The 41,644-nt window shown below is 41.6% G+C and carries 36 protein-coding genes and 1 riboswitch (1 of these 37 only partly in view); of the genes, 26 read left to right on the forward strand and 10 right to left on the reverse strand.

Going from position 1 to position 41,644, the window contains the following annotated elements:
• The 3 genes from M9R32_RS09140 to M9R32_RS09150 form a co-directional block, all read left to right on the forward strand.
• Window positions 1-316, forward strand: partial view of an ABC transporter ATP-binding protein gene (locus M9R32_RS09140; RefSeq protein ID WP_269926432.1) — the final stretch only. The gene continues 770 nt to the left of window position 1, outside the view; the window shows 316 of its 1,086 coding nt (coding positions 771-1,086); its start codon lies off the left edge, out of view; its stop codon occupies window positions 314-316.
• A gap of 493 nt (window positions 317-809) precedes the next feature.
• Window positions 810-2,477, forward strand: a complete 1,668-nt coding sequence (locus M9R32_RS09145; RefSeq protein ID WP_269926433.1) for a glycoside hydrolase family 13 protein — start codon at window positions 810-812, stop codon at window positions 2,475-2,477.
• Between the two features lie 483 nt (window positions 2,478-2,960).
• Entirely contained in the window at window positions 2,961-3,317 is a 357-nt protein-coding gene (locus M9R32_RS09150) for a hypothetical protein (RefSeq protein WP_269926434.1), read from the forward strand.
• 84 nt (window positions 3,318-3,401) lie between these two features.
• On the opposite strand, the gene M9R32_RS09155 is transcribed toward M9R32_RS09150, so the two are convergent.
• From M9R32_RS09155 to M9R32_RS09170, 4 genes are all read right to left on the reverse strand, one after another.
• A complete protein-coding gene (locus M9R32_RS09155) occupies window positions 3,402-3,620 on the reverse strand; it encodes a hypothetical protein (protein WP_269926435.1) in 219 nt (72 codons plus the stop codon).
• A gap of 674 nt (window positions 3,621-4,294) precedes the next feature.
• Window positions 4,295-4,957, reverse strand: a complete 663-nt coding sequence (locus M9R32_RS09160; protein ID WP_269926436.1) for an HAD family hydrolase — start codon at window positions 4,955-4,957, stop codon at window positions 4,295-4,297.
• 232 nt (window positions 4,958-5,189) lie between these two features.
• On the reverse strand, window positions 5,190-6,815 hold the full coding sequence (locus M9R32_RS09165) for a thiamine pyrophosphate-binding protein (protein ID WP_269926437.1): 1,626 nt from the start codon (window positions 6,813-6,815) through the stop codon (window positions 5,190-5,192).
• Complete coding sequence (locus M9R32_RS09170) at window positions 6,812-9,064, reverse strand: EAL domain-containing protein (protein WP_269926438.1); 2,253 nt, start codon at window positions 9,062-9,064, stop codon at window positions 6,812-6,814. The genes M9R32_RS09165 and M9R32_RS09170 overlap by 4 nt, the downstream gene beginning before the upstream one ends.
• Before the next feature lie 322 nt (window positions 9,065-9,386).
• Between M9R32_RS09170 and M9R32_RS09175 the strand changes: the two genes are divergently transcribed.
• The gene (locus tag M9R32_RS09175; RefSeq protein WP_269926439.1) at window positions 9,387-10,568 is read left to right on the forward strand and encodes an MFS transporter; all 1,182 of its coding nucleotides are present in this window, start codon (window positions 9,387-9,389) and stop codon (window positions 10,566-10,568) included.
• Window positions 10,569-10,904: 336 nt separating this feature from the next.
• Here the strand turns inward: M9R32_RS09175 and M9R32_RS09180 are convergent, their stop codons facing one another.
• From M9R32_RS09180 to M9R32_RS09195, 4 genes are all read right to left on the reverse strand, one after another.
• A complete protein-coding gene (locus tag M9R32_RS09180; protein ID WP_336283018.1) occupies window positions 10,905-11,882 on the reverse strand; it encodes a nuclease-related domain-containing protein in 978 nt (325 codons plus the stop codon).
• A gap of 558 nt (window positions 11,883-12,440) precedes the next feature.
• Entirely contained in the window at window positions 12,441-13,283 is an 843-nt protein-coding gene (locus M9R32_RS09185; RefSeq protein WP_269926440.1) for a MetQ/NlpA family ABC transporter substrate-binding protein, read from the reverse strand.
• A gap of 17 nt (window positions 13,284-13,300) precedes the next feature.
• Window positions 13,301-13,951 carry a methionine ABC transporter permease gene (locus M9R32_RS09190; RefSeq protein WP_269926469.1) on the reverse strand — a complete coding sequence of 217 codons (651 nt, stop codon included), beginning with the start codon at window positions 13,949-13,951 and terminating at the stop codon, window positions 13,301-13,303.
• A 13-nt stretch (window positions 13,952-13,964) separates the two neighbouring features.
• Window positions 13,965-14,993 (reverse strand): methionine ABC transporter ATP-binding protein, encoded by a 1,029-nt coding sequence (locus M9R32_RS09195; protein WP_269926441.1) that lies wholly within the window; start codon window positions 14,991-14,993, stop codon window positions 13,965-13,967.
• A gap of 155 nt (window positions 14,994-15,148) precedes the next feature.
• Window positions 15,149-15,264: riboswitch (SAM riboswitch) on the reverse strand.
• Between the two features lie 209 nt (window positions 15,265-15,473).
• On the opposite strand from M9R32_RS09195, the gene M9R32_RS09200 reads away from it, so the two are divergent.
• The 3 genes from M9R32_RS09200 to M9R32_RS09210 all read left to right on the forward strand — a co-directional run bounded on the left by M9R32_RS09200 (window position 15,474) and on the right by M9R32_RS09210 (window position 18,080).
• Complete coding sequence (locus M9R32_RS09200; protein ID WP_269926442.1) at window positions 15,474-17,123, forward strand: acyl-CoA dehydrogenase family protein; 1,650 nt, start codon at window positions 15,474-15,476, stop codon at window positions 17,121-17,123.
• Window positions 17,124-17,279: 156 nt separating this feature from the next.
• Entirely contained in the window at window positions 17,280-17,804 is a 525-nt protein-coding gene (locus tag M9R32_RS09205) for a hypothetical protein (protein WP_269926443.1), read from the forward strand.
• Window positions 17,805-17,921: 117 nt separating this feature from the next.
• The gene (locus M9R32_RS09210; RefSeq protein ID WP_269926444.1) at window positions 17,922-18,080 is read left to right on the forward strand and encodes a hypothetical protein; all 159 of its coding nucleotides are present in this window, start codon (window positions 17,922-17,924) and stop codon (window positions 18,078-18,080) included.
• A gap of 38 nt (window positions 18,081-18,118) precedes the next feature.
• Here M9R32_RS09210 and M9R32_RS09215 read toward each other — a convergent pair whose 3' ends face one another.
• On the reverse strand, window positions 18,119-18,529 hold the full coding sequence (locus M9R32_RS09215; protein ID WP_269926445.1) for a hypothetical protein: 411 nt from the start codon (window positions 18,527-18,529) through the stop codon (window positions 18,119-18,121).
• Window positions 18,530-18,845: 316 nt separating this feature from the next.
• Between M9R32_RS09215 and M9R32_RS09220 the strand changes: the two genes are divergently transcribed.
• A complete protein-coding gene (locus M9R32_RS09220) occupies window positions 18,846-20,432 on the forward strand; it encodes a SpoIID/LytB domain-containing protein (protein ID WP_269926446.1) in 1,587 nt (528 codons plus the stop codon).
• Between the two features lie 246 nt (window positions 20,433-20,678).
• Here M9R32_RS09220 and M9R32_RS09225 read toward each other — a convergent pair whose 3' ends face one another.
• The gene (locus tag M9R32_RS09225) at window positions 20,679-21,182 is read right to left on the reverse strand and encodes a GNAT family N-acetyltransferase (protein WP_269926447.1); all 504 of its coding nucleotides are present in this window, start codon (window positions 21,180-21,182) and stop codon (window positions 20,679-20,681) included.
• Between the two features lie 386 nt (window positions 21,183-21,568).
• On the opposite strand from M9R32_RS09225, the gene M9R32_RS09230 reads away from it, so the two are divergent.
• From M9R32_RS09230 to M9R32_RS09315, 18 genes are all read left to right on the forward strand, one after another.
• Entirely contained in the window at window positions 21,569-22,543 is a 975-nt protein-coding gene (locus M9R32_RS09230; protein WP_269926448.1) for an N-acetylglucosamine kinase, read from the forward strand.
• Between the two features lie 10 nt (window positions 22,544-22,553).
• Window positions 22,554-23,561 (forward strand): GNAT family N-acetyltransferase, encoded by a 1,008-nt coding sequence (locus tag M9R32_RS09235; RefSeq protein WP_269926449.1) that lies wholly within the window; start codon window positions 22,554-22,556, stop codon window positions 23,559-23,561.
• The gene (locus M9R32_RS09240) at window positions 23,518-24,570 is read left to right on the forward strand and encodes a serine hydrolase domain-containing protein (RefSeq protein ID WP_269926450.1); all 1,053 of its coding nucleotides are present in this window, start codon (window positions 23,518-23,520) and stop codon (window positions 24,568-24,570) included. The genes M9R32_RS09235 and M9R32_RS09240 overlap by 44 nt, the downstream gene beginning before the upstream one ends.
• An 11-nt stretch (window positions 24,571-24,581) precedes the next feature.
• Window positions 24,582-25,289, forward strand: a complete 708-nt coding sequence (locus M9R32_RS09245) for a PIG-L deacetylase family protein (protein WP_269926451.1) — start codon at window positions 24,582-24,584, stop codon at window positions 25,287-25,289.
• Window positions 25,290-25,300: 11 nt separating this feature from the next.
• Window positions 25,301-26,869, forward strand: coding sequence for a beta-N-acetylhexosaminidase (gene nagZ / locus M9R32_RS09250; RefSeq protein WP_269926452.1), 1,569 nt, complete (start codon window positions 25,301-25,303; stop codon window positions 26,867-26,869).
• A 119-nt stretch (window positions 26,870-26,988) separates the two neighbouring features.
• Entirely contained in the window at window positions 26,989-28,140 is a 1,152-nt protein-coding gene (locus M9R32_RS09255; protein ID WP_269926470.1) for an anhydro-N-acetylmuramic acid kinase, read from the forward strand.
• A gap of 27 nt (window positions 28,141-28,167) precedes the next feature.
• Window positions 28,168-29,502, forward strand: a complete 1,335-nt coding sequence (locus M9R32_RS09260) for an ABC transporter substrate-binding protein (protein ID WP_269926453.1) — start codon at window positions 28,168-28,170, stop codon at window positions 29,500-29,502.
• A gap of 60 nt (window positions 29,503-29,562) precedes the next feature.
• Window positions 29,563-30,507 carry a carbohydrate ABC transporter permease gene (locus M9R32_RS09265; protein ID WP_269926454.1) on the forward strand — a complete coding sequence of 315 codons (945 nt, stop codon included), beginning with the start codon at window positions 29,563-29,565 and terminating at the stop codon, window positions 30,505-30,507.
• 14 nt (window positions 30,508-30,521) lie between these two features.
• Window positions 30,522-31,493: a carbohydrate ABC transporter permease gene (locus M9R32_RS09270; protein ID WP_269926455.1), complete on the forward strand. Its 972-nt coding sequence runs from the start codon at window positions 30,522-30,524 to the stop codon at window positions 31,491-31,493.
• A complete protein-coding gene (locus M9R32_RS09275) occupies window positions 31,490-32,656 on the forward strand; it encodes an exo-beta-N-acetylmuramidase NamZ family protein (protein ID WP_269926456.1) in 1,167 nt (388 codons plus the stop codon). The genes M9R32_RS09270 and M9R32_RS09275 overlap by 4 nt, the downstream gene beginning before the upstream one ends.
• Before the next feature lie 12 nt (window positions 32,657-32,668).
• Window positions 32,669-33,583, forward strand: coding sequence for an N-acetylmuramic acid 6-phosphate etherase (gene murQ, locus M9R32_RS09280; protein ID WP_269926457.1), 915 nt, complete (start codon window positions 32,669-32,671; stop codon window positions 33,581-33,583).
• Window positions 33,584-33,589: 6 nt separating this feature from the next.
• Entirely contained in the window at window positions 33,590-34,537 is a 948-nt protein-coding gene (locus M9R32_RS09285; RefSeq protein WP_269926458.1) for a GNAT family N-acetyltransferase, read from the forward strand.
• A 53-nt stretch (window positions 34,538-34,590) separates the two neighbouring features.
• On the forward strand, window positions 34,591-35,469 hold the full coding sequence (locus M9R32_RS09290; RefSeq protein ID WP_269926459.1) for a MurR/RpiR family transcriptional regulator: 879 nt from the start codon (window positions 34,591-34,593) through the stop codon (window positions 35,467-35,469).
• Between the two features lie 26 nt (window positions 35,470-35,495).
• Complete coding sequence (gene nagA / locus M9R32_RS09295; RefSeq protein WP_269926460.1) at window positions 35,496-36,674, forward strand: N-acetylglucosamine-6-phosphate deacetylase; 1,179 nt, start codon at window positions 35,496-35,498, stop codon at window positions 36,672-36,674.
• A complete protein-coding gene (gene nagB / locus M9R32_RS09300; protein ID WP_269926461.1) occupies window positions 36,655-37,386 on the forward strand; it encodes a glucosamine-6-phosphate deaminase in 732 nt (243 codons plus the stop codon). The genes nagA and nagB overlap by 20 nt, the downstream gene beginning before the upstream one ends.
• Window positions 37,387-37,421: 35 nt before the next feature.
• On the forward strand, window positions 37,422-38,519 hold the full coding sequence (locus M9R32_RS09305; RefSeq protein ID WP_269926462.1) for an ABC transporter ATP-binding protein: 1,098 nt from the start codon (window positions 37,422-37,424) through the stop codon (window positions 38,517-38,519).
• Between the two features lie 226 nt (window positions 38,520-38,745).
• Entirely contained in the window at window positions 38,746-40,158 is a 1,413-nt protein-coding gene (glcD, locus tag M9R32_RS09310) for a glycolate oxidase subunit GlcD (RefSeq protein ID WP_269926463.1), read from the forward strand.
• Window positions 40,151-41,464, forward strand: coding sequence for a (Fe-S)-binding protein (locus tag M9R32_RS09315; protein ID WP_269926464.1), 1,314 nt, complete (start codon window positions 40,151-40,153; stop codon window positions 41,462-41,464). Before glcD ends, M9R32_RS09315 begins: the two co-directional genes overlap by 8 nt.
• Window positions 41,465-41,644: the final 180 nt, after the last annotated feature.

Raw genomic sequence — 41,644 nt, forward strand, 5'->3', positions numbered from 1 at the left:
GTCTCTTGCAATTCCACCTTCTCATACAACTTACTTAAAAGAGCAAGGCTACGAAGGGAAAGAAGTAATTTTAGGTATTCGTCCTGAACATATTACAAACGACGCCCCAGTAGGATCACCGACGTTACCTGTGAAAGTAGAAGTATCAGAACTTACTGGTGCTGAATTGATGATTTACTCGAACATTGACAACCAAGAATTCATTTCACGTGTGGATGCAAGTAGCAACCTTCAGCCAGGTGATATGATTAATCTTGCTTTCAACTTAGAAAAAGGGCACTTTTTCGATAAAGAAAGTGAATTACGTATTAAATAAAGTATTTGAATAATAAAAAAAGTAGGATTGAATGAATAATCTTCATGTGATACGATAAGTTTACTTATTAGTGAAAACGGTTGCACAAACATTTATATGTTTATGCAAACGTTTTCACATATGAAGAGAATTTTTAAAAATTATAAGCTCGGGCTCAAGCTCCTTATTTATTCTTAACTTAAAATTCAACGTGAGCAAAACAAGCTTTTATCTGGATTTTTACATAGAAACTTACATGCGAGTGGGTTGTCCGATTTTTTCTATCTTCCTCAACATGATGACTATAAAGGCTAATCATCATTCGTTTCTCTTCGATTAAGCATATTCACTATTACTTTCGAAAAATAATGCCAGAGCAGTCGTATATAGCTAGGAGCGTATACGTTAATTTAAACCCAATAGAATTTTTAGGATATTTCGCATTAAAGAAATAAAATTATGATGTAAAGTTATGGTAATGAACGTAATTTCTTGTAATGAAGGAGGTAAAGATTTGACTAGAAACTGGTGGAAAGAAGCAATTGCATATCAAGTGTATCCACGTAGCTTTATGGATTCAAATGGAGACGGCATAGGTGATCTTCAAGGAATCATTTCAAAATTGGATTATCTGAAGGATTTAGGGATAGACGTCATCTGGATCTGCCCGATGTACAAATCACCAAATGATGACAATGGTTATGACATTAGCGATTACCAAGACATCATGGATGAATTCGGAACGATGGAAGATTTCACTCAATTACTGTCGGAAGTCCATGCTCGAGGCATGAAATTAATTATTGACTTGGTCATTAATCATACGAGCGATGAGCACCAATGGTTTATTGAGTCAAAATCGTCTAAAGACAATCCGAAGCGTGATTGGTACGTTTGGCGTGACGGCAAAGATGGCAAAGAGCCAAACAACTGGGAAAGTATTTTCAATGGTTCAGCTTGGCAATTGGATGAAGAGAGCGGGCAATATTACTTGCACATCTTCTCAACAAAACAACCTGACCTGAACTGGGAAAATCCAGAAGTGCGTACAGCTCTTTACGACATGATCAACTGGTGGTTAGATCAAGGCATCGATGGTTTCCGAGTAGATGCGATCAGTCATATTAAGAAAGACCAAACGTTCTCTGATATGCAAAACGATACAGATCAACCGTATATACACGCATGGGAAAAGTACATGAACGTTGATGGCATTCAACCTTTCCTTGAAGAACTTAAACAAGAGACGTTTTCAAAATACGATATCATGACGGTCGGCGAAGCTAACGGTGTTAGTGTCGACGAAATCGATCAATGGGTCGGAGAAGTAAACGGTAAATTCAATATGGTATTCCAATTCGAACACTTGGGTTTATGGGATGCTGAAGGCAAGAAAACGCTAGATATCAAAGGACTTAAAAACGTGTTAACTCGCTGGCAAAAAGGCTTAGAGAACAACGGTTGGAACGCTTTGTTCATCGAAAATCATGACAAAGCCCGCATCGTCTCTACTTGGGGCAATGACAAAGAGTACTGGTACGAAAGCGCAACTTCCATTGCAGCTATGTACTTCTTCATGCAAGGTACACCATTCATTTATCAAGGTCAGGAAATCGGTATGACCAATGTCCAGTTCGCATCGATTGAAGAATACAACGATGTAGCGATCAAAGGCATGTACGCATCCAAAATGAGTGAAGGCAAGACGCACGAAGAAATCATGGACATCATCTGGTCATCAAGCCGCGATAACTCACGTACTCCGATGCAATGGTCAGCTGAACAAAATGCAGGCTTCTCAAGTGGTACTCCTTGGATTGGCATCAATCCAAACTACGTTGAAATCAACGTTGAAAACCAGTTGAAAGATGAACAGTCGATCTATCACTTCTATAAGAAGATGATTCAGTTGAAGAAATCGCAGGATGTCTTTACGTATGGCACATATGATTTATTGTTACCGGATCATGAATTTGTGTACGCATATTCACGAACTCTGGGTGACGAACAAGTAATCGTCATTTCAAACTTAGGTGCAACTTCCGTTTCTGTTGATAAAATGGCTGAGCGTGCATTTGAATTCGACAACTTGTTATTAACGAACAAAGACGTGCAGCCTCATGAAGCAATGCACAGCTTCGAGATGGCACCATTTGAGACACGTATTTATAAAATGAATTAATTCGAGAGATCAGTGAAACCTTGCCGATTTGGGAAGGTTTTTATTATGGAGATTAGTGATGGGGGCTCAACAAGTTAACTTGGAGATGAGAAGTGTTTGAGCGATAAATCGTCAGAATGAGATAATCTCCAGTTTGAGCGATAAACCCTCCGAAATGAGCGATAATTTTTTCACAAACGTCAGCGCAGCTAAATATACGTCTCATTGTCCAAGTGTACTAGCCTATGAAACGGTGTCTATTATCCAAACAGGAGCGCAGCGAAATCAAGACCATTAAATCTTTAAACCTGAATGGGAGCCATTCCGCTCATTCGCTCCAGGCTCATTTCTGTGAGTGATGGGTACTGCCAAGATTCTGCAAGTCAACTTGGTGTTGAGACGTGTTTGAGCGGAAAATTTCAATGAATGTATGGAGCAAAGATAATGAAAAAATGGAACTAAATTGGGGATTATTCGTCTGATTTATAAAAGGAGATAAGATACATGAAAAAGATTTTTGTCATGTGGTTATTTATTTTATTGATTATTTCTGGTTGTTCAATGGAAGTTCAAGAGTTTAAAGGTCCAACATCAGAATCAGCGTCCTATGCAGCAATCCTCATCGTAAATGGTGATCAATATTTATCGGTTGGAACTAAAAATCAAGGAGAATATACTCTAGGTGAAGAGGTAGGAAAAGTAGCAACACGATTGCCACCAGAAGTTCTTCCAAAAGACGATTTTGCATCCAATTATTTAGATGAAGGGACAATCATTTATTCGGTTAAGGAAGATAACGAGGTATTTCTCGTTGAAACCAACGAAGAAGATGTCTATGAGGTTTTTGAGAAGTCTTCATAATGATATTTAAAGAATAGAAGGAACGAGAAAAGCACCGTTAAACTTACGGTGCTTTTTGTAGTGATTATTAATAAGATCTTAAAATTAGCGCTTTTTATTAAAATTTTCTGCGGGTTTTGGATCCACTTTATGAACATCATTTTTCAGCATAAAGTAGGAGATGATACCGGAGACTACCGATCCACCTGCGGTAATTAAAATACGTGTTGTGAGAGGGATTTCTGAATACTCTTTACCTAAATACCACAATGACAAAACTGCGACAACGACCATAATGGGAACGACAAATTTAAAACGTTTCATGTAGGATTACTTCCTTTTTACTTTTAAGTGTATCATAAGGAACTATTTTCGAGGGTGGCTATTCGTTGAACTTTAGCGATAGGTATCTTAGTCTGAAAAATCGCGGCTGACGTCTGAAAAAAGTGAATTGGCCTCTGAAAAAATGACGTTCACGTCTGAAAAATCTACCTTGACGTCTGAAAACATGATAAACCTGGAGACAACCCTTCACCCAAATAGTAGCGTAGCGAAAACAAAACCATAAAAGTCATTAAACCTCAACAGGAGCCATATCGATGATCCCCGATTCGTAATGTTGTGACTGAGCGGCAGTCTGACTTTTTTGCGTTGACGTCTGAAAAAATGACGACCACGTCTGAAAGTTGTGAAGTGACGTCTGAATAAAGAGGCATGACGTCGGAAAAATCAATATTTGTCTGACTCACTTTAGAACCGGCTACGAAAAAAACAAGCGACTGAAAAAATCTTCAGTCGCTTGTTATTCTTATCATATTGTCTAGTTGCGGAAGCCCAGCTCGCACCTCCGCTTGGGGCAACAGGATGTTGGTCATGAAGGCGTTCCGACACGATGTCGGGTTTTTAGCCTTCCTACCTAACCTCATTCGAAAACGTGTTTTCGATTCGGTCTTTCCACCGTCGGAGTCGAGCTAGAGTGGGCTCCTCCACTTTTCTAATTACCAAATGATTTCCCATTTGCGTTCTTCGGCTACTGCTTTCAGGCGGGCTTCAGGGCGGACTACTACGGGGTTGCCGACCATTTCCAGGACGGTGATGTCTGAAATGCTGTCGCCGTATGCCGAACTGTTTTCCCAATCGATATCTAAACCTTCGAGTGCTTTGTCGATCATTTCGTTTTTACGTTCCCCTTGGATGTGGTAAATGCCATTGTCTGTATCAATGATCCCGTTACGAACTGGAATCTCTGTGCCGATGACATTGTGAATAGCATAGTCGCGGGTCACTTCGTTGAGCATCGGGGTAAATGCACCGGATACCAGCAGGACATGGTCTCCATCGATTAGATGCTTCTGCAACCGTTCGACGACTTTAGAGTTAAGATCTTTGTTCATATCTCGGGACATATCCTCAAAATATTCCTCGATTTCACTTTGATGCATGCCTTTGAATGTGTCCAGATAGAGTTGCATGGATTTAGCTTTCATTTTGTTTTCAGGATATATTTTCATTTTATACGCAAGGTAGGGCTTCATTAAAGCTCGATAAAACGATTTATATTTTCTGGAATGGACAGGATGTTCCTTCATATAGTTCATCATTAATGTAAAAGTTTCTTGCGGGTATAGTGTCCCGTCAAAGTCAAAGATTGCTACGCGCATTGTGTGATCACTCCTGTTCTGATAATTCTAGTTTATCATGAATTTCATGTATTGATGGAAAATTCTTAAATTACTCAGAGAGAGTAGCCACTTATAAAATGGAATTTAAATTCCACGGAGGGGCGTTAAGAAAAAAGGTTTGCGCTAGTTCACTGTGAACAAGTTCCAAGCAACAAACACTTTCTCAAGTTAAAAAAATCCCCATAACTCAATGAGTTATGGGGGCAATAAATTATCCGCGTTTAAGCGTAGGAGGAATTTCTTCAGGATCCACCATAATTTCGATGACAGTTGGACCTTTATTCGAATTAGCGAATATCAGGGCTTCTTCAACTTGTTGGGCGGTGAAACAGCGGAAAGAAGCTGCACCCAGAGATTCTCCGAAGAGACTTAAGTTGGCTGGGTATTCATAGACCGTTCCTACTGAACGACCCAAATTATAGCGCATCCCTTTATCGACCATATCGAGGCGTCCATTATTCAAGACAATAAATGGAATTTGCAAGTCATGGCATACTGCTGCAGATATTTCGGTGCCGTGCATCATCATACAGCCGTCGCCAGTCAGGCAGGCGAGAGCTTGTTCTGGATTTGCAAATTTAGCACCAACCGCATAGCCAATGGCATGTCCCATTGTTCCGAAGACATCGTCCGCAAAGAATGTGCCTTCTTGTTCAATATCGAAATGTTGAATCGCATAGAACGTATGGCTACCATCATCACCAAACAGGATGGTTTCCGCTGGCAGATGTTTGCGCATTAATTGGATGGCCGTTACAGCTGACAGTCTCTCTGTTGGAGAAGGAAGAATCTCAACTTCAGTTGTTTCTTTCTCCATGAAAGTTGTTGCTGCAATTTCTAAAAATGCTGGATCTAGTATTGCGCGTAAATTCGTTTTGGCGTCTCCAATGACAGGAAGGGTAGGAACAGGAAGCGACCGACCGATAAATGTAGGCTCTATATCGAACTGAATGACTTGTTCTGGCATCATGTTCATTGTAAAGCCCGCTAACGTCATATCGGTTAGTTTTGTACCGATGACAAGTAACAAGTCTACGCCGTCATTTAAATAATCAGTTGCTGCTTGCGTTCCCCCAAGACCGAATGGACCAAGATGTCCAGGATGGTCTGTTCGAATGGAGCCTTTTCCGCCTGGTGTAGTAATAATTGGCACATTATATTGAAGTGATAGTTGGCTCACTTCTTCATAAGCCTGTGAAATATGAACACCTTTCCCAATAAACAGGAGAGGTTTTTTTGCTTTCTCCAACAATGATTTCACTTCCCCCATATAAGGAGAGATTGCAGGTTCCAATGCCGGAAGAGATAAATTAAATGGTTCGACTTCTTCCATTAATACATCAGCAGGGATGGATAAATGAACCGGTCCTCTTGTTCCAGTCAGTGCTTTTTGAAGTGCATGCTGGAAGTATACTTGGAACTGATCCGCTCGTTCGACTCTCGCACTGAAGAGTGTAACAGGTTCGAACATTTTTACGAGATCGGTTCCAAAGATACTTGAATCCTGACCCATTGCACGTCCTGAGTCTTTTACTGAAGGGTGTCCGGTAATGAAAAGTACTGGCAGATGATAAGCTTTTGCTTGTCCGGCTGCAGTGATTAAGTTCGTTCCGCCTGGTCCTGAAGTGCCGATAGCAACGCCAAGTGTATTGTTTTGGCGTGAAAAGCCTCCAGCCATAAAGCCGGCACCCGACTCGTGTCTGCTTAATATAAATTCAATTTCGTTCTTTTCCATTGCAAGAAGAAGCGGGACAACCGCTTTACCGGGAATACCGAATGCGTGAGTTACTTGAAATGATTTTAAATGCTCGACCAATAATGATGCGACTGATTTCATGGATGAATGACACCTCTAGATGAATTGAATTCATATTTTTTTTCGAGATCGCTAGCAGATAACGGTTTGCTGTAATAGTAACCTTGTATTTCGTCACATTTTAAATTTTCAAGGAAGTGTAGCTGTTCTTCTGTTTCGACGCCTTCTGCAATCACTTTTAGGTTCAAAGCATGGGCGATGGATATGATGGTGCTTACGATTTGAGCATCTTTCGGTCCATTCATCATGTCTCGAACGAAGCTTCGGTCGATTTTCAATCGATGAATATGGAAGTTCTTCAAGTAATTTAGAGAACTGAAACCCGTACCAAAGTCATCGATAGCAATTTGTATGCCTAGTTCATGCAATTCTTCCAAAATCGAAGTGGAACGAACGACATCCATCGTCATGGATTCGGTGATTTCTAGTTCTAAGCCGTGCGGTGCAAGACCTGTTTCTTGCAAGACTTGTTTGACTTTATCCACAAGACGTTGCTTTAAAAACTCCTGAGGAGACAAGTTAATGGATAGTTTAAGTGTAGTCAGGCCTTGGTCGTGCCATTTTTTCATCTGACGGCATCCGTGATTGAGAACCCATTCTCCAAGGTGCACCATCAATCCCATTTCTTCAGCCAGTGGAATGAAATCTGCTGGAGGAATAAGTCCGAGTTCGGGATGATTCCAGCGTAATAAGGCTTCCACGCCCACAACTTGATTAGTATGCAAGTCAATTTGCGGTTGGTAATGAAGCATTAGGTCGTTATTTTTTATGGCTAATTCGAGCTCAGATTCTAGCGTGAGCTTCTTGAGAGACTCCTCATTCATATCCGAATTGTAGATGCAGTACCCATTTTTTCCTTGGTCTTTTGCGCGGTACATAGCCGTATCGGCATGAAGGAAAAGGGTGTTAATATCGGTTCCGTCATTTGGATACAGGGCGATTCCAATACTCGTACTTACATGAAACTCAAGGTTTTGAAGGAAAAATGGCTTACGAACGACTTCAATGATATCGTCCGCCATTTTTTTCACTTCTTCAAGAGAATTAAAGTCAGCCAAGGCGATTGTAAATTCATCGCCACCCATGCGAAACAGTTTTCCTTTTTCGAGTAAATAATCATTCAGCCGTTGTGCGATTTCAACAAGTAACGTATCGCCTTTTGCATGACCTAACGTATCATTAATTAATTTAAAACGATCAAGATCGAGCAGGAAGACGGCCAACGAAATGTCTTTGCCTTTTGCTGAATTCAGAATGCCATTTACATAATTATGGAAATAGCGTCTATTAGGCAATGTTGTTAAATCGTCATGATGTGCGTGATGTTGCATAAGTAATTGATTTTCATAGCGTTCGGTTATATCACGGAAGCTGCAGACTGTGCCAATGAAATATTGATTGACACTATAAATTGGACGACCGTCAAATAAGCAAATGGTTTCTTTAACCGCATTTGGTTTCTGGAATTTCACTTCAACATCAGAAAAACTTTCTTTCGTCTGGATGATTTTTTCAATCCAGTCATCAAGAATTGCCAGTTCAGATGCAGGTTTTTTAAGGACATCCTTACGTTTCAATCCCGTCAGTTTTTCTGCATATGGATTAAATTCCATAATCCGACCATATTGATCCGTCAAAATCATGGCAGTATGTGAGGATTCTGTTAACACTTGATTCAGCACATTCAAATCTTTGTTTTGTTCTTGCAATTGTATTTCACGTTCAATACTCGTTCCGACAATCGAAAGCAATGAAAGGAGCAAAGGATCTTCAAAGTTCAAAGCAGTCATAATGGAAACTGTTCCGAGAGTGCCATTCGTACGGTGATCTTTAAAAGGCACAGAATAACAAGCCGATTGGCAGAGGAAATTATGATAGTGCTGAGAACCTACTACTTCAACCGGTAGATTATGGTTTAATGCAAGGCTGATACAATTGGTTCCATTGTAATTTTCAGTAAACTGAACCCCTGGTCTAAAGCCAAGCTGTTGAATCACATCTTTGATCGTGTTGTCACCTTCGATATACGTAATGATACCTTGATGATCAGTAACAACAATCAAAAGAGGTGTTCCTTTCACCATTTTCAAAAATTCTGGAATGAAAAATTCAACTACTTTTAAAACTTCTTTATTCTCTCTTTGAATTTGGTGAAGTTGTTCCTGGCTAATCTCAATTGGATCCGGAATTATGGTCGGATCCAATCCCCATTTTTCACACCTGAGTTTGGACTCCTCGATTAGCTGGCGATTTAATTGTTGTGCGGGCATTCGTATCACCTCTTTATAATAAATTATTGCGGAATTTTAAGGGAATAATTGATATTTTTACAATATATAACATTATTTTTGTATTATAGTAGCTTGTTCTACATTATATTATAGTAGATAAAAGGTGATTTTACCTACCTAATTATGAATAAAGTCGAATAAAGTCGAAAAAAACAATTAAATTTGTTGTTATATTATAATAAAGTTTTCTCTAATTTTGATGTGATATATTTTTGACTAGTCTAATAACAACATTAGAGTTGACGGTAGAATGATAGATAGGGTTAGATAGTAAAGTATGTTGAAAGAGAAGAGGAATATTATGCAGCCAGATCAACGAAAAAAAATAATTGTTCTCATGATAAATATGTTTATAGCAATCGGGAGTTTTGGGATTATCATTCCAATTTTACCCGCTTATCTCATGTCAATCGGTGAAGGGGGCATGGCGGCAGGACTAATGATTGCCATTTTTGCAGGAGCACAGTTCGTCATGTCACCGATTGCCGGTAAATGGGCAGATCAGGTTGGGCGTCGCAAGATGATTATTGCAGGTCTAAGCGGCTTAACACTTTCCATGTTTGTGTTTTATTATTCGGATTCAATTTGGATTCTGTACACATCGCGCGTGATCGGTGGTATTGGAGCAGCCTTACTAATTCCTGCGATTTTCGCCTATGTAGCGGATATCACGACGATGGATCAACGCGCGAAAGGAAATAGCTACATTTCCGCAGCGATGTCACTAGGTATCGTAATCGGACCAGGCATCGGCGGATTTTTGGCAGATTATGACTTAAAGCTCCCATTGCTCGTATCTGCATTGGTTTCTTTGGTCTCTGTTATATTCTCTGTCATTGTATTAAAGGAAAGCAGGGAAGCGGGAGAAGACGTAGGACCGGTCAAACAGGAACCAATGGTGAAAAAACTCGCGCAGTCTGTACACAAGCCATACTTCATTCCGCTGGTCATTACACTCGTCATGAGCTTTGGTTTGATGGCATATGAGTCGGTCTTAGGCCTGTTTGTTGATAATCAATTTGGTGCCACGCCAAAACAGATCGCGGTGATGGTGACGTCAACAGGAATCGTAAGTGTTGTCATGCAATTACTGGTAGTGGATCGTCTTGTTCGCCGATTTGGTGAAGGCGTAATACTAAATTTCTTTATTGCGCTGACCGCTGTGTGTTTCTTCCTATCTTTATTTGCTTCCACGTATGTACTGTTCTTTATGATTACGTTGGTTGTATTTTTAGCGACATCCATCTTACGACCGGTATTGAATACACTTATATCGAAGCTTGCCGGAAATGAGCAAGGTTTCGCAATGGGCATGAACAACGCCTATATGAGCATTGGAAATGTAGTAGGCCCGCTCCTTGCAGGTGTCTTATACGACGTTAATATTCTGTATCCATTCCTGCTAGGTTTTGTCGTGCTGGGAATTACAATCTTAGTGAGTGTTGTGTGGCAGAGGAAAAAAGCAATTGTGTTTGTGGATTGACTTTTTGGAGTGTAGAGATTTCGTTGGACAACTGGGATGTTTCGTTGGACAATATGAAAATTTCGTTGGACATATCTCGAATTTCGTTGGAATCACGAGATAAAGAGCTTTTGAATTACCCCGCCTGCTGATGCTTGGCGGGTTTTTTGATGGGAGAGAGGACATTTCGTTGAACGAATTAAGAGTTTCGTTGGACAAATCTCAAGTTTCGTTGGAATAGGAGACAATCACAAACAGATAAAACTTTTGGCAGCAGCCAAAAGCAGTAAATGGATTTTTAAATATTAATAGAGAATTAAAAGGGCAGCCGAAATTGTATCTTCGGCTGCCTATTTTCTATAGTCTGGTAGACGAATCTTTAGTTAACCAAAAGGATTGGGATAGTGTATAGCATCGGTTTTTGTGTGCGTTCAATCGATTCAGATTGAGATTGGTCAAGATATGGTTGGCTGCAAATTTGTCTTTTAGTTCGAGATAGTGGATGCATTCCCTGTTTGTGATGGTGTTTTTAAAAAGGTAAAACCATTCCTCGATTGCTTGTTGTTGCATGAGTTTGGTTGAGATTTTACATGTCGGACAGTGTTTTTTGTTCATTATTTTAAGATGACAGTTTGGACATATTAAGCCCTTTCGAATGTGTGTCTGATCTAGATGAATGGTCTGGGCGAGAGGTTTTGGCATAAATTCGGTAGATTTCGAAGTGATTTTTCCAAGCAAACGATGAAATGTACTCGAGGTAATGACGTCGGACATTTCGTTATACTCATCGATGTGATCAGTTATATCGCAACCCATTGTGATTTTAGCGAACTCTGGTGGTTGAGCAATATGTGTTTTGGAGTAAGCGAATACGATTAAGCCTTTGACCGGAATATTTACTTTAGATTGTTTCAGGAGGATTTGGAGTTTTTTGATGTGTCTTTTAAGTTGTTGTTCGGGACATTTGTAAGTAGTAATTGCTCCATCCAGTTCTCGAACGAGCTGGTAAGGATTTCGTTGAAAGAAAACTTTCCCTTTAATATTTTTTATCTCTAGGACAGCTATGTATTTTTGGGTGATTATCAGGGTGTCTATTTGGAGGTATAAATTATCGTTGATGGGAATGTGAATGTCTTTAAGAATAGCATGATTTTTTGGAAATGAGACTTGCTTTAAGAAGTTATCCACGTAGCATTCTCCGTAATATCCGGCTTCCATCTGCTTAATTTTTGATTTGATTTCTAAATGAAGGGGGTGGTTTAAGGAGACTCGGTGAAGAAGTCGTTTATAGATTTGTATTGTTTTGGGTGGAATACGCTGTGTATCGATAGAGATCCTCCTTTAGTCGACTTAGTTGATTTAGTTAGTTTGAAAATAGCATATTCACTATGAGAAATGCAAATTAATGGAAGAACGAATTTATGAACTAAAAACTTGGTTGTACGAGTTAAGAGTTTCGTTGGACAATTGGGCTATTTCGTTGGACAAAGCGCGAATTTCGTTGGACTCGCTAAATCTAGAGCATTAGAATGGCCCCACACGCTGAAGCTTGATGGGTTTTTTGATGAGAGAGCGGTCATTTCGTTGGACAAATCTCAAGTTTCGTTGGAATCGCTAAATCAAGAGCATTAGAAGAGCCACGCGAGCTAACGCTTGGCGGGTATCTTGATGTGATAGCAGTCATTTCGTTGCACGATTCCAAAGTTTCGTTGGACGATATAAAGATTTCGTTGGACAATTCCAGAGTTTCGTTGGAATCGGAGAATTTCAAACGATGGCTGTCACAAACAGAAAAAGCTTTTGGCCAGCCAAAAGCAGTATATGGATTTGTGAAGTATTAAATAGAAAGAAGGGCAGCCGAAATTGTATGTTCGGCTGCCTGTTTTCATTGTATTATTTCCAAGAGTCTTTGTAGTTTTTTAGTTCCTCAAGTGAGACGAAGGTTGGAATCGAGCTGCCTTTAAATGTATCGATGATGAATTTCTCGACTTTTTCGGAGTGATAGATTTCCACTAATTTTTGTAGTTCTGGTCGATCAACATCACCTGATTGAGCCGCGATAATGTTAATGTACGGCTTAGCTGTCGCACTTTCATGGAACAGCGCATCCTCGAGTTTCAAATCTGCTTCAACAGCAAAATTGTTATTAATGATGGATGCGTCTGCGTCGTCAAGGAAACGTGGTGTGTTACCTGCAGCGACCGGTTCGATTTTCAAGTTTTTCGGGTTGTTTTTAATTTTATCGATTGAACCAATTCCTTCGAAGTCATCTGTCAAAGTAATCAGTCCCGCTTCTTGAAGCAAAAGTAGGGCACGGCCAAAGTTTGTTCCTTCGTTAGGCAAAGCGATTGTTGCACCTTCAGGCAGGTCATCAAGCGTTTTGTGTTTTTTTGAGTGGATGGCCATAGGTGCAATGACGGTTGAACCGATTGCTTCCAAATCTAGTTTCTGGTCCGCTTTGAATTCGTCAAAATATGAGATGGTTTGGAAAGCGTTGGCGTCGATTTCGCCTTCAGCAAGAGCGATGTTCGGTTGAATGTAGTCGTTGAATTTGACGAGTTCAATGTTCAAACCTTCTTCCTTTGCAATTCCTACGATGTAATCCCAGGTGCGTGTGTCACCGCCACTAACGCCTACTTTGATGGTATCTGAATCCTTAGCGTTTCCTTCGTCCTTGCCGCAAGCTGCCAGCAAACCTAGTGTTAATACGATGAGTACCAATGCGATTTTTTTCATTTTCCTACCTCCAATAATTATCTTCTTCTTATTTTTTTTGAAACCATGTTTCCGGTTGATTGTAATAATTGAACAATGATCACAAGTGCTGCGACGGTGACGACCATGGTCATGGTGTCAAAACGTTGGTATCCATAGGTCAGTGCCAAGTCACCAACACCGCCAGCCCCGACTGCTCCAGCCATGGCGGATGCTCCAACCAAGCCGATTGTTGCAGTGGTAAAGGTCAGAATCAGTGAACTCAAGCCTTCCGGAATCAAAAATTTAAAAATGATTTGTGGAACTGTTGCGCCCATGGATTGAGCGGCTTCGATAATTCCTTTATCGACTTCCAGTAACGAGTTTTCGACAAGCCGGGCAATGTACGGTGCTGCGTAAAAGACGAGCGGGACGATTGCGGCGTTCGTGCCAATGGCTGTGCCCACAATCAGTCTGGTCAAAGGAATGATGGCGACGAGTAGAATGATGAATGGTACGGAACGTAAAATGTTGATAATGGGATTCAAGATATTGAATATCCATTTGTTATCCAAGATATGACCTTTTCGTGTGATGACGAGCAGTATGCCTAGCGGAAGACCGATTAGTGCCGAAAAAATCAGTGAAATAGCCACCATGTAAAGTGTATCGCCAAAGCCAACCAGTAGTTGTTCGGTTGTAATTTCCATGCCCCATAATGTATCAGTCATACAGTTTCACCTCCTGAACGATAAACCCTTCGTCTTTGATGTATGTAAAAGCTTTTTGAATCTCCGACTGCTCACCGGTCACTTCGATAATCAAGTTGCCAAAAGGCGTATCCTGGATTTCAGAAATGTTTGCCGAAAGAACGCTTAAATGTACGTCATATTTCTTGGCAATAGTCGAAAGTAATGGCTGACTAGATGTGTTGCCGACAAAATTTATTTTCCAAATAATCGGCTGCGTACTTGATATGGCAGCATTGCTGAGAACGCTTTGAGGAATCTCATCATGAATAACTGTTCGTACGAAATTCTTCGCAATCTCCGTTTTGGGTGAGGCAAAGACGTCAAATACTGATCCTTGCTCTACTACGCGTCCGCCTTCCATGACGGCTACTTTATTGCAAATTTCCCGGATGACGGACATTTCGTGCGTAATGAGGAGAATGGTAATGTCATATTCCTGGTTAATTTTCTTGAGCAGCTGCAAAACTGCGCTGGTCGTTTGTGGATCAAGTGCTGATGTGGCTTCATCACACAGCAGAATGGAAGGGTTTGTAGCTAGCGCTCTTGCAATACCAATCCGTTGTTTCTGACCTCCCGATAGCTGTTCAGGATAGTTTTTGGCTTTGTCTGCAAGCCCTACGAAGTCTAGCAATTCTTCAACACGCGTTTTGATTGTTGCTTTTGGCGTTCCTGATAATACGAGCGGAATGGCAACGTTATCGAAAACAGTTTTGGAATTCAGCAGATTGAAGTGTTGAAAGATCATCCCAATTTTTTTCTTCTGAGCTCTTAGCTGTTTTGGCTTCAGTGCAGTCAGTGGCTGTCCGTCAACGAGTACTTGCCCGGTGGATGGGCGTTCGAGCAGATTGACCAATCTGATGAGTGTGCTTTTCCCTGCACCGCTATAGCCAACCACGCCAAAGATATCTCCTTTTTCAACAGTGAGGTCTATACCTTTTAAGGCTTCAACCGTTTGCTTTTTGGTTTGGAATGATTTCGTTACTTGTTGGAATTCAATCAAGTGGTGGTCGCCCCTTTCTATGTCATGTTCGTTATCAAAGAGGGAGCAAAGGGGAGGGGCAATAAAAAAAGCCCCTTCTGTCGATAGACAGAAGAGGCATACGTATGCAAAGAAAATGTGGACACAAATCCACAGAAAATTAGCTCGAACACTCCTTCTTATCTATCGAACAAATAATTGTCCGCTGGAATTAGCACAGTATTTTTACACGAAGTAAAAACCCGCTGCTGAGGTATCATAGGGCCAGGCCCTCCACATCTCTTGATAAGAAATCACGCATATTTAATTATGTTGTTCACTATAGTCTGAATAATTCAACCTGTCAACCACTTAAAAATAGTCGGAATAAATAGATAATTATAGTGAAGTAATAAATTTTATCGCTATAATAGTATCAACGTGGAATGAATATCATAGGAAATCAAGTGCAAATATTAGCGAGTGTATCGGGAAAAATGTTGAATTTTAAGGGGATGTGTCATGAGTATTCGAAGAAATTTTTATTTGGCAGACGAAACACTTCACCATATTTTACGAAAAGGATTGCAGCCAGATTTTTTGGCGTATGCAAATGAAAAGTTGAGTGATTTTGGAGAACGCGTGGCGAATGAAATAGATGAGCGTGCACGGCATACAGACCGAGAAGGTGCTCCAAGTTTGGTGAAATTCGATCGATACGGGGAAGATGTTTCGCATGTTTGGGTCAATGAAGGCTATAAGGCAACGGTGAAGGAGACCTATGAAACAGGCATTGTCGGCTATGTTCATAAAGAAATTCCCGAACTTGGACGTAAAGGAAGCTATTTATACAGTTTTGCGCAAGGCTATATTTTGTCTCAATCCGAAGCTGGATTTTACTGCCCTGTCACGTTGACGATGGCGACTGCATTCTTGCTGGAGCATTATGCGGATGAAGAATTGAAAGATCGATTTTTACCGTATGTCTGTGCCACTGGGGATACGGAATTGTTTGAAGGAGCTACATTTCTAACTGAGAGGCAAGGTGGCTCTGATGTAGGCGCAAATGTGGTCAAGGCGATCCGCGATGGTCATCACTACCGATTATATGGTGAAAAGTATTTTGCCTCGAATGCAGGTATGGCTGGTATTGCAATGGTTCTTGCACGGATTGAAGGAGCTCCAGAAGGATCCAGGGGTTTGACCCTTTTCGCAGTCCCTTGTAGACAAGAAGATGGTTCCTTGAATGGAATTTCGATTCGGAGATTGAAAGACAAACTAGGTGTTCGAGCTGTACCGAGTGGAGAAGTGGAATTTGACGGTGCGGTAGCTTATGTCATGGGTGATAAAACGAATGGCTTAAAATATATGATGGAAGCACTGAATTTATCGCGAATTTGCAATGCAGTCGCATCCCTTGGAATCATGCGTCGCGCGTTAAATGAGGCTACTGAATACGCTCAACGACGAAATGCTTTTGGACGGAAGCTGGTTGAGTTCCCAATGGTGCAGGATTCTCTAGGGAAATTGACGGCGAAAATGGAAGTAGAACTTGTGACAGTATTTGATTTGATCAAGCTGTATGACAAGGTTGCTGCAAATGAAGCGAGTGAAGAAGAAGTCGTATTAAATCGGTTATTTATTGCCATTTTGAAAAAAGAAACTGCCGAGCAAGCCATTCATTTTGCTCATGAAGCAATTGAAATGCACGGTGGCAATGGCTACATTGAAGATTTTGTCACGCCTCGCCTGCTGAGAGATGCACAAGTCCTTACAGTATGGGAAGGTACGGCCAATATTTTAGGAATGGAAATTGTTCGGCTGGTCCGGAAATTCAATGCTCATAAACTCTTCGTGGAGACGATGGATTCAAGACTTAAAGATATTCCAATGAGTAACTTGAAACCGACTGTGGAGCGTGTTCTCAAACAATTGGAGGAGGACTTAATAATTTTTGCAGGTTTGGACGAAAGGATGCAAACATTTGAAGCAAAAAACATTGCCCAAAAGATGGCCCATGTTTACGAAAGTGTAATAGCAATTGAAATGGCAGAGAAAATGGGAGCACGTGCTGTGAGTTTAGCGGATGTTTATTTAGAAACGACTTGGAATTTGCGAAAGATGGGTGACCCCATGAAGACCTGCGATTTATACAAGAGAGCTTTTCAGTAATAATTCCCTAAATGAAACAGTGGCATGGTAGAGAAATTCAGCAAACATAGTCCTTTTTTAATATAGAGAAAAATCAGAAAATAAAAGATTGAATGTCGTATTTCATTCTATTAAACTAAATTTATAAGTCATTTGAATTTAAGGAGAGTTAACATAATGCCACAATCGTTTTCACAAATGAAAATTAATAGTGATGAATTTAATTGGAGTAATGAAGAGGGCCTATTAAAATATAATGAAGTCCCGACTATTCTCATATGGTATAAATCACTTGAAATTTTACTAATGACAATGGATGAATTGACGGGAATAGAAAAGACAAACGATGTTCTTCAAGCTTTTGGATTCCGACTTGGTCAGATGGTCGGACAAAATTACTCGGGACGAAATGATTTGGAAAATATATTAATTGAATACAGTGACCTGTATCGTAATGCAGGATGGGGAAATGTGAAAATCTCCACGTTCTCCAAAGAAGAAAAACGAGTGGTGCTTGAATTACATAATAGTTGGGAAAAAATAGTGTTCAAAAATCTTAGTAAAGAACAAGAAAGCATTATTCTACCGAATTTATGGGCAGGTTTAATGAGTGAGTTACTTCAAGAAAATATGGAGTATAAGCTTTTACGTAAATCTTCAATCGGAGATGAATATGAAGAGCTCCAAATGTTTGCCCAGTAAAAATCCATCGTTTTCATTTTCATTTAAATCAACTAAAATCACAATTCTTGGTTATAAGTTTGGATATTCGGGAAAAATACTATCGAACGCATACATCATAAGAAGAGGTGAATGGCAATGAATGAAAATGAGAAACAATCTGAAAGAGAATTCGCAAATCAAAATGCAACTGATCAGACGCAGAAAAAAGACGAATTAAGTAAAGAAGAGAAAGAAAAGCTTCAAGTGAAAGATGGCCAGAACAATCATCACGTTGATGAGCGTGGGGGCAACTAATCAAAAAACCGTGATCCCAATTGGGTCACGGTTTTTGTTTATTCATTCGGAAGTCTTTTTGCATTTTCTTGTTTAGCTGGTGAGTCATTATTATCTTCAGGTAATGATTCCTTAGATTTTGGTGCAGCTTTTTGCTGGGATTTCGGGAAAGATTGTTTTGCTTCTTTCTTCGAATCCTTGCTTTGCACACCTTCATTGTAATATTGGACGCTTGTCATAGCGCCTTCTTCCACCATACGGTTATCATCCGGATCGGTTGGATCAGAGAACCCGGCTTTTGTCATTTGTGATTGTTTTACATTTTGCGAGTTCATGAATGAAGACACTTTTGTCATCGTATTATGCATCATCACTTTGGCTTTATCACGATTCTCAGGTTTCTGTAAATACATATATGCCGTAGCAGCAAGTCCTCCAAGTAATAATGAACGCGTATTTCCTCTAGACATCGTCATCCCTCCAATTAATGTTAAAAAATTAGTTATCTTATAGTGATACCCACTTTCATATACAATCACACCTGTTCTTATATAAAACCTGTTGTTTTCCTGAAATAATTATTTGGTTGATGGGATGTATATTTCCTTAGCCTTAAGCTATTTTTATATTTAATAATACTATTTACTTATTATCCATTATTTTCTATGACTCTTTCGACTTATTAAAATTAAATATCAGAAATATTTAAAAAATTTAAAAGGAAATATCAATAGAGTGTCGAATCCTATTCTCTTGTAACGAAAAACAATTTAGAGAGGGATGGGAATGTTGAAAAATGTGTTCAAGTATTTTGTCGTATTTACAATTGTAAGCGCTTTATTTTTTCAAGGGGTAGGTCAAAATAAAGTTGCTGCCGAAGACGTTGCTGAACCAGTGATCAGAATCGGTATGGTACCTGATGTTCAATCCTTGAAAATCGGTGGTAAAGGAACATTTGATTTAGTAGATAAAGTTACTGGTGAAGTATTGTTCAGTGGCACGGATGAAGAGTTTTTGGTGGAATTGGCATCAACTGCTGAAATCAAAACTAATTATCGTTTGCAAGTTTCATTTACAACAAGCGAAGGGTATGTTGCGGATTGGTTATCTCGTGCCGAAGCTGCCGGATATTCAACCTACGTAGAAGATTATAATAACGGTTATCGTCTCCATATCGGTGAATTCCCTGCAGATGCATCATTCACAGTCCGCACAAATTTCAAAAATGATGTAATTGCAAAAGGTTTGGCGGCTAGTGATGCTTTTTGGAAAGTTGTAACGATCGTTGAAGGTGAAACGACAATGAAAGCAACGAAGAACGGGGAAGTCAAGTCTACTTCTAATCCGGTTCAAGTACTTGCACCTTCTGAGCGTGTAACGATAAATGGCAAAACATATCGTGGAATAGCAGAAGTTGGATTCAATAGCAAAGGGACATTAGCTGGAATCAATGAATTATTAATTGAAGAATATCTATATGGTGTAGTGCCACGTGAATTACCGCCAAATCCATATGGCGCACTTGAAGCACAAAAATCACAGGCAATTGCAGCCCGCACATATGCACTTTCTAATCCAGGAAAACGCAGTGCAGATGGGTATGATTTATTGCCGACAACATCTGATCAAGTATACGGTGGTTTTGAAGCGGAGCATCCGATTTCAAATGATGCTGTCGATGGAACAAGAGGAATTGTGGCAACTTATGAAGGCAAGTTAATCACAGCAGTATTCCATTCAACAAGTGGTGGATTCACTGCCAACAATGAAGATGTTTGGAATTCTGAAGCAACTCCGTATCTTCGCGCAACGCAAGTCGGACAAAAAGGGAATACGCTTAAATATGTTCCTGCCTTAGACGTTTATAAATTTGATGAAGAAGAACAGACGGAATCTCTTCGCGATGTGAAAACAGGTGATTTTGAAGCGGGCAAGTCAAAATATTACCGTTGGAACTTCGAGTGGACGGCTGAAGAAATCAGTGACATTCTAAGCACTTACTACAATCAAGAAGTCGGCAAAGTGCTTGAAATTAACGTGACGGAACGCTCAAGTTCAGGACGAGCAGCAAAAATTGAGTTTGTCACGGAAAATGGAACGTTCTATGAATACAAGGACCGAATTCGCTGGGCACTTCAATATATTAATGCCAGCGGGAATCCTGCCGTATTGTTGAGTACATTGTTTATCATCGAACCAGTAAAAGATGAAGTGACGGGTGAAGTGACTGGCTTCAAGACAAATGGTGGAGGCTGGGGCCATGGTGTCGGCATGTCACAAGTCGGCGCAGTGGGAATGGCTGAAGCGGGCTTTACGTATGACGTGATTTTGAAACACTTCTATAAAGGGATCGACTTGGAAACAAAATATTAAAAAAGTAGTTTGATAGTTTTGTTGAAAAAATGAATATATGAGAGTGGGGGGCAATACGTTTAACGGATTCTCTTTAGAGATAAAAACATTATATTAAAAATTTTAAAAGGCTGTTATTTCACACTTGAAGTAGCAGCCTTTTATTCTATACGCACCGCTACATGGGTTTTTGTAATGTGTCTAAAATCCCTGTAGTTTCGGATGGAATTTCTAACACTCATAAAAAAACACACATAGTGGTCTTGTTTAATTTGATAATAGTTTAGACATATAATATTCATCGACGAATTCCTCATCAATGTAAAGTGAGTCTCGTTTTATACCTTCGATTTCAAATCCCATTTTTTTATAAAGCCCAACACCTGCTTCATTTTCAGTTATCACTGTTAATTCTAAACGATGAATCTTATGGTTTAGAGCCCATTCTTCTAATCGCTGAAATAATTTAGTTCCTATTCCCATTCCTCTGTATTGATTTAAAATACCAATAACAATATATGCAGAGTATTTTGTTCTATTTGCTTGTCCGCCGATAGCAAATAAGTATCCTATTAATTTATTATTTTCTTCTGCAACAAATATTTCTGACTCATTTTCCTGTTTTATTGATTCAATTCTTTGTCGTTGTCTTTCTGAGCTCAATTTTCTTTCACCGGCTTCAAAGAGCATATATGGAGACTCGCTTTCAACTTTCTCTATTAAATTTGAAAGTCCCTCTGCATCATTAACCTCAATTTGTCTTATTTTCATTACAATTCTCCCCTTTTTTATTGTTTACATCTTGTTTCATTTTACACATTATACCTTGTAAGTGATTTTCTGTTGATTGCAGTGGAGGCGGCGACTTCGGCGGGAACAGCACGAGCTGAAGACCCCGGAAGAACGTAGTGATGAGGAGACTGAAGCCGTGCCCGCGAAACGCGTCCGCCGCAACGGAAATCTACATTTTCTTGCACCTATGAATTGAACCCGTTACAAATCGTTCCTCTCTCTTTTTAATTCACCCTATCATAATCGCACAACCAATTTAATAAACTTAAAATAAAATAACGAAATTTCATAGATAAGTTGAAAAAATATTTCAACAATTTATAATGAATTTAGAGAGTTGAAACACAAAAGGTGGAATTCATACGATGTATGTTCTTGGGATCGATGGTGGTGGAACCAAAACGACAGGAATGGTTGCTGACGAAAATGGAAACGTTTACATGCAAGCCGTTACTGGTCGAAGTAACCCCAACACCTTGTCACAGCAAGAGTTTGAACAAGTCATGAGTAATTTGATATTGGAATTAAAGATTCAGAGACCGGACATTTTCGAAGAGTTGACAGCGTGTTTTGCAGGTATGGCAGGAGTCGGGGAAAGTGGTCGTGACGTCGAAGTCGTGCAGTTATTAAAGAAGTACCTCCCCTCACAAACTGAAGTCATCGTAAAAAATGATGCGGTCAATGCTTTATATTCAGGTACGTTAGGTGCGCCAGGTATTGTGCAAATTGCCGGAACGGGAGCTATTGCTTTTGGAATGAATGAAAATCAAAAAATGGTCCGCTCCGGTGGGTGGGGCTATTTGTTCGATGATGAAGGGAGCGGCTTTTATTTAGGCAACGAGGCCCTCCGTGCGGTGTTTCAAGCATACGACGGAAGAGGCCCTGCTACTAAGCTGACGAATCTCTTCCTACAACATTTCAATGTGACGCGTGTTCCCGACATCATTGGCCAAGTATATGGCCAGGAACATCCGCGTTCCATTATTGCACCACTTTCACCCTATGTGGTGGAAGCGGCTAAGTCAAAAGATGAAGTCGCCATGAATATTATTCGAACAGCATGTGAAGCTATGATGTCATGCATTGAATCTTGTCATCGACAGCTTTTTAAAGCAGATCATTCTACGATGATTGTATTGTCGGGTGGGGTGTTTACGCATTCAAAATTATTTACTGAACTGCTGTCCGAACTGGCGATGAAGAAATCAATGCCCAATGTTACATTTCAGAAAACTCAAGTTCCTCCAGTTGGGGGTGCGATTATCGCGGCGCTGCAATCACAAAATCTTAAACAAGGAGAACAGTTTGCCAAACACATGAACGAACAAAGTAGAATTTGAGGTGAAACAAATGCAACGTGTACATATCCTCGACATGGAACCATCCATCATTGTAAACATGTGGAATGAAACAATTGGTCATTCTTTTCCAATGACGATTCCGTTATGGCGACAAAACACAATAAAAGAGCCCAACGTTTTAAATGAAGCATCCATTGCCTTGATGGAGGATGGAGAACTCCTTGGGTTTGTTGTGGCCAAGCGTTATCAGGAAAACCTGTCAGCTGCTATGGCAACACATATGGGCTGGATTCAATGCTTACTAGTAAGAGATTCAGCTCGCAATAAAGGGATTGGCACGCGCTTGATCGAGCATGTGGAGAAACTATTTTCTAAGGAAGGAATCTCCGAAATTCGTCTGGGCCGTGATCCTTGGCATTACTTTCCCGGTGTACCTAAAGAAGACCCACATTCACTTGAATGGTTTAAAAAGAAAGGGTATGTTGCAGAATCCATCGAAACGGATTTGATCAAATCATTAGAAGCTACGACCCCTTACCAACTCACAAATCCGAACGAGCATTATCGCGTATTGACACCACAAGACTTACCTGAACTTCTCCAATTTCTTGAGCAGGCTTTCCCGGGGCGTTGGCATTACGAAGCACTTCATTACACAATAGTTCAAGGTACTGGCAGGGAGTTTATTGGCTTCTATGTCAATAACGAATTGAAAGGGTTTTGCCGGATTAATGATTCACTGTCACCATTCATCGCACAAAATGTTTACTGGTCTCAGTTGTTCGATGGAGCCCTTGGTGGTATTGGTCCGCTCGGAATCGAACGATCGATCCGCGGTCAGCAGTTCGGGCTCGATTTGGTCAAAGCTGCAGCAAACGAATTGATGAAAAGGCATGTCAATACTATTGTTATTGATTGGACTCAGCTTGTGCCGTTTTACGAAAAACTCGGATTTACCCCGTGGAAACAGTACGTCACGATGGCAAAAACGATCTCTGCAAAGGAGGAATCACATGAAAGAAAAAGTACGCACATTCTTGCAACAGGAAATAGATAAGCAAGTGACGCCTGGTGCGGTCATTCGAATTAAACATAATGGCAGAGTCATTGTGGATGAAGCACTCGGGATGAATAGTTTGCAGGAAGATGGCGTAGCTATGACGAAAGAGCATATATTCGACATGGCTTCATTGACAAAGGTTATGGCAACACTGCCTGCGATGCTACAGCTTTTGGATGCTGGGGAAATCCATCTTCACGATAAAGTGGCATCCTTCCTTCCCGGCTTTGCGAGACATGAAAAAGAATTTATGACATTAAAACAATTGCTGACTCACTCTTCTGGTTTGATTGCACATCGCCACTACTTTGCCCAAAAGTATACAACGACAGAAGTGTTGCAGGATATTTTTGAAGAAAAACTGTCTTATGCACCTGACAGCGACGTTATTTACAGTGACCTAGGTTACATATTATTGATGGCTGTTATTGAAAAAGTGACGGACCAACCGATTCAGGATTATGTTCAGCACTATATTTTCAAGCCACTTGGAATGAATAATACAGGATATCTTCCGAAATATGAGCGACATGAATTTGCCCCGACCGAGTATCTTGAACATTTACAGGACCATAAATATGGCATCGTTCATGATGACAATACCGAATTCATGGGTGGTGTGAGTGGACATGCTGGTTTGTTCTCTTCAATGGAGGATGTCTCGATTTTTACCACGATGCTTGAAAATGAAGGCGAGCATAACGGAAAACAAATCATTGACCCACGCTGGTTGGCGAAATCACGTGAAAATTTCACACCTTTTTCATCGGAGAGCCGAGGACTTGGCTGGCAATTAAAAGGAACAGGTCCGAATCCTTTCGGCGATCTTATGTCAGACAAAACTTATGGACATACGGGTTATACGGGCACCAATTTTTATATTGACCCGGTCGAGCAATTGACCGTTATTCTGCTAACGAATCGCGTGTACTTCGGTCGACAGGATCCAATCATTAGGTTACGTCCACGTTTACATAATTTAATCGTTACCAATTTACCTGAATAGGAGGAGTCCACATGCATTTAATGATTGTCGGCGCACATTGCGGTGATGGTGAAATTCAAGCAGGGGCAATCGCCCATAAGTATGCGCAGGCAGGTTACAAAGTGACGTTTCTTCATTTAACTGCTGGAGAAAAAGGGACACCAGCCCATCTCGATGTTGAAACGTATCGTCAGCAAAAGATTGTGGAAGCTGAAAAAGCGGCGGCGATTCTTGGCGGAACGAGCATTACTTTAAACCATCGTGACGCAGAACTTACATTTAATGAAGAGCTGACGAAAGAAGTGGCAACGATTTTCCGAAGAGAGAAACCGGATTTTGTCATCACTCATTGGATCAACAGCATGCACCCTGACCATCGTATTTGTCAGTTGGTCGTACAGGATGCCTGGTTAAAAGCATCTCTGCCGGGATTTGATTTGGATGGACTGCCACCACATGGCCTGCGACGCGTGTTTCATAGTGAAAACTGGGAGGACATGGACGGTTACGAGCCGGATATTTATGTCGATGTCACGGAATCTTTTGATGCTTACTTGGAAGCACTTTCTTGTTATTGGTTCATCATGAATTCCAAAAGCTTCCGCTACTTTGACTACTACAAAGCACTTGGCACGACGCGGGGCTGTCTGGCCCGTACGACATACGCCCAAACATTACAGAATTCGAAAGGTCTGCACGTTCGTCGTGAAGGACATATACCGGGATTCCCGATTTCATAAGGAGGAACAAAATGAACTTACATAAAAAAGTCGGTCGGTTGTTGATTGCCGGATTTAAAGGAACGACGATGTCACCTGAGATTAAACGTTTAATCCATGAATACCATATCGGTGGTGTCATCTTATTTGGACGCAATATCGGAACACCTCAGGAAATTTTAGCGCTGACGCAAAGCTTACAACATGAAGCAAAAACAGCAGGATACACATCGCCTCTACTCATTTGTATTGACCAGGAAAACGGTGTGGTACGAAGACTTGGAGAGGGAACGACCATCATACCTGGAGCGATGTTACTCGGTGCGACGCATGACCCAAACCATGCGTTTAAGGCAGGCCAGATGACAGGGAAGGAACTAAAGGCACTCGGTATTAACTGGAACTTGGCACCTGTTGTGGATATCAACAACAATCCGAAAAATCCAGTAATCGGCGTTCGTTCATTTGGTGAAGATGCTCAAGAAGTAACGGTCATGGCAAAGAACTCAATGCTTGGCATGCAGGAATCAGGTGTTATGACGACACTCAAACACTTCCCGGGACACGGGGATACAAGTGTAGATTCCCATTTGGATTTGCCCGTCATTGCACACGACTTGAAACGTTTGCACGAAGTGGAGTTGGTTCCGTTCAAAGAATGCATCGCAGCTGGAGCTGATGCCATCATGAGTGCGCATGTATATTTCCCGGCACTTGAATCACAAGCCAATACCCCTGCGACTTTATCACGGTCAGTCATTACGGGACTTCTTCGCGAAGAACTGGGCTTTGATGGGGTCGTAACGACAGACTGTATGGAAATGGACGCGATTGCCAAGGGGATCGGCACCGTTAACGGATGCTTAAAAGCTGTAGAAGCGGGCGTAGACCTTGTGATGGTGTCACACATCCATCAGTTGCAGGAACAATCGATCTTGAAAATCGTAGAAGCTGTGGAAAATGGCTTGATTTCAGAGCAACAAATCGACCAATCCATCGAACGAATCGAGCGTATGATTGCGAAGTATACGTCGTGGGCAGACATCGAAAATTCACGTGAACTCCCATCATTCATTGGTTCCGATGCGCATCACACTGAAATGAAATCAATTTACGAAGAAGGCATCACGCTAGTGAGTGGCGACGGTCAACCCATTGGACCGGATGACAAAGTGTTACTGATCTACCCGACCAATGAATATGCAACGATGGTCGAAGATAAACGTTATGCCACATTGTCGATGGCTGAAAAATTAAAGAAAGTCCACCAACATGTCGATATCATTGAAATTGAGCCTAGCCAATATGATCGTGTCATTTCTCAAGTTGTGGAAGAAGCAATGACTTATGATCGTATCGTGGCTTTGACATTGAATGCCGTGCAACACCCTAATCAACAAAAGCTCATTCATCAGTTGATTGAAACTGGTAAACCAGTGGATGTCGTCGCAATCCGAACACCGTATGATGCAGCGCAATTCCCGAAAGCGAACCGCATGATTTGTACGTATGAATTTACACAAACCTCTTTTGAAGTCGTTGCAGAATATTTAGTTGGCCAAACGAAAATTAACGGAAGGTTACCAGTCTCCATTGTGTAAGTGATATATTTTTTTAGAAAATTAAAAAAGTATTGATATTTTATTTTGAAACAACTAAAATATAGGTAAGCGCTTTCATATCACGCTTGCTTTTGAGGGGGAAGGTCATTGTGAAACCAATGCGAGTTTGTGGACTGATGTCTGGAACTTCCCTGGACGGACTGGATATCGCCATTGTGGATTTTTCAGGCGATGCGGAACAAGTATCGCATGAATTGAAACATTTCGTAACCATGCCTTACACGGAAGAATTGACTGCTCAACTGTTCCAACTGATGGACCCATTGGCACCCGTGAACAAAGTGTCATCGATGAACATGTATTTAGGCGAACTGTATGCTCAGTTAATCAAAGAATCATTAATAGATTCCGAGATTGACTACGAATCAATTGATCTAATCAGTTCACATGGACAAACGATTTGGCATGAGCCAACCGCCGATCAGGAACGCTTGTATGCTCGACCGAACACGATGCAAATCGGAGACATTTCAGCTCTTGCAGAATACTCCAGAAAACCAGTGATTGGGGATTTTAGGACGCGAGATATGGCGGCTGGCGGACAAGGAGCTCCGCTCGTTCCATTTGCAGACCAGGTTCTATTTCAATCCAAGTCTAATGGGAGAGTGCTTGTCAATATTGGGGGAATTGCCAATATAACGGTCATGGCACCAAGTACTCATACGCAAAATGTTATTGCGTACGATACAGGACCCGGGAATATGATCATTGATGCATTTGTCTTCAAACATTCGGAAGGCAAGCAAAGCTACGATTCAAACGGCGACTTGGCAAGTTCAGGCGTTGTACATGAAGAATGGTTGGACGAATTGATGAGGCATGAATACTTCTCCTATCCTGCACCGAAAAGTACAGGGAGAGAATTATTTGGAACTTCATACGCGGACGCCTTGTGGTCACAAGGTGATGATTACGGTCTGTCGTCTGTAGACAAGATTGCAACGGTCACAATGTTCACTGCTAAATCCTTGGCAAGAGAGATTCAGAAACACATCCAGACACACGATTTGAAAGAAGTATTTGTAAGCGGAGGCGGCGTGCATAATAAAACGCTTATGAATCATCTACAAGTGTTACTTCCAACACAAATCGATGTTAAGGCATCTGAAGCGATTGGTATGAATAGTGATGCGAAAGAAGCTTTTGTATTTGCTTTACTCGGGTACTTGGGTTTTCACAAAAAACCAAATAATCATCCTTCAACAACAGGGGCAACAAGACAGACAATTTTGGGGAAAATTGCTTGGTAAAACAACATATTTGGGGGGAAATGAAGAATGAAGAATGTGTTAAAAAAATCCGTTCTGACATTAGCATCTTTGGGCTTAGCAGCATCTGTATTGGCTGGCTGTAACGGCGATGCGGAAGAAGCGGGAAATGCTGACGAATTTAAAGGGAAAATCACGATTTGGGATGGTCCAAGATGGCCGGACAAAGATGATAATAAATACCACTGGTTAGAAGCAAAAATCAAAGAATATGAAGAAGCGCACGATGGCGTTGAAGTTGAATTGGTTCAAGTTCCTTGGGCTGAGATGGGCGACAAGCTTGGTGTTGCAATCGCAGGTAAATCATGGCCGGATATCGCGCCAGTGGATATCAGCGGAAGTTCAGTAAGTATCGATCATATCGAGCAAGGCGTTATTGAGCCACTGGATGCTTATTTTGATAAAGACGCAAAAGCTGATTTCTATGAAAATGCATTGGACGCTTACACGTATGATGGCAAAATGTATGGGATTCCTAATGCTATTACACTTCACTCGATGCTTCTGAATTTAGATTTATTTGAAGAAGCAGGGGTTACACCTCCTGAAGGCGGAGAATGGACATATGATGAATTCCTGGATGCTGCGAAGAAGTTAACGTTCGATCGTGATGGCGATGGAAAAACGGATGTGTACGGATTCTCAACTTATGTACTACCTGGATACTATGAGTCATGGCCTTTCTTCTATAAAAATGGTGGATCACCTTTGAACGAAGATATGACAGAGTTCACTTTTGACGACCCAGAAACAGTTCAAGCAATTCAAGATCTGGCTGACTTGAAATTAAAAGAAAACGCAGCTCCTGAAACATTGGGTGGTAACGATGTTGGTGGTACATTCCAAGCTTGGGCAAATGAAGAACAACGTACAGTTGCTATGCAACCTTGGGCAACTTGGGCTATTGGTGCAGCACAAGGTAAATACCCAACGAACTTTGCTGTAGCAAACTATCCAACAGGCAAATCCGATAAACCTGTAACAATCGGTGGTGTTGGTGGATGGGTAATGTTCCACCAAGATGAAGATGCTAACAAAAAAGCAGCAGTTGCTGACTTCATGAAGTTCATCTCTACAGATAAAGAACAATTTGTAATGGCTCAAAATTATGGTATCTTCCCAGCTCGCATCAGCGCATCTGAGATGGATCCTTTCAAAGACAACCCAGAAATGACGCGTGCAATGGAAATGTCAGATCAAGTGGTTATGCTTCCTCGTCATCCAGAATGGCAAAAAATTGATGAAGCGATTCAAACGCAGCTTCAATTAGTCTTCAATGGTGAAAAAACAGCTGAAGAAGCAATGGCGGATGCGAAGAAAACCGTCGACGAATTATTAAAATAATCAAGTTAAAGCAGGCTCTGCATCACGCAAGCCTGCTTCATTTTTAGGAGGTGTCCCATTTTGACTCAAATACCGATGGGTGCAGTGCCAAAGAAAGATAATGAAAAATTAAAAGTGTTAAAGAAACCGAATAAAAATGTCTTTCTTCAAATGAAGAAAAATTACAGTGCTTATTTGTTCTTATTACCAAAATTGATTTTGTTTGTATTGTTTGTGGCGATTCCGGTCATTTGGGCGTTCGTTCTGTCTTTCCAGGAGTATAAAATATTCGGCAGCGAATTTGTCGGTCTCGACAACTACATAAAAGTATTTCAAAGTGAAGCCTTCCTGGTTGCGCTGAAAAACACCTTACTGTTTACCGTCGTGACGGTACCGTTCAGCGTGTTGAGTGCCCTGGTCATTGCATCCATGATTTTTGTACTGGGGAAAGTGTCACAAAGCTTTTTCCGTTCCGCATTTTATTTACCGACCGTAACATCGATGGTTATTATTGCGATGGTCTGGCGCTGGATGTATAACTATGAATTCGGTTTGTTCAATTATATCCTGGGCTGGTTCGGAATCGAACAAATCAACTGGCTTGGTCAATCGAGCAGTGCTCTATGGGCATTAATCATTATGCAATGTCTCATTCCATTTGGTGTCGGGATTATTATGTATTTGGCTTCTATGGGATCGATTTCACATTCGCTTTACGAAGCAGCACGGATGGATGGAGCTAGTAGTTTTAAACAATGGCTGCACATCACGATTCCATTATTAAAACCTACCACTTTATACCTCGTATTATTAAGCACAATCGGTTCATTCCAGGTGTTCACCCAAATCATCATGATGACAGGTGGGGGACCCGGGAATGCGACAGAAACATTAGTGCATCTCATCTACAAAACAGGTTTCCGTGACTTCGAGTTTGGACTCGCTGCCGCTCAATCTGTCGTATTATTTGTGATCATCCTTATCTTCTCGATCATCCAGTTCCGGGTGCTTCGTCATGATGAGTGATTGGAGGTTTGACAATGAAGAAGAAACCGCTAGATAAAGTAAATAAATTGATTTTATATGTGTTGCTGACCATCTTCGCTGTGGTGTCATTACTTCCCTTGTACTGGGTATTCTCGACTTCCCTACAGTTAAACAGTTACCAGTCGCAAGATATGGAACGACCGGTATCTTATGTTGATTCCAATCCACCGAAAATGTATCCGATGGGGATCCCGCTCTACTTTGAACATTGGGGTGAAGCACGCGATGCCGCAAAATCTGGAGATGCTAAAGAAGAAGCTTACCATCGCGACATGATGGACCATATCGTGGACAACACGTTCTCCAGTTACGAAAATTTATTCAAGAAAAATGATGTGGGCAAATGGTTCTTTAACAGTTTTTATATTGCAGTGGTCGTGACTTTCGGGATTTTACTTCTAGATGCAATGGCAGGCTATGTGCTTGCAAAGAAAAAGTTCCCTGGCCGAAATTTGATTTTCTGGGTCATCATTTCAACCATGATGATTCCCGGGCAAGTAACACTTGTTCCATTGTTCATCATGGTCGGAAACCTGGATTTGATGAATACGCACTGGGCTTTGATATTGCCCGATTTATCCATGGTCTTCGGGGTATTCCTGATGAGGCAATTTATGTATTCCATTCCGGATGAGTTGCTCGAAGCGGCGAAAATGGACGGTGCAAGTGAATGGCGGACTTTTTGGACTGTAGTATTGCCACTGGCTAAACCAGGTCTTGCCGCACTAGGGATTTTCACATTCATGAACGTCTGGAATTCCTTCTTGTGGCCGATTATCGTGTTGAACAGCTCTAAATTGTATACATTGCCTGTAGGTTTGAAAACGTTGCAGGATGCAAACCTTGCTAGCTTCAAGTTATTGATGAGTGGGGCGGCGGTTTCCGCCATTCCGATGATTATTGTCTTTATTCTGTTCCAGCGTTATTTCGTGAAAGGATTGACACTGGGCGGCGTGAAGGAATGATGAACATGGAAGTAAAACTTGGACTTGATGTGTTTATGGAAAACCATTTGGCAGATGTGAAGGGAAAGCGTGTCGGATTGCTGACGAATCAGACAGGGGCAAATCGTGAGCTTGTCTCAACGATCCGGTTGTTTCATGAGCATGCTCATATCAATCTGACCACACTGTTTGCGCCTGAACATGGACTGAAAACAAATGCCAAAGAAGGCGAGAAGTTTTCGGACTTTGTTCATAGTTCCACTGGGGTGACGGTTTACAGTCTATATGGAAAATCAAAAAAACCGACGGATGCCATGATGACGGAAGTCGATGTCATCGTGTTTGATATGCAGGATATTGGTGCTCGCTACTATACGTACATTTACACAATGGCGTATATGATGGAGGCATGTGCGAGGACCGGAAAGAAAATGTTCGTCCTCGACAGACCGAATCCTATTGGCGGCGTTGAAGTGGAAGGGAACTTTATTGATCCTGATTACTCTTCGTTTGTCGGGCTATACCCGATTCCGAATCGCCATGGTATGACAGTCGGCGAATTGGCTTCGTATTTTAATGAAGAGTTTTCCATCCATTGTGATTTGGTTGTGGTTGAGATGGACGGATGGAAGCGGGATTGCTTTTCCACGGATATCAATTTGCCGTGGATTCCACCGTCCCCAAATACAACAGGTCTCGATATGATGTTGTTATATCCCGGTACCTGTTTAATAGAGGGAACCAATTTATCTGAAGGACGAGGCACGACACAACCGTTTGAAATTGTCGGTGCCCCGTTTATTGATGGAGAAGAGTTGCAGGATGAAGTAAATGCACTCGGCTTAACAGGTGCTCGAGCACGTGCCCTTTCCTTTACACCGACCTATCAGAAGTTTACAGGTGAACTGTGTGAAGGCATTCAGTTGCATATTAGTGATCGACACACATTTAAACCATTGCATGCCTTTGTACATGTTTTAGCTGTCATCGCCAGACTGTATCCAAAAGAGTTGAAGTTTTTGGAATACGGAAGCTTAAAGCATCCAATGTTTGATTTACTTTCGGGTAATTCAAATTTACGTTTGGCATTGAAGAATGGGAATATAGAAAGCTTTTTGCAACAGTGCCAGTGTGATACTGAAGAGTTTTTAATGAAAAGACAATCGTATTTACGATATAGATAGGAAGGCGGAGCGATGGAAAAATTATCACTTCTTACAACGGAAGAATTTAACCCGAAATCACAGAGTCTGGATGAAATGTCCATAAAAGAAATATTGACCACCATGAATGAAGAAGATCAAACGATTGCACTTGCCGTTCAGCGAGTGATCCCTACCATTGAAGAAACCATTGAAAAAGTGGTCACTGCCTTTAAAAATGGTGGACGTCTTATTTATATTGGTGCAGGTACAAGTGGACGAATCGGTGTACTGGATGCAGTAGAATGTCCACCAACTTTCAGTACGTCACCTGAACTTGTTCAGGCAGTTCTGGCAGGTGGAGAAGGTGCTATGTTCCAAGCAGTGGAAGGTGCAGAAGACGATGAACTGCTTGGCGCATCAGATCTTCAAAAGCTTGAGATTACTGAACATGATGTCATTATTGGCATTGCTGCAAGTGGCAGAACACCTTATGTGAAAGGTGCATTGGTGTATGCAAATTCTTGCGGGGCAACGACTGTAAGTCTTACGAGCAATGAAAACTCGACAATCAGTAACTATGCAGATATTAAAATTGAAGTCGTGACAGGTCCGGAAGTATTAACGGGTTCCACGCGTTTACGTGCAGCAACAGCGCACAAAATGATTTTGAATATGATTTCAACTGCATCCATGATCAAGACGGGTAAAGTATATAAAAACTTAATGGTTGATTTGAATGCCAGTAATTATAAATTGCGTGAACGTGCCAAACAAATGGTTTGCTCCATTACGGATGTTTCGTACAAAGAGGCAGAAGCCGTGTTAGAGGAAACAGCTTTTGATGTGAAACTTGCGATTGTGATGATCTTTACGAATGTGGATAAATCGAAAGCCCAGCAACTTATTGCGCAATCAGGAGGATTTGTCCGAGACGCTGTGAAACTGGCGGAAATTAAGGAAGGATGACCGAACATGTACCGCACCTTTCAGAATGGTGATGAAGTAGGCATTGTCGACTTATGGAATGATGTATTGTTGCATGATCCCATCAATAGGACCCGCTTCCGATCACAAGTATTGCTCGATGCGAATTTTGATCCAAGAGGTTTATGGGTGGCAGAACAAGACGGTAAAATCGTAGCGGCGATTTTGGCGATTACACGCAAGCTTCCAATGGAAGGAACGAACTTGGAAAGTGATAGTGGTTGGATTACTTTCTTTATGGTCCATCCAAGCTTCGAACGTCAAGGAATCGGTCATCAATTGATGGAACATGCAACAGCATACATCCGTGGGCAAGGTGCAGAAAAAGTGTTCTTCTCGTCCTATGCACCGAATTATTTCCTGCCAGGGATTGATGAATCCAGGTACCCTAAAGGCTTTGGCTATTTGAAAAAAGAAGGCTTCCGCCGACTATATTCTCCTGTTGCGATGCATCGCACATTGACTGACTATGTTTATCCGCAAGATGTACGAGACTTGAAAGCGCAACGCCAAAGGGAAGGCTTTTCTTTTGGGTGTGTACAGGATGGTGATTTCCCGGCAGTCATCCAATTTGCGAATAAGCACTTCAATCCCGATTGGGGAAGAGCCATTCGTGAAGGTGTTTTGCAGGGACTTTCACCATCACAAATACTTGTTGCCAAAAAGCACGGTCAAGTGGTCGGGTTTGCCATGTACGGAGGCTACGAACAAATTCGTGAACGATTCGGCCCGTTTGGGGTAGATGAAAGCGAGCAAGGTAAAGGACTCGGCAAGATTTTATTGCATGAAACATTGCATACGATGAAACAGCTGACGATTCAGGGTGCCTGGTTTTTATGGACGAGTGAAACGACAGCTGCAGGTCATCTCTACTTGAAAAATGACTTTCGCACATTCCGTAGCTTTCATGTCATGCTAAAAGAGTTGACAAACTAACGGCATCGACAGATGATTCGATTATATTAGTAAGTGAAGAAGGGTTGATAGACATGGCAATATCAAGTGGTGGATTGGTGTTAGTAAATGAAATGCGACAAATGCTTCCTCCGTCAGAACAGAAGATTGCGGACTATATTTTGGCGAATCCAGAAAAAATCGTCACGATGACTGTATCTGAACTCGGAGAAATGAGTCAGACGAGTGGAGCGGCTGTAACCAGACTTTGCAAATCCTTGAAACTCAAAGGTTTTCAGGAATTGAAACTTAGGATTAATGGTGATTTAGGTCGCAAAATTGAACTCACTAATCGTGATATTCAGCCAAACGAACCCGTTTCAACGACGATTCAAAAAGTGACGGAACATGCCGTTCAAACCTTGCTTGAAACAGCGGAACTATTGGATAGCAGACAGCTTGAATTGGCAGTGGATGCGATTGTGAATGCCAAAAACATTCACTTCTTCGGTGTAGGGGCTTCGGCGATTCCTGCGATCGATGCACAACAAAAATTACTGCGTATCCATAAAGCTTCTACAGTCAGCACGGATTTACATATGGGTGCAACGATTGTGGCAAATGCCGATCAAAATGATGTTGTAGTCGGTATTTCGTTTTCCGGTTCGACATTTGAAGTGGAAAAAATTCTGGAGCTGGCAAATGAAAAAGGTGCAACGACGATCAGTTTAACGAAGTTCGGGCAATCACCGGTGTCTGAAATTTCACAGATTCATTTAAGCACATCACCGACACGTGAAGCCAACTTCAGGAGTGGTGCGACATCTTCGCGGCTTGCCCAGTTGCATGTCATGGATATTTTATTCATGTCAGTGGCGTCAAAGCAATACGAAACAACCATTACCTATCTCGATGCCACTCGGGAAGCAATTGAAGACATCCAGAAACAAACATTCCGTAAAAAGAAAAAATAACGTTTACCTATAAGAAGGTGTTTGAAATGACTGCAATGCTCATACACAATATTCGAATTGCTTTGCCGAATGGACAGCTGATGACTGGTGAAGTCTTGATGGATAATGGGAAAATCATTCAGATCTCTGACCAACCGATTGATGCCTGGTCAGGAGCTCGATTCGATGGCCAAGGCAATATGGCGCTACCTGGATTCATCGATCTTCATATTCACGGGGCAATGGGTGCTGATTTCATGGATGGTGATGAGCAAGCGTTTGCAACGATTGCCCGCTATTTGCCGCAGGAAGGAACAACTTCCTTTCTTGCGACGACGCTCACTCAGTCCGTAAAGAACATCCAGCGTGCAGTGGATAGCGGGAAGAGATTTATGTCCGAAGAAATTGCCAAGTCTGCAAATGGTGCTGAAATGCTAGGCTTTCATCTCGAAGGCCCTTTCATTCATCCAGACCAGGCAGGTGCTCAGCCTTTGGAGTTTATCAGGGAGCCATCGATGCATTTAGTGCAGGGATGGTTTGGCAATGAACTTGACCATTTGAAAGTCGTGACGTTGGCACCTGAAACAGACGATGGTTTTACAGTGATCCAGTATTTGACGGAGCATGGCGTCATTTCTTCAGCGGGTCATACAACGGCAACCTATGCGCAAATTGAGCAGGCGACACAATATGGATTACGTCATTTAACGCATTTTTGTAATGCGATGACTGGCCTCCATCACCGGGAAATCGGTGTAGTGGGAGCTGGATTGCTGAACAATCAACTAGTTTGTGAAGTGATTGCAGATGGCATTCATATTTCCGACGATATGTTGAAGCTGATGCTGAAAGTGATCGGACCCGAACGTCTGGTTTTGATTACTGACTCCATGCGGGCGAAAGGTTTAACAGACGGCACATACACATTAGCCGATCAGCAAGTCGAAGTCGTCGGAGCGAAAGCTACTTTGGCAAATGGAACGTTGGCGGGAAGTGTTCTGAAAATGAATGATGGTGTAAAAAAGATACAGGAATTAGCTGATGTTTCGTTGCATGACATCATGAAAATGACGTCTAGCAATGCAGCGCAGAGACTTGGAGTATACGAGCGAAAAGGAAGCATCGAAGTCGGAAAAGATGCTGATATCGTCCTTTTAAACGATAAGTTCGATGTTCATTCTACATTTTGTATGGGGAGGATGAGTTATGCCCGTGATCACTTCTAAACACTTTCGATGGATCGAAGTCGAAAATTATGCAGAAATGAGCCGGCTGGCAGCTGCTATTTTTGAACAACAGTTGCTTGAAAAACCAGACAGTGTGCTAGGACTGGCAACTGGGGGGAGCCCGGTTGGATTTTACGAGGCACTGGTCAAGCAGTTTCAACAAGGTGGATTTACGTTCAAGGATGCGCAATCGTTTAACTTGGATGAATACGTAGGGATTTCCCCTATCGATTCAACTAGCTACCACAGTTATATGGAGCGACATTTGTTCTCGCACATTGATTTGCCATTAGAAAGCAGAAACTTGCCCGATGGAATGGCTGAAAATATCCCTGCTGAATGTGATCACTATGAGCAGGCGATTGTTCAAAGTGGTGGCATTGATTTGCAACTGCTTGGTATCGGCGTCAATGGACATATCGGTTTTAACGAACCGGGAACTTCATTTCAATCCAAAACACATGTTGTTGAACTGGCTGACGAAACGCGTGAAGAAAATGCAAAGTATTTTTCTTCTAAAGAAGATGTACCCAAGCACGCCATTACAATGGGAATCAGCACAATCATGAAAGCAAAAAAAATTGTACTGCTTGCCTTTGGTGAACATAAATTAGAGGCAATCAAACGTTTGCGATTTGAAGGGATTTCAGAAGATTTCCCTGCAAGTATTTTGAAGGAACATCCACATGTCACGGTTTTGTATGGTAAATAAGGTATTCTATTAGGTGATTTGAGAGGAGAGTTCGTATGGCAGAGTTAAAGCTAGTCAATTTGACGAAGGAATATGATAAAGGTGTCATCGCCGTAAAAGATTTTAATTTACATATCGAGGACAAAGAATTTATCGTCTTTGTCGGTCCATCGGGTTGTGGGAAATCAACAACCTTACGCATGATTGCAGGTCTCGAAGAAATTTCGGATGGCGATTTTGAAATTGATGGCCAACGCATGAACGATGTTGCGCCGAAAAACCGCGATATCGCGATGGTATTCCAGAACTATGCACTTTATCCGCATATGTCAGTCTATGAAAATATGGCATTCAGTTTGAAGCTTCGTAAAGTACCGAAAGATCAAATTGAAAAACAAGTAAATGAAGCAGCTAAAATTCTTGGTTTAGAAGATTACTTGAAACGCAAACCGAAAGCACTGTCTGGTGGTCAACGCCAACGTGTAGCACTAGGTCGTGCTATCGTTCGAGATGCGAAAGTGTTCCTGATGGATGAACCTTTATCCAATCTGGATGCAAAACTTCGTGTGCAAATGCGTGCGGAGATTCAAAAACTGCACCGCCGTCTTCAAACGACAACTATTTATGTGACACATGATCAGACCGAGGCAATGACAATGGCGACTCGTTTGGTCGTCATGAAAGATGGCTATATTCAGCAAGTCGGTACACCAAAAGATGTGTATGATTACCCGACCAATGTATTTGTCGGTGGTTTCATCGGATCTCCTGCGATGAACTTCTTTAAAGGAATGATGACAGCAGATGGCCTGTTGATCGGGGATACGAAAATCCATATCCCAAATGACAAGCGTGCCATGTTAAAGGAAAAAGGATACGACGACAAAGAATTGATATTAGGGGTGCGTCCTGAAGATATTTATACGAATGCACAGGATATCGAATCAAATGCATTGTCCACATTCAATGCGAAGATTGAAGTATCAGAACTTCTTGGTGCAGAAACGTATCTGTATTCAAACTTGCATGGTTCTGACTTCATTGCCCGAATCGAATCGAACACAACCATCCAGCCGCTGGATACCATTCCGTTGGCTTTTGATATGGAAAAAGCTCATTTCTTTGATGCATCTACGGAAAACCGTATTTTTTAATCGACTGCCTGGCAAGGAAATTTGCCAGGTTTTGTTATATATAAAAGGTTTTAATATGAGGGTATTAGTTGAATTTAAATGAATCGCTGTTGAAGAGGAATGTAAACGGGGTTTGAAGTGGAATAAACCCGCTAATAACCAGGAACAAACATAAATGAACTTGATAAAACTCAGCACCTCCTCAACATTCTCCCCTAAAAATAGTAAACCTGAAAGGAGACCAAATATGGATGCACGTTTATTGAAAAAAATAGAAGCCATCGTTTCTGCCCAGCATGTTCAGGCTACCAAGGCAGCGTTGCTTGCTTACTCATATGATGCGACCCCGAATTTTCAAGCGTTGCCGGATGTTGTAGTAGCCCCGGGGAACGTACAGGAAGTGCAAGCTCTCGTGTCACTGTGTGCAGAGGAAGGGATTCCAATTGTTCCGCGTGGATCAGGAACCAATCTTGCTGCGGGAACGACACCAACATCCGGTGGTCTTGTCATGCTATTTCACCGCATGAATCAAATCCTGGAGCTCGATGAAGAGAATTTAACCATTCGCGTGCAACCCGGTGTCATAACGGAACATATACATAAAACGGTCGAACGTGCAGGATTCTTTTATCCACCTGACCCAAGCTCGATGAAAATCTCCACAATTGGAGGGAACGTCAGTGAAAATTCAGGTGGGTTGCGCGGCTTGAAGTATGGCGTAACAAAAGACTATGTGATGGGTCTGGAAGTTGTGTTGGCAAATGGTGAAGTACTTCGAACAGGTGGCAAACTTGCGAAAGACGTTGCAGGATATGATGTGACTAGTTTGATTGTCGGTGCGGAAGGTACGTTAGGCATTGTTACAGAAATTTTATTGAAATTGATTCCATTGCCGGAAACGAAGCAAACGATGGTTGCGATTTTCCCTTCATTAGAAGAAGCGGGGAGTGCCGTGTCCGCAATTATTGCTGAAAAAATAACACCGGTTACGCTAGAATTTATGGATAATGGCACGATACGGGCTGTTGAGGCTCACGCTGGTATTGGGTTGCCCGTTGAAGCGGAGGCTTTATTACTGCTCGAACAAGACGGAGCAGCAGATCAAGTAGTAAAAGATATGACTTTGATGGCGGAAGTTTGTAGAAAACACGGTGCCATCAGTGTGCAATTGGCTCAAAATGAAGTGGAAGCGGAACAACTGCGGCTGGCGAGAAGAACCGCTCTATCAGCACTTGCACGTATTCGCCCGACAACCATACTGGAAGATGCAACAGTTCCTCGATCAGAAATTGCCACGATGGTACGGGAAATTCAACGAATTGCACAAAAATACGATGTGCTAATCTGTACTTTCGGTCATGCGGGTGATGGTAACTTGCATCCAACGTGTTTAACGGATGTACGAAATGCTGAAGAAATGCATCGAGTAGAAGCAGCCTTTGCAGAAATATTTGAAGTGGCGATTCGACTGGGGGGCACGATTACCGGTGAACACGGAGTGGGCGAAATGAAATCCCCTTATCTGGAATGGAAAATCGGACCTTCAGGTATCAGTGTGATGAAGGCAATTAAGTTGGCATTTGATCCGGACAATATAATGAATCCAGGAAAAATATTTGCCAAGGAAACGAAAAAAAGAGTGGTGCTTGCTAATGGTTAGTAAGCCTGACAATCAGATGCAAGCAGCATTCGTTGAACAGGTAAGTGAAGAGAAGCTTCTGGATTGCATGAGATGTGGCTTCTGTTTGCCAGCTTGTCCAACGTACATACAAAGTGGTTACAATGAAATCCATTCGCCAAGAGGTCGTATTGCCATCATGAAAGGTATTCGCGATGGGATCGTTGAGTGGGACAGTTCAACCGAAGAAGCGATTGATCTTTGTTTAGGTTGCCGAGCCTGTGAACCAGCCTGTCCGGCTGGTGTTGAATATGGCCATTTGCTGGAACAGACGAGAGCTGCGGTCCAGTCTGCTAAATCAACATCATTAAAGGAACAAGTCAGTCGAAAAGTTGCATTTGATCATTTATTCAAAAACCAATCAACGATGGTAGGTGCGACAAAACTGGTCAGGGCGTATCAAGCATCAGGATTGCAAAAAAACGTTCGCAAAATTGGGTTCATGGAATTGTTCCCACCGATGCTTAAAGAGATGGAAAAAGCGATGCCGGTTGTTCCTAAGCAAACGAAACGAAAACCTCTAGTGAGAGTAAACAAGCCTACGATGAATATCGCCTTCTTCAGTGGCTGTCTGATGGATACGATGTTTCGGAAAACCAATGACCACACCATTCAATTACTAGAAATGCTCGGATGTAACATCGTGATTCCTGAAGCTCAAGTATGTTGCGGAGCCTTACATGGACATAGTGGAGAACTGGAAAAAGCAAAATGGAATGCCCGTCGAAATATCGATGCATTTGACTTATCTGAGATTGATTTTATCGTAAATAATGCAGGTGGATGTGGAGCCTTTTTAGCTGAATATGGCCATTTGCTTGCAGAGGATAAAGAATATGCTGAAAGAGCGAAGGTATATGATGGCAAAATCATTGATGTTTCCAGCTTACTGGTCAAACTTGGCATTAGTGAAAAGTTAAAGGCTGTTTCACACCTTAGAAATGATTTAATTACGTATCAGGACTCCTGCCATTTGCGAAATGTCAATCGAGTCGTGAACGAGCCACGCGAAATCTTGTCGAGTATTCCATCCGCACGATATATCGAACTCCCATCTGCTGGCTTGTGTTGTGGTTCTGCAGGTATTTACAATTTACTGAACCAAGAAATGTCATTGCGTATTCTGGATGATAAAATGAGGGACGTTCAGCAAACAAACGCATCAATCGTCATTACTACGAATCCTGGTTGTTTATTGCAAATGCGCGCTGGTATTCATCGAGCAGGCATGAGTGATGTTGTAAGAGCTGAACATATCGTTGATTACTTAATTGAAGTATTGATCTAGGTTTGACGATCACGTAGGAAAAATAGGCGTTCACGTAGGAAAAATTGATGTTCACGGTTTGGCCCCCTCTATTTAGACACCATCTTTAAAAATTAAAGACTAATCTTTTGTGAATGGCCATTATTTTCTTGAAAACGTCTTAAAAACTGGCAAGGTGAAAGATAATTTAAACTTCCATGA

This window comes from Paenisporosarcina quisquiliarum (assembly GCF_027563315.1).
Classification (GTDB): Bacteria; Bacillota; Bacilli; order Bacillales_A; family Planococcaceae; genus Paenisporosarcina; species Paenisporosarcina quisquiliarum.

Bases quoted from the DNA above. Each gene is read 5' to 3' on its own strand.
- M9R32_RS09150 (WP_269926434.1), top strand. From the start codon at position 2,961: ATGAAAAAGATTTTTGTCATGTGGTTATTTATTTTATTGATTATTTCT.
- M9R32_RS09155 (WP_269926435.1), bottom strand. From the start codon at position 3,620: ATGAAACGTTTTAAATTTGTCGTTCCCATTATGGTCGTTGTCGCAGTT.
- M9R32_RS09160 (WP_269926436.1), bottom strand. From the start codon at position 4,957: ATGCGCGTAGCAATCTTTGACTTTGACGGGACACTATACCCGCAAGAA.
- M9R32_RS09165 (WP_269926437.1), bottom strand. From the start codon at position 6,815: ATGAAATCAGTCGCATCATTATTGGTCGAGCATTTAAAATCATTTCAA.
- M9R32_RS09170 (WP_269926438.1), bottom strand. From the start codon at position 9,064: ATGCCCGCACAACAATTAAATCGCCAGCTAATCGAGGAGTCCAAACTC.
- M9R32_RS09175 (WP_269926439.1), top strand. From the start codon at position 9,387: ATGCAGCCAGATCAACGAAAAAAAATAATTGTTCTCATGATAAATATG.
- M9R32_RS09185 (WP_269926440.1), bottom strand. From the start codon at position 13,283: ATGAAAAAAATCGCATTGGTACTCATCGTATTAACACTAGGTTTGCTG.
- M9R32_RS09190 (WP_269926469.1), bottom strand. From the start codon at position 13,951: ATGGAAATTACAACCGAACAACTACTGGTTGGCTTTGGCGATACACTT.
- M9R32_RS09200 (WP_269926442.1), top strand. From the start codon at position 15,474: ATGAGTATTCGAAGAAATTTTTATTTGGCAGACGAAACACTTCACCAT.
- M9R32_RS09205 (WP_269926443.1), top strand. From the start codon at position 17,280: ATGCCACAATCGTTTTCACAAATGAAAATTAATAGTGATGAATTTAAT.
- M9R32_RS09210 (WP_269926444.1), top strand. From the start codon at position 17,922: ATGAATGAAAATGAGAAACAATCTGAAAGAGAATTCGCAAATCAAAAT.
- M9R32_RS09215 (WP_269926445.1), bottom strand. From the start codon at position 18,529: ATGTCTAGAGGAAATACGCGTTCATTATTACTTGGAGGACTTGCTGCT.
- M9R32_RS09220 (WP_269926446.1), top strand. From the start codon at position 18,846: ATGTTGAAAAATGTGTTCAAGTATTTTGTCGTATTTACAATTGTAAGC.
- M9R32_RS09225 (WP_269926447.1), bottom strand. From the start codon at position 21,182: ATGAAAATAAGACAAATTGAGGTTAATGATGCAGAGGGACTTTCAAAT.
- M9R32_RS09230 (WP_269926448.1), top strand. From the start codon at position 21,569: ATGTATGTTCTTGGGATCGATGGTGGTGGAACCAAAACGACAGGAATG.
- M9R32_RS09235 (WP_269926449.1), top strand. From the start codon at position 22,554: ATGCAACGTGTACATATCCTCGACATGGAACCATCCATCATTGTAAAC.
- M9R32_RS09240 (WP_269926450.1), top strand. From the start codon at position 23,518: ATGAAAGAAAAAGTACGCACATTCTTGCAACAGGAAATAGATAAGCAA.
- M9R32_RS09245 (WP_269926451.1), top strand. From the start codon at position 24,582: ATGCATTTAATGATTGTCGGCGCACATTGCGGTGATGGTGAAATTCAA.
- nagZ (WP_269926452.1), top strand. From the start codon at position 25,301: ATGAACTTACATAAAAAAGTCGGTCGGTTGTTGATTGCCGGATTTAAA.
- M9R32_RS09255 (WP_269926470.1), top strand. From the start codon at position 26,989: ATGCGAGTTTGTGGACTGATGTCTGGAACTTCCCTGGACGGACTGGAT.
- M9R32_RS09260 (WP_269926453.1), top strand. From the start codon at position 28,168: ATGAAGAATGTGTTAAAAAAATCCGTTCTGACATTAGCATCTTTGGGC.
- M9R32_RS09270 (WP_269926455.1), top strand. From the start codon at position 30,522: ATGAAGAAGAAACCGCTAGATAAAGTAAATAAATTGATTTTATATGTG.
- M9R32_RS09275 (WP_269926456.1), top strand. From the start codon at position 31,490: ATGATGAACATGGAAGTAAAACTTGGACTTGATGTGTTTATGGAAAAC.
- murQ (WP_269926457.1), top strand. From the start codon at position 32,669: ATGGAAAAATTATCACTTCTTACAACGGAAGAATTTAACCCGAAATCA.
- M9R32_RS09285 (WP_269926458.1), top strand. From the start codon at position 33,590: ATGTACCGCACCTTTCAGAATGGTGATGAAGTAGGCATTGTCGACTTA.
- M9R32_RS09290 (WP_269926459.1), top strand. From the start codon at position 34,591: ATGGCAATATCAAGTGGTGGATTGGTGTTAGTAAATGAAATGCGACAA.
- nagA (WP_269926460.1), top strand. From the start codon at position 35,496: ATGACTGCAATGCTCATACACAATATTCGAATTGCTTTGCCGAATGGA.
- nagB (WP_269926461.1), top strand. From the start codon at position 36,655: ATGCCCGTGATCACTTCTAAACACTTTCGATGGATCGAAGTCGAAAAT.
- M9R32_RS09305 (WP_269926462.1), top strand. From the start codon at position 37,422: ATGGCAGAGTTAAAGCTAGTCAATTTGACGAAGGAATATGATAAAGGT.
- glcD (WP_269926463.1), top strand. From the start codon at position 38,746: ATGGATGCACGTTTATTGAAAAAAATAGAAGCCATCGTTTCTGCCCAG.
- M9R32_RS09315 (WP_269926464.1), top strand. From the start codon at position 40,151: ATGGTTAGTAAGCCTGACAATCAGATGCAAGCAGCATTCGTTGAACAG.